The organism is Streptococcus sp. k-378 (assembly GCF_013277505.1).
GTDB classification, from domain to species: domain Bacteria; phylum Bacillota; class Bacilli; order Lactobacillales; family Streptococcaceae; genus Streptococcus; species Streptococcus pseudopneumoniae.
In genome coordinates this window covers 1-57,671 of the sequence record NZ_VMNC01000049.1, presented here as the reverse complement: position 1 = coordinate 57,671, position 57,671 = coordinate 1, and the positions used below count along the sequence as shown (strand labels likewise).

At 39.0% G+C, this 57,671-nt stretch carries 46 protein-coding genes and 7 pseudogenes (1 of these 53 running past the window's edge); 47 read left to right on the top strand and 6 right to left on the bottom strand.

Annotation, left to right across the window (positions count from 1 at the left end; translation table 11 throughout):
- The 15 genes and pseudogenes from HT719_RS05885 to HT719_RS05820 form a co-directional block, all read left to right on the top strand.
- On the top strand, positions 1 to 672 hold the final stretch of the coding sequence (locus tag HT719_RS05885; protein WP_000421629.1) for a sodium:proton antiporter. Its footprint begins 1,383 nt before the window's first position; 672 of the gene's 2,055 nt are visible here — the last part of the coding sequence; the start codon falls outside the window, past its left edge; it ends in the stop codon at positions 670 to 672.
- Positions 673 to 850: 178 nt separating this feature from the next.
- Positions 851 to 1,711 carry a YihY/virulence factor BrkB family protein gene (locus tag HT719_RS05880; protein ID WP_172925147.1) on the top strand — a complete coding sequence of 287 codons (861 nt, stop codon included), beginning with the start codon at positions 851 to 853 and terminating at the stop codon, positions 1,709 to 1,711.
- Positions 1,712 to 1,906: 195 nt separating this feature from the next.
- Complete coding sequence (ccdA2, locus tag HT719_RS05875; protein ID WP_000509841.1) at positions 1,907 to 2,617, top strand: thiol-disulfide oxidoreductase-associated membrane protein CcdA2; 711 nt, start codon at positions 1,907 to 1,909, stop codon at positions 2,615 to 2,617.
- 19 nt (positions 2,618 to 2,636) lie between these two features.
- Positions 2,637 to 3,203, top strand: a complete 567-nt coding sequence (locus HT719_RS05870; protein ID WP_000759276.1) for a redoxin family protein — start codon at positions 2,637 to 2,639, stop codon at positions 3,201 to 3,203.
- 10 nt (positions 3,204 to 3,213) lie between these two features.
- Positions 3,214 to 4,326, top strand: a complete 1,113-nt coding sequence (msrB, locus tag HT719_RS05865) for a peptide-methionine (R)-S-oxide reductase MsrB (RefSeq protein WP_050207717.1) — start codon at positions 3,214 to 3,216, stop codon at positions 4,324 to 4,326.
- Between the two features lie 337 nt (positions 4,327 to 4,663).
- Entirely contained in the window at positions 4,664 to 5,401 is a 738-nt protein-coding gene (locus HT719_RS05860) for a response regulator transcription factor (RefSeq protein ID WP_101514629.1), read from the top strand.
- The gene (locus HT719_RS05855) at positions 5,398 to 7,089 is read left to right on the top strand and encodes a sensor histidine kinase (RefSeq protein ID WP_054392958.1); all 1,692 of its coding nucleotides are present in this window, start codon (positions 5,398 to 5,400) and stop codon (positions 7,087 to 7,089) included. Before HT719_RS05860 ends, HT719_RS05855 begins: the two co-directional genes overlap by 4 nt.
- A 114-nt stretch (positions 7,090 to 7,203) precedes the next feature.
- On the top strand, positions 7,204 to 7,767 hold the full coding sequence (locus tag HT719_RS05850; RefSeq protein WP_031222745.1) for a TIGR01440 family protein: 564 nt from the start codon (positions 7,204 to 7,206) through the stop codon (positions 7,765 to 7,767).
- Positions 7,768 to 7,788: 21 nt separating this feature from the next.
- Entirely contained in the window at positions 7,789 to 14,604 is a 6,816-nt protein-coding gene (locus tag HT719_RS05845) for a ZmpA/ZmpB/ZmpC family metallo-endopeptidase (RefSeq protein ID WP_172928539.1), read from the top strand.
- Between the two features lie 60 nt (positions 14,605 to 14,664).
- Entirely contained in the window at positions 14,665 to 16,386 is a 1,722-nt protein-coding gene (gene pabB, locus HT719_RS05840) for an aminodeoxychorismate synthase component I (RefSeq protein WP_172928538.1), read from the top strand.
- Positions 16,387 to 17,004, top strand: a complete 618-nt coding sequence (locus HT719_RS05835) for an alpha/beta hydrolase (protein ID WP_119920120.1) — start codon at positions 16,387 to 16,389, stop codon at positions 17,002 to 17,004.
- 49 nt (positions 17,005 to 17,053) lie between these two features.
- Positions 17,054 to 17,860, top strand: a pseudogene (locus HT719_RS11910) (N-acetylmuramoyl-L-alanine amidase family protein); the annotation flags it as partial.
- Positions 17,861 to 17,866: 6 nt separating this feature from the next.
- Positions 17,867 to 18,421 (top strand): annotated as a pseudogene (gene ldcB, locus HT719_RS11905) (LD-carboxypeptidase LdcB/DacB); the annotation flags it as partial.
- A gap of 104 nt (positions 18,422 to 18,525) precedes the next feature.
- Entirely contained in the window at positions 18,526 to 19,485 is a 960-nt protein-coding gene (locus tag HT719_RS05825) for an ROK family glucokinase (RefSeq protein ID WP_138699210.1), read from the top strand.
- Between the two features lie 97 nt (positions 19,486 to 19,582).
- Positions 19,583 to 20,422 carry a thymidylate synthase gene (locus HT719_RS05820; protein ID WP_138699211.1) on the top strand — a complete coding sequence of 280 codons (840 nt, stop codon included), beginning with the start codon at positions 19,583 to 19,585 and terminating at the stop codon, positions 20,420 to 20,422.
- A 149-nt stretch (positions 20,423 to 20,571) separates the two neighbouring features.
- On the opposite strand, the gene HT719_RS05815 is transcribed toward HT719_RS05820, so the two are convergent.
- On the bottom strand, positions 20,572 to 20,742 hold the full coding sequence (locus tag HT719_RS05815; protein ID WP_001051780.1) for a DUF3042 family protein: 171 nt from the start codon (positions 20,740 to 20,742) through the stop codon (positions 20,572 to 20,574).
- A gap of 120 nt (positions 20,743 to 20,862) precedes the next feature.
- Between HT719_RS05815 and miaA the strand changes: the two genes are divergently transcribed.
- Genes miaA through HT719_RS05790 form a run of 5 tightly spaced genes read left to right on the top strand, consistent with a single transcriptional unit; the run spans position 20,863 to position 25,314 of the window.
- Positions 20,863 to 21,747, top strand: coding sequence for a tRNA (adenosine(37)-N6)-dimethylallyltransferase MiaA (miaA, locus tag HT719_RS05810; RefSeq protein ID WP_172928534.1), 885 nt, complete (start codon positions 20,863 to 20,865; stop codon positions 21,745 to 21,747).
- Positions 21,740 to 22,978, top strand: a complete 1,239-nt coding sequence (hflX, locus tag HT719_RS05805; protein ID WP_172928532.1) for a GTPase HflX — start codon at positions 21,740 to 21,742, stop codon at positions 22,976 to 22,978. Before miaA ends, hflX begins: the two co-directional genes overlap by 8 nt.
- Positions 22,971 to 23,594, top strand: coding sequence for a cystathionine beta-lyase (locus HT719_RS05800; protein ID WP_172928531.1), 624 nt, complete (start codon positions 22,971 to 22,973; stop codon positions 23,592 to 23,594). The genes hflX and HT719_RS05800 overlap by 8 nt, the downstream gene beginning before the upstream one ends.
- Positions 23,595 to 23,608: 14 nt before the next feature.
- Complete coding sequence (gene rnz, locus HT719_RS05795) at positions 23,609 to 24,538, top strand: ribonuclease Z (RefSeq protein ID WP_000354331.1); 930 nt, start codon at positions 23,609 to 23,611, stop codon at positions 24,536 to 24,538.
- A gap of 20 nt (positions 24,539 to 24,558) precedes the next feature.
- Positions 24,559 to 25,314, top strand: coding sequence for an SDR family oxidoreductase (locus HT719_RS05790; protein WP_172928530.1), 756 nt, complete (start codon positions 24,559 to 24,561; stop codon positions 25,312 to 25,314).
- A 53-nt stretch (positions 25,315 to 25,367) separates the two neighbouring features.
- Here HT719_RS05790 and HT719_RS05785 read toward each other — a convergent pair whose 3' ends face one another.
- Entirely contained in the window at positions 25,368 to 26,276 is a 909-nt protein-coding gene (locus HT719_RS05785; protein WP_001222592.1) for a LysR family transcriptional regulator, read from the bottom strand.
- Between the two features lie 63 nt (positions 26,277 to 26,339).
- On the opposite strand from HT719_RS05785, the gene HT719_RS05780 reads away from it, so the two are divergent.
- The 3 genes from HT719_RS05780 (at position 26,340) to HT719_RS05770 (ending at position 27,309) form a co-directional block, all read left to right on the top strand.
- The gene (locus tag HT719_RS05780) at positions 26,340 to 26,609 is read left to right on the top strand and encodes a YqgQ family protein (RefSeq protein WP_042901268.1); all 270 of its coding nucleotides are present in this window, start codon (positions 26,340 to 26,342) and stop codon (positions 26,607 to 26,609) included.
- Positions 26,609 to 26,989, top strand: a complete 381-nt coding sequence (locus HT719_RS05775; RefSeq protein WP_000259256.1) for a rhodanese-like domain-containing protein — start codon at positions 26,609 to 26,611, stop codon at positions 26,987 to 26,989. Before HT719_RS05780 ends, HT719_RS05775 begins: the two co-directional genes overlap by 1 nt.
- Positions 26,990 to 27,075: 86 nt before the next feature.
- A complete protein-coding gene (locus HT719_RS05770; RefSeq protein WP_001088017.1) occupies positions 27,076 to 27,309 on the top strand; it encodes a hypothetical protein in 234 nt (77 codons plus the stop codon).
- 41 nt (positions 27,310 to 27,350) lie between these two features.
- On the opposite strand, the gene HT719_RS05765 is transcribed toward HT719_RS05770, so the two are convergent.
- Entirely contained in the window at positions 27,351 to 28,076 is a 726-nt protein-coding gene (locus HT719_RS05765) for a pseudouridine synthase (RefSeq protein WP_172928529.1), read from the bottom strand.
- Positions 28,077 to 28,237: 161 nt separating this feature from the next.
- Here HT719_RS05765 and typA point away from each other — a divergent pair, with 161 nt between their 5' ends.
- The 14 genes and pseudogenes from typA to HT719_RS05705 all read left to right on the top strand — a co-directional run bounded on the left by typA (position 28,238) and on the right by HT719_RS05705 (position 42,084).
- Positions 28,238 to 30,079 carry a translational GTPase TypA gene (gene typA / locus HT719_RS05760; protein WP_000164111.1) on the top strand — a complete coding sequence of 614 codons (1,842 nt, stop codon included), beginning with the start codon at positions 28,238 to 28,240 and terminating at the stop codon, positions 30,077 to 30,079.
- 19 nt (positions 30,080 to 30,098) lie between these two features.
- On the top strand, positions 30,099 to 30,353 hold the full coding sequence (locus tag HT719_RS05755) for a DUF3165 family protein (protein ID WP_000262800.1): 255 nt from the start codon (positions 30,099 to 30,101) through the stop codon (positions 30,351 to 30,353).
- Between the two features lie 392 nt (positions 30,354 to 30,745).
- On the top strand, positions 30,746 to 31,045 hold the full coding sequence (locus HT719_RS05750) for a lactococcin 972 family bacteriocin (protein ID WP_000850382.1): 300 nt from the start codon (positions 30,746 to 30,748) through the stop codon (positions 31,043 to 31,045).
- A gap of 71 nt (positions 31,046 to 31,116) precedes the next feature.
- Positions 31,117 to 33,138, top strand: coding sequence for a bacteriocin-associated integral membrane family protein (locus HT719_RS05745; protein WP_172928528.1), 2,022 nt, complete (start codon positions 31,117 to 31,119; stop codon positions 33,136 to 33,138).
- Between the two features lies 1 nt (position 33,139).
- Positions 33,140 to 33,781, top strand: coding sequence for an ABC transporter ATP-binding protein (locus HT719_RS05740; protein WP_172928527.1), 642 nt, complete (start codon positions 33,140 to 33,142; stop codon positions 33,779 to 33,781).
- A 103-nt stretch (positions 33,782 to 33,884) separates the two neighbouring features.
- Positions 33,885 to 35,237: a UDP-N-acetylmuramoyl-L-alanine--D-glutamate ligase gene (gene murD, locus HT719_RS05735; protein ID WP_172928526.1), complete on the top strand. Its 1,353-nt coding sequence runs from the start codon at positions 33,885 to 33,887 to the stop codon at positions 35,235 to 35,237.
- A 1-nt stretch (position 35,238) separates the two neighbouring features.
- On the top strand, positions 35,239 to 36,297 hold the full coding sequence (locus HT719_RS05730; RefSeq protein WP_023939970.1) for a UDP-N-acetylglucosamine--N-acetylmuramyl-(pentapeptide) pyrophosphoryl-undecaprenol N-acetylglucosamine transferase: 1,059 nt from the start codon (positions 35,239 to 35,241) through the stop codon (positions 36,295 to 36,297).
- A 9-nt stretch (positions 36,298 to 36,306) separates the two neighbouring features.
- A complete protein-coding gene (locus HT719_RS05725) occupies positions 36,307 to 37,527 on the top strand; it encodes a cell division protein FtsQ/DivIB (protein WP_050262156.1) in 1,221 nt (406 codons plus the stop codon).
- 131 nt (positions 37,528 to 37,658) lie between these two features.
- Positions 37,659 to 37,790, top strand: coding sequence for a hypothetical protein (locus tag HT719_RS11900; protein ID WP_007284949.1), 132 nt, complete (start codon positions 37,659 to 37,661; stop codon positions 37,788 to 37,790).
- A gap of 12 nt (positions 37,791 to 37,802) precedes the next feature.
- Positions 37,803 to 37,925, top strand: coding sequence for a hypothetical protein (locus tag HT719_RS11895; protein WP_001153673.1), 123 nt, complete (start codon positions 37,803 to 37,805; stop codon positions 37,923 to 37,925).
- Positions 37,926 to 38,164: 239 nt separating this feature from the next.
- Positions 38,165 to 38,788 (top strand): peptidase M50, encoded by a 624-nt coding sequence (locus HT719_RS05720; protein WP_240156554.1) that lies wholly within the window; start codon positions 38,165 to 38,167, stop codon positions 38,786 to 38,788.
- A gap of 209 nt (positions 38,789 to 38,997) precedes the next feature.
- Positions 38,998 to 39,993: pseudogene (locus tag HT719_RS12015) on the top strand (ThiF family adenylyltransferase).
- A gap of 545 nt (positions 39,994 to 40,538) precedes the next feature.
- Positions 40,539 to 41,378, top strand: a pseudogene (locus tag HT719_RS05710) (ABC transporter ATP-binding protein).
- The gene (locus HT719_RS05705) at positions 41,371 to 42,084 is read left to right on the top strand and encodes an ABC transporter permease (protein ID WP_172928525.1); all 714 of its coding nucleotides are present in this window, start codon (positions 41,371 to 41,373) and stop codon (positions 42,082 to 42,084) included. Before HT719_RS05710 ends, HT719_RS05705 begins: the two are co-directional and overlap by 8 nt.
- 202 nt (positions 42,085 to 42,286) lie before the next feature.
- On the opposite strand, the pseudogene HT719_RS12010 reads toward HT719_RS05705, so the two are convergent.
- Positions 42,287 to 42,511 (bottom strand): annotated as a pseudogene (locus HT719_RS12010) (IS30 family transposase); the annotation flags it as partial.
- Positions 42,512 to 42,829: 318 nt separating this feature from the next.
- Between HT719_RS12010 and pyrF the strand changes: the two are divergent.
- The 3 genes from pyrF to lysS all read left to right on the top strand — a co-directional run bounded on the left by pyrF (position 42,830) and on the right by lysS (position 46,074).
- Complete coding sequence (gene pyrF / locus HT719_RS05700; protein WP_172928523.1) at positions 42,830 to 43,531, top strand: orotidine-5'-phosphate decarboxylase; 702 nt, start codon at positions 42,830 to 42,832, stop codon at positions 43,529 to 43,531.
- Between the two features lie 33 nt (positions 43,532 to 43,564).
- On the top strand, positions 43,565 to 44,197 hold the full coding sequence (gene pyrE, locus HT719_RS05695; RefSeq protein ID WP_100104733.1) for an orotate phosphoribosyltransferase: 633 nt from the start codon (positions 43,565 to 43,567) through the stop codon (positions 44,195 to 44,197).
- Between the two features lie 386 nt (positions 44,198 to 44,583).
- A complete protein-coding gene (gene lysS, locus HT719_RS05690) occupies positions 44,584 to 46,074 on the top strand; it encodes a lysine--tRNA ligase (RefSeq protein ID WP_050207953.1) in 1,491 nt (496 codons plus the stop codon).
- Positions 46,075 to 46,141: 67 nt separating this feature from the next.
- On the opposite strand, the pseudogene HT719_RS05685 reads toward lysS, so the two are convergent.
- Positions 46,142 to 47,023 (bottom strand): annotated as a pseudogene (locus HT719_RS05685) (transposase); the annotation flags it as partial.
- 65 nt (positions 47,024 to 47,088) lie between these two features.
- On the opposite strand from HT719_RS05685, the gene HT719_RS05680 reads away from it, so the two are divergent.
- The 6 genes from HT719_RS05680 (at position 47,089) to kdpC (ending at position 55,397) form a co-directional block, all read left to right on the top strand.
- Positions 47,089 to 49,722 (top strand): sensor histidine kinase KdpD, encoded by a 2,634-nt coding sequence (locus HT719_RS05680; RefSeq protein WP_119919982.1) that lies wholly within the window; start codon positions 47,089 to 47,091, stop codon positions 49,720 to 49,722.
- The gene (locus HT719_RS05675; RefSeq protein ID WP_000787304.1) at positions 49,712 to 50,437 is read left to right on the top strand and encodes a response regulator transcription factor; all 726 of its coding nucleotides are present in this window, start codon (positions 49,712 to 49,714) and stop codon (positions 50,435 to 50,437) included. Before HT719_RS05680 ends, HT719_RS05675 begins: the two co-directional genes overlap by 11 nt.
- Positions 50,438 to 50,736: 299 nt before the next feature.
- Positions 50,737 to 50,814, top strand: a complete 78-nt coding sequence (gene kdpF, locus HT719_RS05670) for a K(+)-transporting ATPase subunit F (RefSeq protein WP_119946541.1) — start codon at positions 50,737 to 50,739, stop codon at positions 50,812 to 50,814.
- 12 nt (positions 50,815 to 50,826) lie between these two features.
- A complete protein-coding gene (locus HT719_RS05665) occupies positions 50,827 to 52,572 on the top strand; it encodes a potassium-transporting ATPase subunit KdpA (protein WP_000939242.1) in 1,746 nt (581 codons plus the stop codon).
- A gap of 8 nt (positions 52,573 to 52,580) precedes the next feature.
- The gene (gene kdpB / locus HT719_RS05660) at positions 52,581 to 54,650 is read left to right on the top strand and encodes a potassium-transporting ATPase subunit KdpB (RefSeq protein ID WP_101514414.1); all 2,070 of its coding nucleotides are present in this window, start codon (positions 52,581 to 52,583) and stop codon (positions 54,648 to 54,650) included.
- A 129-nt stretch (positions 54,651 to 54,779) separates the two neighbouring features.
- Positions 54,780 to 55,397, top strand: coding sequence for a potassium-transporting ATPase subunit KdpC (kdpC, locus tag HT719_RS05655; protein ID WP_001225808.1), 618 nt, complete (start codon positions 54,780 to 54,782; stop codon positions 55,395 to 55,397).
- Positions 55,398 to 55,803: 406 nt separating this feature from the next.
- On the opposite strand, the pseudogene HT719_RS05650 reads toward kdpC, so the two are convergent.
- Positions 55,804 to 56,108: pseudogene (locus HT719_RS05650) on the bottom strand (ISNCY family transposase); the annotation flags it as partial.
- Between the two features lie 404 nt (positions 56,109 to 56,512).
- Here HT719_RS05650 and HT719_RS05645 point away from each other — a divergent pair.
- A partial coding sequence (locus HT719_RS05645) for a YSIRK-type signal peptide-containing protein (protein ID WP_172928521.1) occupies positions 56,513 to 57,671 on the top strand: 1,159 nt, incomplete at its 3' end.

Sequence of the window (57,671 nt, the reverse complement as noted above, 5' to 3'; positions counted from 1 at the left end):
AACCAGGATGATCAAGAAGACTGGGCTGCTTTGAAACTCTTGATTCTTAGTATTGAAAGTGATGGACTGGAACAGGCCTATGAAGAGGGGAACATTAGCAATCGTGCTTACCGAGTTTACCAACGTTATCTGAAAAATATAGAACGAGGCATCAATCGTAAGTTTGCGTCACGATTGACCTATTATTTCCTTGTTTCTTTGCGGATTTTACGTTTTCTCCTTCATGAAGTTTTTACTCTCGGGAGGACTTTCCGTAGCTGGAAGGACAAGGAGCAAAGCCGTCTCCGTGCTCTTGATTATGACCAAATTGCAGAGCTCTATCTTGCCAATACAGAGATGATTATTGAAAGTTTGGAAAACCTGAAGGGAGTCTATAGACGCTCTTTGATTAGTTTTATGCAGGAGTCTCGTCTTCGAGAAACAGCTATTATCAGCAGTGGTGCCTTTGTCGAACGGGTTATCAATCGTGTCAAGCCCAACAATATCGATGAAATGCTGAGGGGCTATTATCTGGAGCGCAAGTTGATTTTCGAATACGAAGAAAAACGATTGATTACGACCAAGTATGCCAAGAAGTTACGACAAAATGTCAATAACTTAGAGAACTATTCCTTGAAGGAAGCTGCCAATACCCTGCCGTATGATATGGTGGAATTGGTAAGAAGAAATTAGTTAATACTCTTCGAAAATCTCTTCAAACCACGTCAGCGTCGCCTTGGATTATATATGTGACTGACTTCGTCAGTTTCATCTACAACCTCAAAGCAGGGCTTTGAGCAGCCTGCGGCTAGCTTCCGAGTTTGCTATTTGATTTTCATTGAGTATAAGATTATAAGTGAAGGAGTGTGACATGAAAAAGTGGTGGAAAGAGCTGATAGACAAGCCTCTATTAAAAGCTTTTTTGCATTATTATCAAGCATCAGATAGTGAGTTGACCAGTGTCGCAGTAGCCTACTATTGGTTGATTTCGATTTTTCCCCTGCTTTTGGTGGTGGTCAATATCCTCCCCTATTTTCAGATTCCTGTGGGAGAACTTCTGGGCTTTGTGAAAGACGTCCTGCCCCCAAGCCTCTATGAAGGTGTGGAAAAAATAGCCAGAGAAGTCTTGACGCAACCTTCAACAGGTTTATTGAGTTTTTCTGTCTTGTCGGCGCTATGGAGTTTTTCAAAATCTATGAATTTCTTGCAAAAAGCTTTTAACAAGGCTTATGGCGTCGAAAAGAGTCGTGGACTTATTTCCCATCAGATGGTGAGCCTCCTAGTCAGTTTTGGCTTGCAGTTCCTCTTTGCGTTTGCCTTGTTTTTGAGCTTGTTTGGGCAGATGCTTTTGGCTTTACTTGCTCATTATTGGACAAAAGATGGCATTATCTATCAGGCTTTACAAGGTTTGGCAGGTCCTCTGACTTACGCCCTCCTCTTTGCTATCTTGGTCATGCTTTATTATTTTCTTCCCAATCTATCTAACAGGAAAATTAGCTATACCCTACCAGGCAGTGCCTTTGTTCTCTTAGTGATTTTAGGTTTACTAACTCTGTTCTCTAGTTATCTCAATTACTATGTCCATCATTTAGTGGACGTCCGAATTTTAGGTTCCGTTCTTCTTGTTGTTATGATGTTTTGGTTTATCTTGATTGCTAAAATTGTTATCCTAGGTGCGGTGATCAATGCCAGTATACAGAGTTTGAAAGATCCTAGTTTTAGAAAAGACTAACTATTTATCCATTACAAAAGCGCATAGTATCANNTGATACTATGCGCTTTTGTGCTTTGACAGTTTTTGTATAGTTTTTGTCCAAGATTTCTAAATCATCTGATTAAATTCCTATTTTTCCCTATCATTGTCCCTGTTTTTTCGAAAATGGAAGGAGTATAATAAATCTATCAATAAAATGATAGGAGGAACTTTATGGGTCATATTTTCTTTTTTCTAAGTGTCTTTTTGGCAGGGATTCTATCCTTCTTTTCTCCTTGTATCTTACCCTTGTTACCAGTCTATGCAGGGGTGTTACTAGATGATAAGGATAGTGCTCAGGCTTCTAGTGGCAAATTTTCCATCTCAGTTGTTAGTTTATTACGAACTCTGGCCTTTATAGCAGGAATTTCCTTTATATTTATTTTGTTGGGCTATGGAGCTGGTTTTTTAGGCGACTTGCTTTATGCTTCTTGGTTTCAATATGTGACGGGTGCGGTTATCATTCTCTTAGGCTTGCACCAGATGGAGATTCTACACTTTAAGGGGCTTTATAAGGAAAAGAGGTTACAACTGCAAGGACAGGGGCAAAATGGTAAGGGCTATAGTCAGGCATTTTTATTGGGCTTGACCTTTAGTTTTGCTTGGACGCCTTGTGTGGGGCCGGTTCTTGGCTCTGTTTTGGCCTTGGCGGCTTCAGGTGGCTCAGGTGCTTGGCAGGGAGCGGGTCTCATGTTGGTGTACACGTTGGGCTTGGCGCTACCATTCTTGCTTCTAGCTCTGACCTCTAGTTATGTTTTGAAACATTTCCGAAAACTTCATCCCTATCTCGGAATCCTCAAAAAAGTGGGTGGTTTTCTCATTATTGTGATGGGACTCTTGGTTCTGTTTGGAAATGCTTCAATTTTAAGTCAATTATTTGAATAAAATGGAAAGGAATATCAATATGAAAAAATGGCAAACATGTGTTCTTGGAGCAGGTTCGCTCCTTTGTTTGACGGCTTGTTCAGGCAAGTCCATGACTAGTGAACACCAAACGAAAGATGAAATGAAGACGGAGCAGACAGCTAGTAAAACAAGCGCAGCTAAAGGGAAAGAGGTGGCTGATTTTGAATTGATGGGAGTAGATGGCAAGACCTACCGCTTGTCTGATTACAAGGGCAAGAAAGTCTATCTCAAATTCTGGGCTTCTTGGTGTTCCATCTGTCTGGCTAGTCTTCCAGATACGGATGAAATTGCTAAAGAAGCTGGCGACGACTATGTGGTCTTGACAGTAGTGTCACCAGGACATAAGGGGGAGCAATCTGAAGCGGACTTTAAGAATTGGTATAAGGGCTTAGATTATAAAAATTTCCCAGTCCTAGTTGACCCATCAGGCAAACTTTTGGAAACTTATGGCGTCCGTTCTTACCCAACTCAAGCCTTTATAGATGGTGAAGGAAAATTGGTCAAAACGCAACCAGGTTTCATGGAAAAAGATGCAATTTTACAAACTTTGAAGGAATTAGCCTAGGAGGTGTCCTATGAATGATAAGTTAAAAATCATCATGTTGCTAGGAGTATTTTTTCTAGCCATAACCGGTTTCTATTTTCTATTGATGAGAAATGCAGGGCAGACAGATGCCTCGCAAATTGAGAAAGCGGCAGTTAGCCAAGGAGGAAAAACAGTGAAAAAAACAGAAGTTAGTAAAGATGCAGATTTGCACGAAATTTATCTAGCTGGTGGTTGTTTCTGGGGAGTTGAGGAGTATTTTTCTCGAGTTCCTGGGGTAACAGATTCCGTTTCAGGCTATGCAAATGGTAGAGGGGAAACAACCAAGTACGAATTGATTAACCAAACAGGTCATGCGGAGACTGTTCATGTCACCTATGACGCCAATCAAATTTCTCTCAAGGAAATCCTGCTTCACTATTTCCGCATTATCAATCCAACCAGTAAGAATAAACAAGGAAATGATGTGGGAACCCAGTACCGTACCGGTGTTTACTACACAGATGACAAGGATCTAGAGGTGATTAACCAAGTCTTTGATGAGGTGGCTAAGAAGTACGATCAGCCTCTAGCAGTTGAAAAGGAGAGTCTGCAGAATTTCGTAGTGGCTGAGGATTACCACCAAGACTATCTCAAGAAAAATCCAAATGGCTACTGCCATATCAATGTTAATCAGGCGGCCTATCCTGTCATTGATGCTAGCAAATATTCCAAACCAAGTGATGAAGAATTGAAAAAGACCCTGTCACCTGAGGAGTATGCAGTCACCCAAAAAAATCAAACAGAACGGGCTTTCTCAAACCGCTACTGGGATAAATTTGAATCTGGTATCTATGTGGATGTGGTAACTGGCGAACCTCTCTTTTCATCAAAGGACAAGTTTGAGTCTGGTTGTGGCTGGCCTAGTTTTACCCAACCCATCAGTCCAGATGTTGTCACCTACAAGGAAGATAAGTCCTACAATATGACGCGTATGGAAGTGCGGAGCCGAGTAGGAGATTCTCACCTTGGGCATGTCTTTACGGATGGTCCACAGGACAAGGGCGGCTTACGTTACTGTATCAATAGCCTCTCTATCCGCTTTATTCCCAAAGACCAAATGGAAGAAAAAGGCTACGCTTATTTACTAGATTATGTTGATTAATACTCTTCGAAAATCGCTTTAAACCACGTCAGCGTCGCCTTACCGTGGGTAGGGTTGAGACGGAGCAAAAACTCAATTTGAGGAGAAAATAAAGCAAATTTTCTAACAATAAAACACATAATATCAAGGATTTTTAATACCTGATACTATGCGTTCTCTAATTTAAAAGACTTTTTGCCCAGTCTCTCTATCTACAACCTCAAAGCGGTACTTTGAGAAACCTGTGGCTATCTTCCTAGTTTACTTTTTGATTTTCATTGAGTATAAGAGGTATTTCCTAAGCAGTTAGAGGAGAATTTTGCTATACTGATACTAGTAAGTGACAAAGGAGAGAAGCATGACCTACACAATCTTAATCGTAGAAGATGAATATCTGGTAAGACAAGGTTTGACTAAACTGGTCAATGTAGCAGCCTACGATATGGAAATCATCGGTCAGGCTGAAAATGGAAGGCAGGCTTGGGAATTGATCCAAAAGCAGGTGCCAGATATCATTTTAACCGATATCAACATGCCTCATCTAAATGGCATCCAGTTGGCCAGTCTGGTACGAGAAACCTATCCTCAGGTTCATTTGGTCTTTTTAACAGGTTACGATGATTTTGATTATGCCTTGTCTGCTGTCAAACTAGGTGTGGACGACTACCTGCTCAAACCCTTTTCTCGTCAGGATATTGAGGAAATGTTGGGGAAAATCAAACAAAAACTAGACAAGGAAGAGAAGGAAGAGCAGTTACAAGATTTATTGGCCGATAAGTTTGAAGGAAACATGGCCCAGAAAATCCAGTCCCATCTGGCTGATAGCCAGTTTAGTTTAAAGTCTTTGGCCAGTGACTTAGGCTTTAGTCCAACTTATCTGAGTTCTTTGATTAAGAAAGAGTTGGGCCTGCCTTTTCAGGATTATCTGGTGAGAGAACGTGTCAAACAAGCCAAGCTCTTGCTTCTGACCACAGATTTAAAGATTTATGAGATAGCCGAAAAGGTTGGTTTTGAAGATATGAACTATTTTACCCAACGTTTTAAACAGATTGCAGGAGTGACACCTCGTCAGTTTAAGAAGGGAGAAGGCCGATGAAGCGTTCTTCTCTCCTAGTCAGAATGGTTATTTCCATCTTTTTGGTCTTTCTTATTCTCCTAGCTCTGGTCGGGACTTTCTACTATCAATCTAGTTCTTCAGCCATTGAGGCCACCATTGAGGGCAACAGCCAAACGACCATCAGCCAGACTAGCCACTTTATTCAGTCTTATATTAAAAAATTAGAAACCACCTCGACCGGTTTGACCCAGCAGACGGATGTCCTAGCCTATGCTGAGAATCCCAGTCAAGATAAGGTCAAGGGAATCCGAGATCTATTTTTGACCATCTTAAAGGCAGACCAGGACTTGAAAGCAGTGGTTTTGGTGACCAAATCTGGTCAGGTCATTTCTACAGATGACAGTGTTCAGATGAAAACTTCATCTGATATGATGGCTGAGGATTGGTACCAAAAGGCCATTCATCAGGGAGCCATGCCTATTTTGACTCCAGCTCGTAAATCAGATAGTCAATGGGTCATTTCTGTCACTCAAGAACTTCTTGATGCAAAGGGAGCTAATCTGGGCGTGCTTCGTTTGGATATTTCTTATGAAACTCTGGAAGCCTATCTTAACCAACTTCAGTTGGGGCAGCAGGGCTTTGCCTTTATCATCAATGAAAATCATGAATTTGTCTACCATCCTCAACACACAGTTTATAGTTCGTCTAGCGAAATGGAGGCCATGAAATCCTACATCGAGACGGGTCAGGGCTATACGCTAGATCACCAATCCTACGTCAGTCAAGAAAAGATTGCAGGAACTGATTGGACGGTGCTTGGCGTGTCTTCGCTGGAGAAGTTAGACCAGGTTCGGAGTCAACTCATGTGGACCTTGCTTGGGGCAAGTGTCACATCTCTTCTTGTCTGTCTCTTCTTGGTTTGGTTAAGTCTCAAACGCTGGATTGCTCCTTTAAGGGACTTGAGAGAAACCATGTTGGAAATTGCTTCTGGTGCTCAAAATCTTCGTGCCAAGGAAGTTGGTGCCTATGAACTGAGAGAAGTAACTCGCCAATTTAATGCCATGTTGGATCAGATTGATCAGTTGATGGTAGCTATTCGTAGCCAGGAAGAAACGACCCGTCAGTACCAACTTCAAGCCCTATCAAGCCAGATTAACCCCCATTTCCTCTATAATACCTTGGATACCATCATCTGGATGGCTGAATTTCAGGATAGTCAGCGAGTGGTTCAGGTGACCAAGTCCTTGGCGACCTATTTCCGCTTGGCACTCAATCAAGGTAAGGACTTGATTTGCCTGTCTGATGAAATCAATCATGTCCGCCAGTATCTCTTTATCCAGAAACAACGCTATGGAGATAAGCTGGAATACGAGATTGCTGAAAATCCTGCCTTTGATAACCTAGTCTTGCCCAAGTTGGTTTTGCAACCTCTGGTGGAAAATGCTCTTTACCATGGCATCAAGGAGAAGGAAGGTCAGGGACATATTAGAGTTTCTGTCCAGAAACAGGATACAGGCTTGGTCATCCGCATTGAGGATGATGGAGTTGGCTTCCAAGATGCTGGTGATAGTAGTCAAAGTCAACTCAAACGTGGGGGAGTTGGTCTTCAAAATGTCGATCAGCGTCTCAAACTTCATTTTGGAGAACATTACCAGATGAAGATTGATTCTGCACCCGACAAAGGAACGACGGTTGAAATATACATAAATAGAATAGAAACTAGTTAACTCCCAGTCAATTCTGGGAGTTTTATGCGTAATTGGGCAAGCTTTCCAGGTCGTCTATCTTGCTAAAAACAAGAAAAAACGGTATGATAGATAGTGACAAAAGAGGTAGCAGAGATGAACGAGACACAGATTCAAAGAGAAACACGTCAGATAGTGAAAGATGTTTTAGAAAAGGCCAATTTGAAGCAAGGATCTATCTTTGTTTTGGGTCTTTCCTCTAGTGAAGTGATAGGTGGTCAGATTGGCAAGGAATCCAGCCAAGAAATTGGCGAAATCATTGTGAAGACCATCCTAGATCTCCTAGAAGAAAAAAGAATTCATCTAGCTGTTCAAGGCTGTGAGCATGTCAATCGGGTTCTCGTCGTTGAACGTCAGGTGGCAGAGCAGTTTGGTCTGGAAATCGTCAGTGTCCTTCCTACTCTCCATGCAGGAGGTTCAGGTCAATTGGCAGCCTTTAAGTTTATGCAAGATCCAGTTGAGGTTGAATTTATCAAGGCTCATGCTGGATTGGATATCGGAGATACTGCAATTGGTATGCATGTCAAGCATGTTCAGGTTCCGATTCGCCCTCTTTTGAGAGAGATTGGTCATGCCCATGTAACGGCGCTGGCTAGTCGTCCAAAATTAATCGGAGGTGCGCGTGCGCACTATCCGCAAGATTCTATCAGAAAGTCGTGAGAATAAATAAAGGAGATGAAAGTGTTTAAAAAAGACCGTTTTTCAATTCGTAAGATTAAGGGAGTTGTAGGTTCTGTATTTCTTGGAAGCCTTTTGATGGCTCCTTCTGTAGTGGACGCAGCCACCTATCACTATGTAGATAAAGAGGTTATTTCACAAGAAGCTAAAGATTTAATTCAGACAGGAAAGCCTGATGGAAATGAACTTGTTTATGGTTTGGTGTATCAAAAAAATCAGCTGCCACAAACAGGGACAGAAGCATCTGTTTTGACAGCTTTTGGTTTGCTGACTGTTGGGAGCTTGCTTTTAATCTACAAGAGAAAGAAAATTGCCAGCGTCTTTCTAGTTGGAGCTATGGGATTGGTAGTCCTTCCTAGTGCAGGAGCTGTAGATCCAGTTGCTACTCTAGCACCGGCTAGTCGAGAGGGTGTTGTTGAAATGGAGGGTTATCGCTATGTTGGTTATCTATCAGGTGACATCCTCAAAACGCTTGGCTTGGATACTGTTTTAGAAGAAGCCTCAGCTAAACCTGGAGAGGTGACTGTGGTCGAAGTTGAGAATCCCCAAGTAACAACAAATCAGGAGCAAGCTAAGCCAGAAAACCGAGCAGTAGAGACAGAGGAAGCTCCTAAAACAGAAGAAAGTCCAAAGGAAGAACCAAAATCGGAGGTAAAACCTACTGACGAAACCCTTCCTAAAGTAGAAGAGGGGAAAGAAGATTCAGCAGAACCAGCACCAGTCAAATCGGAAAGTCAACCATCAGACAAACCAGCTGAGGAATCAAAAGTTGCAACTCCAGTAGAACAACCAAAAGTCCCAGAACACCCCGTGCAACCTACACAACCGGAGCAGCCAAGGATACCAAAAGAATCATCACAACCAGAAGATCCTAAAGAGGATAAGGTATCGGAAGAGACACCGAAACAAGAAGATGCACAGTCAGCAGTAGTAGAAACAAAAGATGAGGCTGCTAATCAACCTGTTGAAGAACCAAAAGTTGAAACGCCTGCTGTAGAAAAACAAACGGAACCAACAGAGGAACCAAAAGTTGAACAAGCAGGTGAACCAGTTGCACCAAGAGAAGACGAAAAGGCACCAGTCGAGCCAGAAAAGCAACCAGAAGCTTCTAAAGAAGAGAAGACTGCGGAAGAAATACCGAAACAAGAAGAACAACCAGTAGAAGCTCAAGTTGAACCAGAAAGTCAACCAACAGAAACTTCACCAGCTGCTCAACCAGCAGAACATCAGGACGAAGAAACAAAAGTAGAACAGCCAGCAGTAGAACATAAAACAACTCCTGAAGAAGGTGTGTTAAATGTAATAGAAGTTAAGTCTGAAGTTATAGTAACTAAAGAGCCTGTGCCTTTTAAGACAGTTGAGCAAGATGATGAGAACCTCGCTAAGGGAAAAACAAGGGTTATTCGAGAAGGTGTTGCTGGCGAACGCACTATTTTAACTGAAGTCACTACTACTGATGGTAGACAGTCCAGTAAAGTACTAGAGGATACAATAACAACCAATCCAGTAGATGAAATAAAGGGTGTTGGTACTAAAGAACCAGTTGATAAAAGTGAGTTAAAGAATCAAATTGATAAAGCTAGTTCAGTTTCTCCTACTGATTATTCACCAGCAAGTTACAATGCTCTTGGATCTGTTTTAGAAGCTGCAAAAGGTGTATATGCTTCTGACTCTGTAAAACAACCTGAAGTAGATAGCGAGACAGCTAAACTTAAAGCTGCTATCGACGCTCTTACTGTTGATAAAACAGACTTAAACAAAACTATCGAAGATGCGAAATCAAAAACTAAAGAGCACTACAGTGATGCATCTTGGACAAACCTTCAAAATGTATTAGCCGAAGCGAAAAAAGTTACAAGCAAACCAGAAGCAAAACAAAGCGAAGTAAATCACATTGACGAAAAACTTAAAGCCGCTATTGCTGGATTAAATACAGATAAGACTGAACTTGAAAAACAACTTGCTGATGCTCAGTCTAAGACTGCTACTGACTACAGTACTGTATCTTGGAGCGCTCTAGAAGAAGCGAAAAATGCCGCTCAAACTGTAAAAGACAACAATAAGGCTACTCAAGCTCAAATCGACGAAGCTGCCAAAAAACTGAAAGCGGCTATCACTGATTTAACTACAGATAAGACTGAACTTGAAAAACAACTTGCTGATGCTCAGTCTAAGACTGCTACTGACTACAGTACTGTATCTTGGAGCGCTCTAGAAGAATCGAAAAATGCCGCTCAAGCTGTAAAAGACAACGACAAAGCTACTCAAGCTCAAATCAAGGATGCAACTGAAAAACTTAAAGTTGCTATCGATGCTCTTACTGTTGATAAAACAAAATTACAAGAACAAATAACAAGAGCAGAAACTAAACAAGAAGCTGACTACAGTCCAACAACTTGGAATGACTTCAAAAATGCTGAAATAAAAGCAAAAGAAATCAACAGCCGAACTACTCCTCTTCCTAAACAAAGTGAAATAGATGCGGCTACTCAAGCTCTTCAAGACGCTATTAAAGCTCTTGCTGTAGATAAAACTGCATTACAAACGGCTATTAACACAGCTAACAGCAAACGTAAAGAAGAATACACTACTCAAACATGGAAATCTTTAGAAGACACTCTTACAGCAGCAAAATCTGTAAATGCAGATGATGCTACTACTCAAAGCAAAGTTAATGCAGCTACCGAAAAATTAGAAGAAGCTATCAAAAACTTAGCTCCATTAACTGAAAAACCAGTATTAACATTTGTAAATACTGATAAGAAAGTATTAGATAAAGAAGTAGTTGCTAAGTATTCTCTAGAGAATCCAACTAAGACAAAAATTAAATCAATCACAGCTACCCTGAAAAAAGATGGACAAGTTGTTAAGACTGTGAATCTAACAGAAAATAATCTAAATGCGTTATTAGACAATGTAGAATACTTCAAAGAGTATACTCTATCTACTACTATGGTTTATGATAGAGGTAATGGTCAAGAAGAAACTGAAACATTAGAAGATAAACAAATACAATTAGACCTTAAAAAAGTTGAAATTAAAAATATTAAAGAAACAAGCTTAATAAGTGTTGACGATGCAGGTGTTGAAACTGACTCAAGTTTACTTTCAGAAAACCCAACGAATGTTGCTTCACTTTACCTACGAGTTACAACTCATGACAACAAAGTTACAAGACTTGCTGTTGACAAGATTGAAGAAGTAGAAAAAGACGGAAAAACTTTATATAAAGTTACTGCCAAAGCACCAGACTTAGTTCAACGTAATGCTGATAACACACTTAGCGAAGAGTATGTTCATTACTTTGAAAAACAAAAAGCAAAAGAAGGTAATGTTTACTACAACTTCAATGAGCTTGTAAAAGATATGCAAGCTAACCCTAGCGGTGAGTTCAAACTTGGTGCAGACTTGAATGCAGCTAATGTACCAACACCAAATAAACAATATGTTCCTGGTAAATTCAGTGGGACTTTAACAAGTGTTGATGGTAAACAATACACAATCCACAATATGGCTCGTCAGTTATTTGATAACATTGAAGGTGGAACAGTTAAAAACATTAATTTAGGTAATGTTAATATTAATATGCCTTGGATTGAAAATATTTCAGCACTATCGCGAGCACTTAAAAATGGTACTGTAGAAAATGTTAAAGTAACAGGTAGCATTCTAGGTAAAGATGGTATTGCTGGTATTGTTAATAAGGGAGACATAGGTGGGCTTCTTAAAAATGTTGCTTTTATTGGTAAACTAACAGGAGTTGGTAATAGACCTTGGGATATCGGTGGTATTGCCGGAGAACTTTGGAGAGGAAATATTAAACACGCATATGTAGATGCTGATATTACCGCAGATAAAGCACGTGTAGGTGGACTTGTTGCTAGAACAGATAACGGTTCTGATCCTAATGGAATTGATAAGTATGCATCTGTTCGCAACGCTGTTACTAAAGGTACTATTAACGTGAAAAATCCTGTTGATGTTGGTGGATTCATTAGTAAAAACTGGACATGGGGGCGTGTTGCTGATACAGTCTCAATGATGAAAGTTAAAAACGGTGAAGAATTCTATGGATCTAGAGATTTAGAAGCAGAAGATGGATACTATACAAGAAACTGGATTGAAAGAAACTACGTTGTTAAAGATGTGAGTGAAGGTTCTCACTCATTTAAGGGTTCTCGTAGTAATCGAATCCAAGAAATCAGCTTGGAAGAAGCAAACAAGAAAATAGAGTCATTCGGAATTACTGCTGATAAATTCGAAATTAAACCTCTTATTGAAGAGAAACTTAACAATACTAAACCAAAAGCTGATACTTATAAAGATACTCAAGATTATGATGCATCTCGTGAACTTGCCTACCGTAATATCGAAAAACTTCAACCGTTCTACAATAAAGAATGGATTGTAAACCAAGGAAATAAATTAGCTGCTGATAGTCATCTTATGACCAAGGAAGTCCTATCAGTTACTGCTATGAAGGGCAATGCCTTTGTAACAGAATTGGCTGATGCTGACCACATTTTGGTGCACTATGCTGATAAGACCAAAGATATCTTTACTGTTTCGCTGAAAGAATCTAATGTCAAACAAGTGAAAGAGTACAGCATTGCTGAACTCGGAGAAGTTGTCTATACGCCTAATATCGTTGACAAAGACCGTAGTGATCTTATCAATGCTATCGTTGAAAAATTAAGCCCAGTTGAGCTACAATCAGATCCTATCTACACACACCTAAATAGAACCGGTCCTAACAAAGTAAATGCGATTAAGAACCTTTACCTCGAAGAAACCTTCAAAGAAGTCAAGGATAATCTGGCGAAATTTGTGAAACAGTTGCTTGAAAATGAAGATCATCAATTAAACACAGATGAATCTGCTAAACGCGCCTTGATCAAGAAGATTGATGACAATAAGGCTGCTGTTCTTCTTGGATTAGCTTACCTAAATCGTTACTACGGTGTTAAATTCGATGACTTTAATATTAAAGAATTAATGCTATTCAAACCTGACTTTTATGGTAAAAATGTTAATGTGTTAGACTTCTTGATTAAGATTGGTTCTAAAGAAAGAAATGTTAAAGGGGATAGAACTTTAGAAGCTTATCGCGAAACTATCGGTGGAGTTATCGGCATAGGCGAGTTAAACAGTTTCTTAGACTATAATATGCGTCTATTCACAGAAGATACGAACCTAAACGATTGGTTCATAAAAGCTACTAAAGATAATGTATATATTGTTGAACCTAAAACTACAACACCTGAATTTGCTGATAAGAAACACAGAGCCTACGAGGGATTAAACAATGACATGCATGGTAAGATGATTTTACCACTTCTTAACCTGAAAGATGCACATATGTTCTTAATCTCAACATATAACACTATGGCTTACAGTTCATTTGAAAAATACGGTAAGAATACTGCAGAAGAACGCGAAGCATTCAAAGCTGAAATCAATAAAGTCGCTAAAGGTCAACAAAATTACCTAGACTTCTGGTCTCGCTTATCATTAGATAAAGTTCGTAATCAACTGCTTAAGAGCAACAACATGGTTCCAACTCCTGTGTTAGATAACCAAAACTATAAAGGAATCAGCACAGATAAATACGGACATACGAATAGTGGTAAAGACGTAGCACCTATCCGTGAATTATACGGACCAACAGGTCGTTACCACGCCACTGATTGGCGTATGGGGGCTGTAGCTCGTATTTACGGTAACCCTTATAAAGATGATTCAGTCTTCTTCATGGTTACTGATATGATTAGTGATTTCGGTATCTCAGCCTTCACTCATGAAACAACTCACGTAAATGACCGTATGGTTTACTTAGGTGGTTCAAGACACCGTGAAGGTACAGATCTTGAAGCATTTGCTCAGGGGATGTTACAAACGCCATCGGTATCAAATCCAAACGGAGAATATGGCGCATTAGGTCTAAACATGGCCTACGAACGTCCAAACGATGGAAACCAATGGTACAACACAAATCCAAATGACCTCACTTCTCGCGCTGAAATCGATCATTACATGAAAGGTTTCAACGATACTCTAATGCTTCTTGACTACCTTGAAGGTGAAGCAGTTCTTGATAAACACAATAAAGACTTAAACAACGCTTGGTTTAAGAAAGTTGCTAAAAAACTACGTAACGCTAATACGAAGAACCAGTATGACGAGGTTCGTGATCTGAATGCAGAAGAAAAAGAATATAACTTGACTTCTGTTAACGATCTAGTAGACAAGAACTTCATGACTAAACACGGTCCTGGTAATGGTACTTATGACCCAACTGGATTTGGCTCTGCCTATGTAACTGTACCAATTACCGCTGGTATCTATGGTGCTAACACAAGTGAAGGAGCTCCAGGAGCAATGTCATTCAAGCATAACACCTTCCGTATGTGGGGTTACTTTGGATATGAAAAAGGCTTCCTAAATTATGCTTCTAACATGCTGAAAAATGAGTCTAAAAAAGCTGGTCATGCTACTCTAGGTGATGATTTTATTATCAAGAAAGTTTCTGATGGTAAATTTAGCAACCTAGAAGATTGGAAGAAAGCTTACTTCGAAGAAGTTGTGGATAAAGCTAAAAAAGGAATTCAATCTATTGAAATTGATAGTACAATATACAATAGTTATGAAGACTTGAAACGTGCATTTGCTGAAGCAGTTGATAAAGATAAGGCGACATTGAAGACAGATAAAGATGGAAATAAATCTGTTTCTATGTCTAATACAGTGACACTTAAAGAAAAACTCTTCAAGAAGCTTCTTCAACAAACAAATAGCTTTAAAACTTCAATCTTTAAATAATCGAAATCTCTCATCTGCTTTGCGGATGAGGGTTTTCTTATTTTATGCTATACTTAAGGTATGCATAGAAAAACAGTGATTGATTTTAGGGCTTTGGGGGAGAGATACATCTTTACCCAGCCTATTAAAGAGTTGAAAACGAGAAATGTAGAAGAAGTGGCAGATTTGCTGGCACAAGTGGAAAGCTACCAAGAGCAAGGTTATTATGTGGTGGGCTATGTCAGCTACGAGGCTGCACCTGCTTTTGAGGAAAAATTAGCAGTTCACAAGGATCCACTACTGGGAGAGTACCTGCTTTACTTTACTGTTCATGATAGCGTAGAAACTTCCCCTATTCCTCTGACTTATGAGGATATTGATTTGCCCTCAAATTGGCAGGAAGTGACGTCTGCGGCAGACTATGAAAAGGCGATTGCCCAAATTCACCATCATTTGCGGCAGGGAGACACCTATCAGGTCAACTACACCGTTCAACTCAAACAAGACTTAAATGCCAATCCTTTTGCTATCTACAATCGTATGGTGGTAGAACAGGAGGCGGGCTACAATACCTATATTGAACATGATGAGATGGCAGTGATTTCCATGAGCCCAGAGCTCTTTTTTGAGCAAAATGACCGCGAGTTGACAACGCGACCGATGAAGGGAACGACTCAGCGTGGGGTAACTGACCAAGAAGATCTTGAACAGGCCAGTTGGTTGGAGCAGGATCCTAAAAATCGGTCTGAAAATATGATGATTGTGGACCTCTTGCGCAATGATATGAACCGTATTTCTGAGGTGGGGAGCGAGCACGTGGAGCGTCTGTGTCAGGTAGAGCAGTATTCAACTGTTTGGCAGATGACTTCGACCATCAAGAGTCGGTTGCGAGCAGATGTTGATTTAGTTACAATTTTTCGCTCTCTCTTTCCTTGTGGATCCATAACGGGCGCACCGAAAATTGCGACAATGGAGATTATCAAGGACTTGGAGCCACAACCGCGTGGAGTCTACTGTGGAACGATTGGTCTCTTGCTTCCAAATGGACGACGGATTTTTAATGTGGCCATTAGGACCATTCAACTGCATCAAGGGAAAGCCATCTATGGAGTTGGCGGAGGCATTACATGGGATAGCACTTGGGAATCTGAATACCGCGAGGTTCATCAAAAGGCGGCTGTTCTCTATCGTAAACAAGCTCGTTTTCAGCTGATTACGACTGGGAAAATCAGCCAAAAACAACTGCTGTTTGAAGAACAACATCTGGAAAGACTGATAAAAGCTAGTCGATATTTTGCCTTTCCTTTTGACCCAGAAATTTTGAGACAAAAGATTGAAGAAGAGTGTCAGACTTGTGATGCTAATCAAGATTACCGCTTGCGAATCAGCATTAGCAAATCTGGAGAGATAGAAGTCAATCGTCAAGTATTAACACCCCTTAGTCCACAGTTCTGCCAGGCTAAACTTTGTCTGCAAGAAGCCAATTTGCAGCAAGCTTTTACCCACTTTAAAACGACTCATAGACCATACTTGAGTTTAGGGGAGCAAGAGATCATTTACTACAATAAGTCAGGAGAACTGCTTGAAACCTCTATCGGAAATCTGGTTTTGAAAATTGCTGGGAAACTCTACACACCGCCTATCCGACTTGGAATCTTGCCAGGAATTTACCGTCAGCATTTGCTGGAAACAGGACAGGTAGAAGAGAAAGTCTTGACCTTGGCAGATTTAACCCAAGCAGAAGCTATTTACGGCTGTAATGCAGTGAGAGGCTTGTATGAACTAAGCCTTGAGGAGAACTAGATGAAATTGATATTTTTGCATGGGTTAGGGCAGTCAGCAGAGTCTTGGAAAGAAGTTCGTAATCTACTGACAGATTATCCTTCTGAGGCTATCGAGTTATTTCCTTCTGGAGTTAGTAACTATCAACAAGCTAAAGAGCGAGTTTATCAGCACCTAGCTCAAGAGACAGAACCTTTTGTTTTGATTGGATTGTCCTTAGGTGCTGCCCTGACACTAGAACTTTCCAGTTACGATTCACCAAATCTTCGAGCTTTGATTCTGTCAGGATGCCCGCTTAAATTAGCAGGGAATATCCTATTTTATCTTCAGTTGCTGATTTTTAAACTACTTCCCAAAAGAGTATTTGAAAAACAGGGAGCAGACAAGACTTTTATAATAGGTATTTCCAAAGAATTGAAGACACTTGACTTAACGGATATAGCAGGGAATTGCCCCTATCCAACCTTACTAATTTGTGGCAGCAAAGATAAACCGAATCTTAGTTCTATGAGAAGTCTTCATAAACTAATATCAGAATCCCAATTTCAGATTATCCCAGATGGCCCTCATGTCTTGAATAAGGAAAAACCAAAGGAGTTTGTAGAAAAGACCAGAAGTTTCCTTGAATTGCTGAAATAAGTTTGATAAAATAATATTGAAATCGATAACATCGTTAGAGGAGAAAGTAATGAACAAACGTCTATTTTTAAAAATGAGTCTGGTGACGTTGTCAATTTTAGCCTTGTTTTCACAACCTGTGTTAGCAGAGGAAAACATTCATTTTTCGAGTTGTAAGGAAGCTTGGGCGAATGGATACGCGGATATTCATGAGGGAGACCCCGGTTATTCTGCCAAGTTATACCGTGATCATGACGGTGTGGCTTGCGAATTGAAAAATGCTCCTAAGGGTGCTTTTAAAGCAAAACAAGCGGCTACAACTCAAACTGATACAAGTTCATCAACAACAAGTGGTTGGGTTAAGCAGGACGGTTCTTGGTACTATTTTGATGGAAATGGAAATCTAGTGAAAAATGCATGGCAGGGAAACTATTACCTGAAAGCTGATGGTAAAATGGCACAGAGTGAATGGATTTATGACTCTTCTTATCAGGCTTGGTATTACTTGAAATCAGATGGTTCTTATGCTTATAGTATATGGCAAGGAAATTACTATTTGAAATCAGATGGTAAGATGGCCAAAAGTGAATGGGTTTATGATGATTCTTATCAAGCTTGGTATTATTTGACATCAGATGGATCTTATGCTTATAGTGCATGGCAAGGAAACTATTATTTGAAATCAGATGGTAAAATGGCTAAAGGTGAATGGGTTTATGACTCTTCTTACCAAACTTGGTATTATTTGACATCAGATGGATCTTATGCTTATAATACATGGCAAGGGAATTATTATCTAAAATCAGATGGTAAAATGGCTGTCAATGAATGGGTTGATGGTGGACGTTATTATGTTGGTGCGACTGGTTTGTGGAAAGCTAATTCAAAAGTAAGCAATAAAGGTTCTTATTATAGCCTTCAAGGAAAGTATGATGAAATCATAGTTGCCAATAAACATTATCCTATGTCTAAAGATTACTATCCAGGTGAAAATGCTACTGCAAAAGCAGCCTTTTTAAAACTGATTGCACAGATGCAGAAGGAAGGATACGCTATTAGCGATAATTATAGTGGCTTTAGAAGTTATGCAACTCAAGCACAATTATATCAAAGTTATGTGAACCAAGAGGGCCAGGCTGCTGCGGATCGTTATTCCGCCCGTCCTGGATATAGCGAACATCAGACAGGACTTGCTTTTGATGTGATTGGCACAGATGGTCAATTAGTTGAAGATGCTGGTGCGGCTCAATGGTTATTGGATTATGCACCAGACTATGGTTTTGTTGTTCGCTATCCCCGTGGAAAAGAGAGTGTCACAGGCTATATGCATGAGGAATGGCATTTACGTTACATTGGAAAAGAAGCAAAAGAGATTGCTGCAAGTGGTTTGACACTGGAGGAATATTATGGATTTGATGGTGGAGATTATCTGGATTAAAAATCTATATTAGCTAAATGCAAACCTTTGCATAAATGACTGAAATTTGTTATACTAGTACTGTAAGCATTTTCAATTACTAGACAATGAAAAAGGAGAGTATGATGAGTCAAAAGATTATTGGGATTGACCTTGGTGGAACTTCTATCAAATTTGCAATCTTAACAACAGCAGGAGAAATCCAAGGAAAATGGTCAATCAAGACCAACATTCTGGATGAGGGAAGTCATATCGTTGATGATATGATTGAGTCTATTCAACATCGTTTGGACTTGCTTGGATTGGCAGCAGCGGACTTCCAAGGCATTGGAATGGGATCACCAGGTGTGGTTGACCGTGACAAAGGGACTGTTATCGGTGCCTACAACTTGAACTGGAAAACCCTTCAACCAATTAAAGAGAAAATTGAAAAAGCTTTGGGCATTCCATTTTTCATCGATAATGATGCCAACGTAGCAGCTCTTGGTGAGCGCTGGATGGGTGCTGGAGATAACCAACCAGACGTTGTCTTTATGACACTCGGTACTGGTGTTGGTGGTGGTATTGTCGCAGAAGGCAAATTGCTTCATGGTGTTGCTGGTGCAGCAGGTGAACTTGGTCATATCACTGTTGACTTTGACCAACCAATCGCATGTACTTGCGGTAAGAAAGGCTGTCTTGAGACAGTTGCTTCAGCAACAGGGATTGTCAACTTGACTCGTCGTTATGCAGATGAATATGAAGGCGATGCAGCCTTGAAACGATTGATTGATAACGGAGAAGAAGTAACTGCTAAGACAGTCTTTGACCTTGCAAAAGAAGGAGACGACCTTGCTTTGACTGTTTACCGTAACTTCTCACGTTACTTGGGAATCGCTTGTGCTAACATTGGTTCAATCCTAAACCCATCAACAATCGTCATCGGTGGTGGTGTGTCAGCTGCAGGAGAATTCCTTCTACAAGGTGTTCAAAAAGTCTATGACGAAAATACTTTCCCACAAGTGCGCACATCTACTAAATTGGCTCTTGCAACTCTAGGAAATGACGCTGGAGTTATCGGAGCAGCATCACTTGTATTGCAATAAAATAATAAAAGAGGAAAAATGCTAACCTAGAGTTAGTAATGTTCCTCTTTTATTTTTTATGCTATACTAGTTAGGACAATGAATGAGGTGAAACGAAATGACAAAAGCAGATACGATTTTTAAAGAGAATATTGAACGCATTCTAAAGGAAGGTGTTTTCTCAGAGCAGGCTCGTCCTAAGTACAAGGATGGGACTGTTGCTAATTCCAAGTATGTAACTGGTGCCTTTTCCGAGTACGACTTATCTAAAGGAGAATTTCCTATCACAACCTTGCGTCCCATTGCAATCAAATCCGCCATCAAAGAAGTTCTCTGGATTTACCAAGACCAGTCAAATAGCTTAGAAGTGCTTAATGACAAGTACAATGTTCACTACTGGAATGACTGGGAAGTTGGAGACACGGGAACCATTGGTGAGCGCTATGGTGCCGTTGTTAAGAAACACGACATTATCAATAAGCTTCTCAAACAGTTGGAAACCAATCCTTGGAACCGCCGCAATATTATTTCGCTCTGGGATTACCAAGCTTTCGAAGAAACAGATGGGCTGCTCCCGTGCGCCTTTCAGACCATGTTTGATGTTCGGCGTGTTGATGGGGAAATCTATCTGGATGCGACCTTGACCCAGCGCTCCAATGATATGCTGGTGGCCCACCACATCAACGCTATGCAGTATGTGGCTTTGCAGATGATGATTGCCAAACATTTTGGCTGGAAGGTTGGGAAGTTCTTCTACTTCATCAACAACCTCCATATCTATGACAATCAATTTGAACAAGCAGAGGAATTGCTTCGTCGGGAGCCGTCAAACTGCCAACCTCGTTTGGTCTTGAATGTTCCAGATGGGACCAATTTCTTTGATATTAAAGCAGAGAATTTTGAGTTGGTAGATTATGACCCTGTTAAGCCGCAGTTGAAGTTTGACCTAGCCGTTTAATACTCTTAGAAAATCTCTTCAAACTACGTCAGCGTCGCTTCATCTACAACCTCAANNCGGCTAGCTTCCTAGTTTGCTCTTTGATTTTCATTGAGTATAAAAGAATAGAAAAAGAAGTTGAGACAATGAATCCCAACTTCTTTTGTTTCTTAACGTGATACGCGACGGCGAGCTGCTTTTTTACGGTTTTCTTCGATGAAAGCTGCTTTTTGCTCTTCTGGTTCGATTACTTTCTTTTTAAATGCGTATACTGCACCTGCAACGGCAGCAACAGTTCCTGCGACACCTGTTACAAGACCTTTAGCGAATCCTTTAGCCATGAGTCTTCCTCCTTTATCTTCTTAATCAGCCAGCCCCCTCAAGAGGTCACATTTTTCTGACTGACCTTTTTGTGTTATAATAATAGTAACGAAAAAATGGGAATTTTTCAAGGAAAAAAGATGAAAACAAAAATAATTGTGATTGTTGGACCGACTGCTGTTGGAAAAACAGCCCTTGCCATTGAAGTGGCCAAGCGTTTTAATGGCGAAGTGGTTAGCGGTGATAGTCAGCAAGTCTATCGAGGACTTGATATTGGGACGGCTAAGGCTAGTCCAGAAGAGCAGGAAACTGTTCCTCATCATTTAATCGATGTTAGAGAGGTAACCGAGTCTTACTCGGCTTTTGATTTTGTTTCAGAAGCTAAGATGGCTATTGAGGATATTCACAGCCGTAGCAAGCTGGCCACTATCGCTGGTGGGACTGGACTTTATATCCAGAGCTTGCTAGAAGGTTACCACCTAGGTGGGGAGACTCCCCATGAGGAGATTTTGGCCTATCGGGCTAGCTTGGAGCCTTATACAGATGAGGAATTAGCTCATCTGGTGGAGCAAGCAGACCTTAAAATTCCTCAGTTTAATCGTCGTCGTGCGATGCGTGCCTTGGAAATTGCCCATTTTGGTCAGGAATTGGAAAATCAAGAGACCTTGTATGAACCATTGATTATCTGCTTGGATGATGAGCGCAGTCAATTATATGAACGTATCAATCGCCGCGTGGATTTGATGTTTGAGGCTGGGCTTTTGGATGAGGCCAAGTGGCTTTTTGACCATTATCCAGATGTGCAGGCTGCTAAAGGAATTGGTTACAAGGAACTCTTTCCTTATTTTCGTGGGGAGCAGACCTTGGAAGAAGCCAGTGAGAGTCTCAAACAGGCGACCCGTCGTTTTGCCAAGCGTCAGTTGACCTGGTTCCGTAACCGCATGCAGGTCACCTTTTATCAGATTGGAGAGTCTGGTGTGCAAGACCGCATTTTAAGCCAGATAGAGGAGTTTTTAGATGATTGATACGGAGAAAAAAGAGGAGCGAGTCCTGCTCATTGGTGTGGAATTGCAGGGTATGGATAATTTTGACCTCTCCATGGAAGAATTGGCCAGTCTAGCCAAGACAGCTGGTGCTGTCGTAGTCGATAGTTACAGGCAAAAACGTGAAAAGTATGACTCCAAGACTTTCGTTGGCTCTGGTAAGTTAGAAGAGATTGCCCTCATGGTGGATGCCGAAGAAATCACCACTGTCATCGTCAACAACCGTCTGACGCCAAGGCAAAATGTCAATTTAGAAGAAGTTCTGGGTGTTAAAGTCATTGACCGTATGCAGTTGATTCTGGATATCTTTGCCATGCGAGCTCGAAGCCATGAAGGGAAGCTCCAAGTCCACTTAGCCCAGCTCAAATATCTCTTGCCTCGCTTGGTTGGTCAGGGAATTATGCTCAGCCGTCAGGCAGGGGGAATTGGTTCCCGTGGACCTGGTGAAAGCCAGCTGGAGCTGAACCGTCGTAGTGTTCGCAATCAAATCACGGATATCGAGCGCCAGCTCAAGGTGGTTGAGAAAAATCGGGCGACTGTCAGAGAAAAGCGTTTGGAGTCTAGCACCTTTAAGATTGGTTTGATTGGTTATACCAATGCTGGGAAATCAACTATCATGAACACCTTGACCAGTAAGACCCAGTATGAGGCTGACGAGCTCTTTGCGACTCTGGATGCGACGACTAAGAGTATCCATCTTGGGGGCAATCTCCAAGTAACATTGACAGATACAGTTGGCTTTATCCAAGATTTGCCGACAGAGTTGGTATCCAGTTTCAAGTCAACCTTGGAGGAAAGCAAGCATGTAGACCTTCTGGTTCATGTTATCGATGCCAGCAATCCTTATCATGAGGGACATGAAAAAACAGTCCTGTCCATCATGAAAGACCTGGACATGGAAGATATTCCTCGCCTGACCCTCTATAATAAAGCGGATTTGGTGGAGGATTTCACGCCTACCCAAACGCCTTATGCCCTCATTTCTGCCAAGGCTGAGGATAGTCGTGAGAATTTGCAGGCTTTGTTTTTAGAGAAAATCAAGGATATTTTTGAATCTTTTACCCTGCGTGTGCCTTTTTCAAAGTCCTACAAGATTCATGATTTAGAAAGTGTTGCGATTTTGCAAGAACGCGATTATCAGGAGGACGGCGAAGTGATTAGAGGCTACATTTCCGAGAAAAATAAATGGAGGTTAGAGGAATTTTATGACTGATATTAAAACGTTGGCTATAAAATATGGGGGCTATACAAGTCTGGATAAGGCCTATCTGGATCAGCTTCTAGCTGGTAAAACAGAGCAGGAGCAACTAGCCCTCATTACCCCTCCACCTAGCGTGGTCAATGCTTACTTTGCAGAACTATATCAAAAAAAGAGTCCTCAAGCTGCAACCGATTATTTTGCGGAAGTCAGTCAGGAACTAAATCTTTACAATACTGAGCCAAGTTTCACCCTCGAAAACAAGCCTTTTATTCGCCTTAACCTGTCTGGTAAATCCTTTGGTTTTTGTTATGAGAGTGAGGGGCTTGGTCGGATTTTCTCTGAAAATGAAGAGAAGATTTCGGATGACTTGCTTTTTGAAATTGCGCAAATTTTCCCCCATCAACTAGTCTTTGAAGAGTCTGGTAAGATTTATATGAAGGCTGTTGGAGATGAGGAAGTTGTTAGTGTGGAAAGTCTCACAGCTTTGACTGATTTGGAAAGCTTGGCTGATGGTCGTAAACGTCTCAAAGGCTACAGCCAAGAGGATTTATTGCAAGAAGCTGCTGCTTTTTCTGGCAAACGCTATTTCCGATCGGAAAACCGCACAGCTATGTTATATATTGATTAATTAGAAAGTATCGAATGGATATTCAATTTTTAGGAACAGGGGCTGGTCAGCCCTCTAAAGCCCGCAATGTCTCCAGTCTCGCCCTGAAACTTTTGGATGAGATTAACGAAGTCTGGCTCTTTGACTGTGGAGAAGGTACGCAAAATCGTATTCTTGAAACCACGATTCGACCACGTAAGGTCAGCAAAATCTTTATCACTCACTTGCATGGAGACCACATTTTTGGCTTGCCAGGTTTCCTTTCTAGCCGTGCTTTTCAGGCCAATGAAGAGCAGACAGATTTGGAAATCTATGGACCTCAAGGCATCAAGTCATTTGTCTTAACCAGCCTTCGTGTGTCAGGTTCGCGTCTGCCTTATCGTATTCATTTTCATGAGTTTGACCAAGATTCTTTAGGAAAAATCCTTGAGACCGATAAATTTACGGTGTATGCAGAAGAGCTGGACCACACTATTTTCTGTGTTGGTTATCGTGTTATCCAAAAGGATCTAGAAGGAACGCTGGATGCTGAAAAACTCAAGGCGGCAGGTGTCCCATTTGGCCCACTTTTTGGGAAAATCAAAAACGGCCAGGATGTAGTTCTCGAAGATGGGACTGAAATCAAGGCAGCTGACTATATCTCAGCTCCACGCCCAGGTAAAATTATCACTATTTTAGGAGACACTCGAAAAACGGATGCCAGTGTGCGTCTGGCTGTCAATGCCGATGTCCTAGTCCATGAATCGACTTATGGCAAGGGTGATGAAAAAATTGCTCGTAACCATGGCCACTCTACTAACATGCAAGCTGCACAAGTAGCAGTAGAAGCAGGTGCCAAACGCCTCTTACTTAACCATATCAGCGCCCGTTTCCTCTCAAAAGATATCAGCAAGCTCAAAAAAGACGCTGCTAGTGTTTTTGAAAATGTCCATGTGGTCAAAGACTTGGAAGAAGTGGAAATCTAAAAGATTGAGAAAGGAACAGTATGTCTACTATTCTCATTACCGGAGCTAGCGGTGGCCTAGCCCAAGAAATGGTCAAACTCCTGCCAAATGCTCAACTCATCTTGCTTGGTCGAAATAAGGAAAAATTAGCCAAACTCTACGGAAACCATCCCCGTGCAGAATTGATTGAAATCGATATTACCGATGATTCAGCCTTAGAAACTCTGGTGGTAGACCTTTATCACCGCTACGGCGAGATTGATGTTTTGATAAACAACGCTGGTTACGGGATTTTTGAGGAATTTGACCAGATTTCTGACCAAGATATTCATCAGATGTTCGAGGTCAATACCTTTGCCCTAATGAATCTGTCTCGTCGCCTTGCGGCTCGAATGAAGGAAAGTCGAAAAGGCCATATCATCAATATTGTTAGTATGGCAGGTTTGATTGCTACTGGCAAGTCCAGTCTTTACTCAGCGACTAAGTTTGCGGCTATTGGTTTTTCAAATGCTCTGCGCCTAGAACTCATGTCCTACGGTGTTTATGTAACGACGGTCAATCCAGGACCAATCCGTACAGGATTTTTTGATCAGGCTGACCCAGATGGAACCTATCTCAAGTCGGTTGACCGTTTTCTATTGGAACCAGATGCAGTGGCTAAAAAGATTGTCAAGATTATAGGAAAAAACAAACGAGAACTTAATCTCCCGATTTTGTTGAACCTGGCCCATAAGTTTTATACTCTCTTTCCCAAGCTAGCTGATAAGTTGGCAGGGGAGACTTTTAATTATAAGTAAAAAGAACCAATATGCAGGTTGTTGCTAGCCTACATATTGGTTCTTATTATTTCTCAACTATCAAACTGGACTTCTTCTAGGAGATAGTCGATAAAGCGTTCGCCCATCTTAGACAGGCTGGTTTTTTCATGCTGGATATAGACCAGCTCAATTGGATCATCAATATCCAGTGGGATAGAAACGATATTGTCTCCGTTGAGGTTGCTGTTCAAAATCCCTGTTGCGATGGTATAACCGTCCAGACCAATCAAGAGATTAAAGAGAGTAGCACGGTCGCTGACTACGATGGATTTCTTGTGGTGTTCTTGAGAAAGGATTTCCTCTGAGAAGTAGAAGGAGTTGTGCGTCCCTTGGTCATAGCTGAGATAAGGGAAGTTTTCCAAATCAGACAGTTTCACCTTGTCTTTTTTGGCCAGAGGATTGGTCTTGCTGACAAAGATATGGGGCTGGGCTGTGAAAAGATGGTGAGCTAGCAGGTGATTGTCATCCAGCATCTTGGTTAAAACATCACGGTTGTAGCTGTTTAAAAATAGAACACCGACCTCACTGCGGAAGTTCTTGACGTCGTCGATAATTTCCCAAGTACGAGTTTCACGAAGGAAGAGCTCGTATTTCTCCATATCGCTTTTCTTGAGCAGAGAGACAAAGGCATTGACCACAAAGGCATAGTGTTGGGACGAAACGCTAAAGAGTTCGCGGTGGGCGACAGGATTTTTATAGCGTTCCTCCAGAAGCTGGGTCTGCTCGACAACCTGACGGGCATAAGAGAGAAACTCCATCCCATCACGGGTCAAGGTGATACCCTTGGGATTGCGGATGAAAATCTCAATCCCCATCTCATTTTCCAAATCTCTTACAGCATTGGAAAGACTAGGCTGAGTGATAAAGAGCTGTTTGGCTGCCTCATTCATGGAGCCAGTTTCGACGATTTTGATAATATAGTGTAATTGTTGAATTCTCATGTTTTTATTGTACCACACTTGCCTTAGAATCGCCAAAGAAGATAGGAAAATCAGGAGCATTGTGTGAGTCTCTTCTTGAAAAAAACACAAAATTTTGCTAGAATGAGTCTTATGAAAACATTCTATGATGTGCAGCAATTCCTCAAACGATTTGGTATTATTGTTTACATGGGAAAACGCTTATATGATATTGAACTGATGAAGTTGGAACTCTCTCGGATTTACGATGCAGGGTTGATGGACAAATTAGACTATCTGGAAGCGGAAGCGGTTCTTCGCAGAGAGCACAAGATAGAATTGGATTATATTGAGAAAAATGGAGAAAAGAACTAATGGTTACTTGGATTTTGTGGGCACTTATACTGGCAATGTTGGCGTGGATGGGCTTTAACTATCTTCGTATTCGCCGTGCGGCTAAAATTGTGGACAATGAGGAGTTTGAAGCCTTGATTCGTACGGGTCAATTGATTGATTTGCGCGACCCAGCAGAATTCCACAGAAAACATATTCTTGGGGCTCGCAATATTCCTTCAAGTCAGTTGAAGACTAGTCTTGCAGCCCTTCGTAAAGATAAACCTGTCCTTCTCTACGAAAACCAACGTGCGCAACGAGTTACAAATGCAGCTCTTTACTTGAAAAAACAAGGTTTTTCTGAGATTTATATTCTTTCTTATGGCTTGGATTCTTGGAAAGGGAAAGTGAAGACTAGCTAACATTCTGTAAAAATCTGTCGAATGATAGATAAAGCTAGCATTTTATGGTATCATCATTTATATTAATTTTAAGGAGATTTTATAATATGAATTCACAAGAAAAGAAAAAACCTTCACTTATTTTAGGTATCTTATCTATCGTCCTTGGTTTGCTTTCTCCAATAGTGAGTCTGATTTTGGGGATCATAGGATTGGTTTTGGCTTTTTCATACCAAAAAGAATCTGGACTGGACTATAAAACAGAAAAAATTCTCAACATCGTAGGACTTGTAGTTTCTGTTCTTAACTGGATTCTAACAATCGCAGTAGTTTTTAGATAAGCAAAAAACAAAAAAGCTTTAAATTTAAAGCTTTTTTTATTTTATCGACTCATCTCTAAATAGTTTTTAATGATTTGTAACTCTTTTTGGTTCAAAGGGAGGTAGTTACCTTCTGCTAAATCTGGGTTCAATGTAAAGTCCCCAAATTGGATTCTCTTGAGGCTAGTCACCTTAACACCAACCGAGAGGAACATTTTCTTGATTTGATGAAATTTTCCTTCTGAAATGGTGATAGAGGCTTGACTGAGGGAGGGACTTGCAGATAGAATCTCTAGTTTTGCGGGTTTACAGACAGTACCATCTAAAAAGACAATTCCCTTTTGAAAGGCTTGGATATGGTCAGGTGTTAGAAGTCCATTAACCTGGACTTGGTAAGTCTTATCGACATGATATTGGGGATGGAGGAGCTGAAAGCCCAAGGGACCGTTATCGGTCAAGAGGAGGAGTCCCGTTGTATCTCGGTCCAGTCGGCCAACGGCATAGAGCTTGTCAGACTGGATGTCAGATGGAAGCAGGTCCATGACGGTCGGAAGTTCCTTGTCTTTGTTGGCTGTAACGACACCAGCAGGTTTATGAAGCATAAGATAGGTGTGTTCATAGCCTTGAATGATTCGATCCTGAAAAAGGAGTTCTTGTAGTCCTGTATCGATATTTTGAGCTAGGGATCGGGCTGGGCAACCATCGACTAGAATTTCCCCTCTGAGGAGTGCTTGCTTCATGGCCTTTCGGCTAACTTTTTCTTGGGCTAATAAATTATCTAAACGCATACTGTGCCTATCTTATCATAAGTCGCTTGCTTTGAAAAGGCTTGACGTGAAAAGAAAAGCGGAGTGAAAACATTTACACTTGCTTGAGTTATGTTATTTACTTGAAATTATGGTATAATCGTTCAGTTAGAAAATAAATTTTGAATATTATAGAGGAAATCATGACAAAATTAAGAGAAGATATCCGTAACATTGCGATTATCGCCCACGTTGACCACGGTAAAACAACCCTGGTTGACGAATTATTGAAACAATCAGAAACGCTTGATGCACGTACTGAATTGGCAGAGCGTGCTATGGACTCAAACGATATCGAAAAAGAGCGTGGGATTACCATCCTTGCTAAAAATACTGCCGTTGCTTACAACGGAACTCGTATCAACATTATGGACACACCAGGACACGCGGACTTTGGTGGAGAAGTTGAGCGTATCATGAAAATGGTTGACGGTGTTGTCTTGGTCGTAGATGCCTATGAAGGAACCATGCCACAAACTCGTTTCGTATTGAAAAAAGCCTTGGAACAAGACCTTGTCCCAATCGTGGTTGTTAACAAAATCGATAAGCCATCAGCTCGTCCAGCAGAAGTAGTGGATGAAGTCTTGGAACTTTTCATCGAGCTTGGTGCAGATGACGACCAGCTTGACTTCCCAGTGGTGTATGCTTCAGCGATCAACGGAACTTCTTCATTGTCAGATGATCCAGCTGACCAAGAAGCGACTATGGCACCAATCTTTGACACGATTATCGACCATATCCCAGCTCCAGTAGATAACTCAGATGAGCCTTTGCAGTTCCAAGTGTCACTTTTGGACTACAATGACTTCGTTGGACGTATCGGTATCGGTCGTGTCTTCCGTGGTACAGTTAAGGTTGGGGACCAAGTTACCCTTTCTAAACTTGACGGCACAACTAAAAACTTCCGTGTTACAAAACTCTTCGGTTTCTTTGGTTTGGAACGTCGTGAAATCCAAGAAGCAAAAGCAGGTGACTTGATTGCCGTTTCAGGTATGGAAGACATCTTTGTCGGTGAAACCATTACTCCTACAGACGCAGTTGAAGCTCTTCCAATTCTACACATCGATGAGCCAACTCTTCAAATGACTTTCTTGGTCAACAACTCACCATTTGCTGGTAAAGAAGGTAAATGGGTAACTTCTCGTAAGGTGGAAGAACGCTTGCAGGCAGAATTGCAAACAGACGTTTCCCTTCGTGTTGACCCAACTGATTCACCAGATAAATGGACTGTTTCAGGACGTGGAGAATTGCACTTGTCAATCCTTATCGAAACAATGCGTCGTGAGGGATATGAACTTCAAGTATCTCGTCCAGAAGTTATCGTAAAAGAAATCGACGGTGTTAAATGTGAGCCATTTGAGCGTGTACAAATAGACACTCCAGAAGAATACCAAGGATCTGTTATCCAAAGCCTTTCTGAACGTAAGGGTGAAATGTTGGATATGATTTCAACTGGTAATGGTCAAACTCGTTTGGTCTTCCTTGTTCCAGCGCGTGGTTTGATTGGATACTCAACTGAGTTCTTGTCAATGACTCGTGGTTACGGTATCATGAACCATACCTTCGACCAATACTTGCCATTGATTCCAGGGGAAATTGGTGGACGTCACCGTGGTGCCCTTGTTTCTATCGATGCTGGTAAGGCTACAACTTACTCAATCATGTCTATCGAAGAACGTGGTACGATCTTTGTCAACCCAGGTACTGAGGTTTATGAAGGAATGATCATCGGTGAAAACTCTCGTGAAAATGACTTGACAGTTAACATCACGAAGGCAAAACAAATGACCAACGTTCGTTCAGCTACTAAGGACCAAACAGCTGTTATCAAGACGCCTCGTATCTTGACACTTGAAGAGTCTCTTGAGTTCTTGAACGACGATGAGTACATGGAAGTAACGCCTGAGTCTATCCGTTTGCGTAAACAAATCCTTAACAAAGCAGAGCGTGAGAAAGCTAACAAGAAGAAAAAATCAGCTGAATAAGAGCTAGAAAGAGAGAAAGATGGTCTATTTAGTCCTAGGAATTTTACTGCTCCTACTCTATGTATTTGCGACACCAGAAAGCATTAAAGGGACAGTCAATATCGTCGCTATGGTATGTATTTTAGTGGCACTCTTGATTTTATTGGTTCTATCTTTTCTGAAAATTTTTCAATTACCAACAGAAATATTCCTAGCAATAGCCATGTTGATCCTAGCTTACTTTAGTGTTAGAGACATCACACTCATGCCAGTCAAAAAAAGTAAAAGAAGATAAAAAAAGAGAGTTTCGGCTCTCTTTTTTTGGTAGGAATTTTACAATAGTTTGAATTGCTTTTTAGTTAACATCATCACTTTTGCTTGGATAGTATGAATGGGAAAAACTGGAATAAAATTTGTCAATGACATCTATTTTATATTTGGTTAGTACTGGTTGCATATTATTTTGAAATAAAACTACTATATAATATTATTCATATAGGTAATATAAAAATATTATTCATATAGGTAATATAGTAAAATATCTAAAAAATTCGATTTTTTCCTTGACAACAAATAATAAAAATGCTATTCTTATTATATAAGAAATCGGTTTCAAAAAAAGAGAGAGGAGGATTTATTTTGTTGCATTGTTGCTCAGGGTGTGCTTTTTTTGAAAGGAAAAATAAAATGAAAACGAAAAAACATAGATTACTTGCTCTAGCTCTTATTTCAAGCTTTACATTATTGGGAGCTGCATCAGCTGCTGTACAATATCCAGATGGAGGAGTATGGACATATGGAGAAGGTTCAGGAGGTGGTTGGGCTTTTTCAAATTACTATCATGGTAAAAAATATCATTCTTCTTCTCTTGTAAGTAAATGGGATAGTCATTCAGATAAAGGAACAGCAGTTGCAGGGAAAACTTCAGAGGCTTGGATTTGGACTAAATTTGGGGAACAAGTAGCATTTTACTATGACTATGACTAATATTTAGTTTTCTTAGATAATTCCCCTTGTAAGAAATTACAGGGGGGAATTTTGTTTACAAGGAGTCTACTATGAAGAAACTATTCATATTACTATCAACTTTTTTTCTCAGCTTCTTCCTTGCTTGGATTATTGTCTTACGTGCGCCACAATATTTATATGCAAGCTATGATTCCGTTACTTTACTTCGTGTCAAAAAGGATACTCAGGAACCGACGCGTGAGGTATTTGAACAGGAATTGGAGAATTTTGCAAACTCAGAACAGAGTTTAATAGCTAGGAGAATTGTAGAGCCGAGTAAGGATGGGACGACTCACTTTACTTATGCAACTTATGGTCAGGGAACTTTACCAAAAGAATTCCAAGAAGCTAGCCAAGAAAGTCGTGAACGTAGTGATCCGCTAAATAGTTATCTCCTTTTGTCAGGCTCCTTGACGAAAGAAAAGCTTGCCGATAAATTAGGAGATTTGGGTTATAAAGCAATTGCTGACCGAAAGACACCTCCCTATTCTCTTGCTTTTCGAATGTTACTAAATCCACTTATTTTAATTAGTTTAGCAATATTTGGCTTATCTTTCTTTGCTTTAGTGATTATCACTCGGATTAAGGAAATGAGAGCAGCAGGTATAAAACTCTTTTCTGGTCAGACTCTCTTATCCATTATGGGGCATTCTTTATCGACTGATATCAAGTGGCTCCTTCTATCAGCCCTCCTTTCCTTCCTAGGTGGGGGAGTCGTTCTTTTTAGTCAAGGTTTGTTTTATCCTATCTTGTTAGCCACCTATGGTTTTGGGATTACTTTCTATCTGTTGTTTTTATTGGCGATTTCAATTTTACTAATGCTTCTTTATCTAATGAGTTTGAGTTACAAAGCATTAGTTCCTGTTATTAAGGGGAGATTACCCCTTAAACGCTTGATGGCTTTAACCCTATTGTGTCAGTTAGTAGCTGTTTTTACAGTGGGATACGCTGTTAAGACAGGCTTGACGTCTTACCAACGATTGAAAGAACTTGAAATTTCAAAACAAGCGTGGAAGGACAGAGCAGACTATTATCAAATTTCTTTTGGCTTAGGTGATAGAGGAAAAGATACAGAAAATCAGAGCAAGTGGTATGAATTTTCCAAAGAAGCAGTTGAACAAGAACAGGCTCTATTTGTAAAAGATAATCTCATTCATTTTGCAAATCCTCAAGGAAAAAATGAACAGGGAGAGACACTGGATACCTATAGTCCAGATGCTAATACGCTCTATGTCAGTCCAAGTTATTTGGACAAGGAAAATGTAACTGTAAATGGTGAGACTAGACAGAAACTAGTCCATCTTCAAAAAGGGGAATTTGGACTCTTACTACCAGAATCTCTTCGTTCACAGGAAGCAGAACTTAAGAAAGCTTTTGAAGAAAGTTTGAACTATTACGGGCAATCAAGTGAGGAGGCAAGTGCTCCTTTAGAGTATGAAATGAGAGCGATTGTTAGCTATCTTCCAACTGGAGAAAAGCGATTTGTTTATAATAACGGTGAAAGCCCAGTATCCATTCAGTACTTAACCGATCCGATTTTAGTTGTATTTACTCCAACATCTACAGGTGATAGTTTCATTTCAAAATATGTTTGGTCTATCAATGCTGGAAAACAACTTTTTATCAAAGGATATGAGAGTGGGCTAGAACTCTTGAAGAAAGCTGGAATTTATGAGCAAGTATCCTATCTTAAAGAAGGAAGAAGTGTTTATCTAACTCGTTATAATGAAGTGCAAACTGAAACAGCAACTTTAATCCTAGGAGCTATTGTGGGGATAGCTAGTTCCTTGTTACTCTTTTATTCTGTCAATCTTCTATATTTCGAGCAATTCCGCCGAGATATCTTGATTAAACGAATTTCAGGTTTACGATTTTTTGAAACACATGCTCAGTATATGGTTAGTCAATTTGCCAGTTTTGTATTTGGTGCTAGTCTCTTTATTTTAAGCAGTCGAGACTTGGTGATTGGCTTGCTCACTTTATTAGTCTTTCTAGCTAGTGCAGTTTTGACGCTTTACCGTCAAGCGCAGAAAGAATCTCGTGTTTCTATGACAATTATGAAAGGAAAATAGGATGATTGAACTAAAGAATATATCTAAAAAGTTTGGAAACCGTCAGCTATTTTCAGATACGAATCTTCATTTTGAAGGTGGGAAAATTTATGCCTTAATCGGTACAAGTGGCTGTGGTAAGACAACACTCTTGAATATGATTGGACGATTAGAGCCGTATGACAAAGGGCAAATTATCTATGATGGCACCTCTCTTAAGGACATCAGGCCTTCTGTTTTCTTTAGAGATTACTTAGGATACCTATTTCAAGATTTTGGCTTAATTGAAAGCCAAACCGTCAAAGAGAATCTCAATCTGGGTTTAGTTGGTAAAAAGTTGAAAGAAAAAGAGAAAATGTCTTTGATGAAACAAGCTCTAAACCGTGTTAACCTCTCTTATTTAGATTTAAAGCAACCTATCTTTGAATTATCAGGAGGAGAAGCACAACGTGTTGCACTAGCGAAGATAATTTTAAAGGATCCTCCTTTGATTCTTGCAGATGAACCAACCGCTTCACTAGACCCCAAAAACTCTGAGGAATTACTTTCTATCCTAGAATCTTTAAAAAATCCGAATCGGACTATTATTATTGCGACCCACAATCCTCTGATTTGGGAACAAGTGGACCAAGTTATTCGAGTTACCGATTTATCACATAGATGATATAGCAAGATTCAGTTAGAAGAAAGAGTCACAAACACACTTTGTGGCTTTTTTATTTCCATAAAAATGGTAAAATAGTAGGAGTAGAAATGGAGTTCGAGACATGAAAGTAATAGATCAATTTAAAAATAAGAAAGTCCTTGTTTTAGGTTTAGCCAAGTCTGGTGAATCTGCAGCTCGTTTGTTGGACAAGCTAGGTGCTATTGTAACGGTAAATGATGGGAAGCCTTTCGAGGACAATCCAGCTGCCCAAAGTTTGCTGGAAGAAGGGATTAAGGTTATCACAGGTGGTCATCCTTTGGAACTTTTGGATGAAGAGTTTGCCCTCATGGTGAAAAATCCAGGCATCCCATACAGTAATCCCATGATTGAAAAGGCTTTGGCAAAGGGAATTCCAGTCTTGACTGAGGTGGAATTGGCTTACTTGATTTCAGAAGCGCCCATTATCGGTATCACAGGTTCAAATGGAAAAACAACCACAACGACCATGATTGGGGAAGTTTTGACTGCTGCTGGGCAACATAGTCTTTTATCAGGAAATATCGGCTATCCAGCCAGTCAAGTGGCTCAAACTGCGACAGATAAGGACACGCTTGTCATGGAACTTTCTTCTTTCCAACTCATGGGCGTTCAAGAATTCCATACTGAGATTGCGGTTATTACCAACCTCATGCCAACTCATATCGACTATCATGGGTCATTTGAGGAATATGTAGCAGCCAAGTGGAATATCCAGAACAAGATGACAGCAGCTGATTTCCTTGTCTTGAACTTTAACCAAGACTTGGCAAAAGAGTTGGCTACCAAAACACAGGCTACTGTTGTTCCATTCTCAACACAGGAAAAGGTTGATGGAGCTTATCTGGAAGATGGTCAACTCTACTTCTGTGGAGAAGTGGTCATGGCAGCTAGCGAAATCGGGGTTCCAGGTAGCCACAATGTGGAAAATGCCCTTGCGACGATTGCAGTAGCTAAACTTCGTGGTGTAGACAACCAAACCATCAAAGAAACTCTCTCAGCCTTTGGTGGTGTCAAACACCGTCTCCAATTTGTGGATGAAATCAAGGGTGTCAAATTCTATAATGATAGCAAGTCAACCAATATCTTGGCAACTCAAAAAGCCTTGTCAGGATTTGACAATAGCAAGGTCATTTTGATTGCAGGTGGTTTGGACCGTGGTAATGAGTTTGACGAATTGGTTCCAGACATTACTGGACTCAAGAAGATGGTCATCCTTGGTCAGTCTGCTGAACGTGTCAAACGGGCAGCGGATAAGGCTGGTGTGGCTTATGTGGATGCGACTGATATTGCAGATGCGACCCGCAAGGCTTACGAGTTTGCGACTCAAGGAGACGTGGTTCTTCTCAGTCCTGCCAATGCCAGCTGGGATATGTATGCTAACTTTGAAGTACGTGGCGACCTCTTTATCGACACAGTAGCGGAGTTAAAGGAATAATATGAAAAAAATTGTCTTTACAGGTGGGGGGACGGTTGGACACGTGACTCTCAATCTTTTGTTAATGCCCAAGTTCATCGAAGATGGATGGGAAGTCCACTATATCGGAGATAAACGTGGTATCGAACACCAAGAAATCCTCAAGTCAGGTTTGGATGTCACCTTCCATTCCATTACGACTGGAAAATTGCGTCGCTATTTCTCTTGGCAAAATATGCTGGACGTCTTCAAAGTTGGTTGGGGAATTGTCCAATCGCTCTTTATCATGTTACGACTTCGTCCACAGGCCCTTTTTTCAAAGGGAGGCTTTGTCTCAGTACCGCCTGTTATTGCAGCACGTGTGTCAGGAGTGCCTGTCTTTATTCACGAATCTGACCTGTCTATGGGCTTGGCCAATAAAATCGCCTATAAATTTGCGACGAAAATGTATTCAACTTTTGAACAGGCTTCAAGTTTGGCTAAGGTCGAGCATGTGGGAGCAGTGACCAAGGTTTCAGACCAAAAAAGTCCAGAACCAGATGAATTGGTGGATATTCAAACCCACTTTAATCCTAAATTGCCAACTGTATTGTTTGTCGGTGGTTCTGCAGGCGCTCGTGTCTTTAACCAATTGGTGACAGACCATAAGAAAGAACTGACAGAGCGCTACAATATTATCAATTTAACTGGAGATTCTAGCCTGAATGAGTTGAGCCAAAATCTTTTTCGTGTTGACTATGTGACCAATCTCTATCAACCCTTGATGGAATTGGCTGATATTGTTGTGACACGAGGTGGTGCCAATACGATTTTTGAGCTCTTGGCCATGGCAAAATTGCATGTTATTGTGCCACTTGGTCGTGAAGCTAGTCGTGGAGACCAGATTGAAAATGCAGCTTACTTTGTAAAAAAAGGCTATGCAGAAGAGCTTCAAGAAAGTGATTTGACTTTGGATAGTTTGGAAGAGAAGCTGTCTCACTTACTAAGCCACAAGGAAGACTACCAAGCTAAGATGAAGGCTTCCAAGGAATTGAAATCTCTAGCAGATTTTTATCAATTGTTGAAAAAAGATTTATCATAAGGAAAGTAAATGTCAAAAGATAAGAAAAATGAGGGCAAAGAAATCCTCGAAGAATTTAAAGAGTTATCAGAATGGCAGAAACGAAACCAAGAATACCTAAAAAAGAAGGCTGAAGAAGAGGCAGCCCTAGCTGAGGAGAAGGAAAAGGAAAGACAGGCTCGAATGGCTTCAAAATCTGAAGAGTCAGATGAAACTGGGGACCGAGAGAGTGAATCTAATCCAAAAGACCCAGAATCAGCTAAGGAAGAGTCTGAGGAAAAAGTAGCATCCTCAGAGGCTGACAAAGAGGAAGAAGAGATAGAAGAATCAGGGTCTAAAGAGAGCGAGGAACAGGATAAAAAGCTTGCTAAAAAGGCTACAAAAGAAAAACTAGCCAAAGCAAAGATTCCTGGTATCCATATCTTGCGAGCTCTAACGATTTTATTTCCAAGTCTGCTTTTATTGATTGTCTCTGCCTACCTACTCAGTCCTTATGCGACCATGAAGGATATTCGTGTCGAGGGAACGGTGCACACTACGGCTGATGATATTCGACAGGCTTCAGGTATTCAGGATTCGGATTATACGATTAACCTTCTGCTAGACAAGGAAAAATATGAAAAGCAGATTAAGTCTAACTATTGGGTTGAATCAGCTCAACTTGTTTATCAATTTCCAACCAAGTTCACTATCAAGGTCAAGGAATATGATATTGTGGCCTACTATATTTCTGGTGAAAACCATTATCCTATTCTTTCCAGTGGTCAGCTTGAGACCAGTGCTGTGAGTTTGGTCAGTCTACCAGAAACTTATATATCAGTTCTCTTTAATGATAGTGAAAAAATCAAGGCTTTTGTCTCAGAACTTTCTCAAATTAGCCCAGAACTCAAGGCGGCTATCCAAAAGGTGGAACTAGCTCCCAGCAAGGTCACTTCCGATTTAATTCGATTGACCATGAATGATTCGGACGAAGTCTTGGTTCCTCTATCTGAAATGAGTAAGAAACTGCCTTATTACAGTAAGATTAAGCCTCAATTGTCAGAACCAAGTGTGGTCGATATGGAAGCTGGAATCTACAGCTACACTGTAGCGGATAAATTGATTATGGAAGCAGAAGAAAAAGCCAAAAAAGAGGCCGAAGAAGCTGAGAAAAGGCAGGAAGAAGAACGTAAACGTTTAGAAGAAGAACAGAAAAAACAAGAGGAAGAGAGCAATCGAAACCAAACGACCCAGCGCTCATCGCGTCGCTAGGTTTTACCTTTTTTCTCATAGTACTTTAGTGACTAGTTTTTACGTTTAATATTTGACATCTGTTTTTCTTTATGTTACATTATGCAGTGTAATCGATTGCAAAATAATTTTTTATGAAGAAGGTAACACATATGTCAGATGAAGTATTCTTATTTGAAGAAATTGAAGAAATCGTAGCCTCTACAGATGGTGAATTTTGGGGGAGTTTTACTTGGAACTGGGGTAGTTCTCTTAATTGGAGTAGCCTATTGTTAAAAAGATAGGGAGTGATAATCATGCAAGATAACTTTTTATTTGAGGAAATTGAAAAAATTTCAGTACCAGTTAGTGATTTTTCAGCTGGACTTGCAACAGGTATCGGATTTGGTTTAGCAATCCTTGCTCTTGCTGGTTGTTGAAGTTTGTTCATTTACTAACATTAAGCTTTTTCAATTTCATTTTAGACAGTCATTTGAATTTTCCGTATTAGTCTTGCAGCAAGAGATTAATAGAATTAGTTATTATTTTATTGATTGCGGACTGAGGGACAGTATCATCTATATATACCATCCAGTAAGAAACATGTATTAGTTGGGAAACAGGAAAAAAATGGTTAGAGCAACTAATAGGTCAAGAATTTACCATATAGGACTTATTAGTGTTAGTAGGGAAGAAATATTATTTAAGATTTTATATTGTTCTTAGTAAAATGGGACTTATAGATTCTATGAAATCACGAAAAAAGATAAATATTTTTAAAATATCTTGGGACTTTAATATAACATTATCTGAAAAATTAAACTATAAAAGATTTAATAAGAATTTTGAAAAAATCCTATTTGGTATTTTCCCATTGGCTCTTATTTTGCAATGTTTTATTATGTATATTTATAGGGCGGATATTTTGACTAATTTCCAAAACTTTCCAATAACGCTAAACATTCTTTTATTTTGGTTGCTTGTTGTTATTATATCTGCAACGATACATGAATTTAGTCATGCAATAATTGCTAATAATTATCAAATTGAGATCCCAAATTGTGGAATAATGCTACTTTTGTTTAATTTGGCTTTTTTTGTAGATTTAAGTGGGGTGCAATTCTTAAAAAATAAAAAACAATTTTTGAAAATTATGTTAGCAGGAATTGCTTCAAATTCGATTTTATCACTTACAGGTTTACTTGTTTTATTGTTCACATCGTATAAATTGCTTGGACTCTTATTTTTTATCATTAACTTAGGTATGATTTTTATTAATTCAATTCCTTTTTTTTCAGTATGATAGTGGTATTATTTTAAGATACTTGAATTCTAACAATAATAACTTGAATTTTCAATATATAGTTCAACTTTTAATAGCATTTGTTATTATTTATTTCCCTTTGAGTCAACTATTACAGTTTTTGACACCTAATATTATTGTTCGTAGTATAGGAGGGGTGGTTGTTTCTATACTGCTTTCTATATTATATATGAGAGGAAGGACGAAATATGTTCTACGTAAATAGTTATGTTTTTGCTTATAAAAAAGAAGGTATAATGTATTTGCGTGTTCGGAGTATGCGGGAAATAGCTATAGAACCTCAAATTTCGCAAGAATTTATCAACGATCTATTTAATAGTTGTAAGGAACTATTAGAGATAGAAGAAGTATTAGGCAGTAAACTAACATTTGAACTATTAAATGAACAAATTTTAATTTCGGATGAGATAGATATTGATAGTAGATATTCTAGAACTAAAGGTTGCTATTCGTTATTTTATAATGAAGAGTATAATAAAATACAGAATAAAACAGTATTAGTATTAGGAGCAGGAGCCTTAGGATGTTATATATCTCTAAGTCTAAGTATGTATGGAGTGAGGAAACTTATTGTCGCTGATTACGATATAATAGAACCATCAAATTTAAATAGGCAAATTCTTTATACAGAGTCGGATGTTGGTAAGGAGAAGATTAATGTTCTTTCTGAAAAAATACACAAGTATAATTCAGATGTTCAGGTAGTACCTATTTCTATTAAAGTTTCTTCAGTAGAAGAATGAGAAAAAATTGTTGCGGAATATGGGAGTATAGATTTTATCGTTAAAGCAATTGATACGCCCATTGATATTATAAAAATTGTCAATCAATTTGCTGTATCGCATAAGATATCCTACATATCAGGAGGGTTTAATGGATGCTATCTTATTATTGATAATATATATATCCCTACCATCGGTTCTTGCTTTGGTTGTCGGAATATAAACAAAGATATAAATAAGTACACTTTATCTGATAAGACAAAGTGGCCGACTACACCAGAGATGCCTGCTATTTTGGGAGGGATAATGACTAATTTAATAATTAAAATATTTCTGGGATGTTATAATGAAATCCTAATAGATAACGCTTACGTTTATAATATGAGAAATCATGCTCTAAGTCAAGAAAAATATGTTCTGGAAAACGGAGAATGTCCAATTTGTAAAAAAATAATAAAGTGAAAGATAACAATATTAGAGCGAAAACATTTATTCGTTCAGTTTGTTTTTGCTTATTATCAGGAGGAGTAGCTTTTTTATCTGCTATTGGGCAGTTCACTGTTATAGAAACACAATTAATAGTATTGTTCTTGGGTATTATTTTTGCCATCATTGGAAAATATAGTATGGCTTTTTTCATCGTTTGAGATTTTATTTTTGCTTGTTAATTTTAGAACATTTATTCAGTTACCAGTGGATATTTTTATTGGTATGATAATATTTTTAATGCTGTGGATATTTATTATGTTAGGTATAGTGTGTCTTAGTTATTATATAACTTTATTATTTAGCAAGGAGGCTTAGTATGTTTAAAAAAATAGGTATAATGAGCATTTGCATATATATAATTATTTTATACTGCTTGAGAATGTATCGTATTATCAATAATATTGAAACAATCTTGCTAACGGTTATATGCTTAATGTTATTGTTTTTTTTAAGACGTTTATTTGATAAAGATAAGTAAATAGATGTTAAGTAAAAATGTAGAATATAAAGGAGGTGCAATGAGTATGATTGAAGTTAGCCATTTATCAAAAAGTTTTGGTGATAAAATAGCTTTAAATAATATAAGCTTCACTGTTAAAGAAGGTTAGATTTTTGGATTTTTAGGACCATCTGGTTCTGGAAAGACCACAACGATTAATATTCTGACTGGGCAGTTCCTTGCCGATAAAGGACAATCTATTATTTTGGGACAAAAATCTCAAAATTTAACAAGCGGTGAATTAAAGAGAATTGGATTGGTTGGCGATACAAGTGGATTTTATGAGAAAATGTCTCTGTATAACAATCTTCTTTTTTATAGTAAATTTTATAATATTAGTAAATCACGTGTTGATAATTTGTTAAAGCGAGTAGGATTATATGATAGTCGCAAGATGGTAGCAGGAAAATTATCCACTGGAATGAGGCAACGAATGCTTTTAGCACGAGCTCTTATCAACAACCCCGCTGTACTCTTTCTGGATGAACCGACCTCAGGTCTAGATCCCACAACTTCTCGAACAATTCATGAGTTAATTTTAGAATTGAAAACAGCAGGGACAACGATTTTTCTAACGACTCATGATATGAATGAAGCAACTCTTTTATGTGATTATGTTGCCTTATTAAATAAAGGGAAATTAGTTGAGCAAGGAGCTCCTTCTGAACTCATTCAAAGATATAATAAAGATAAAAAGATTAAGTTTACAGATTATAATGGGAATCAGATAACTTTTGATTTTACATCACTAGAACAGGTATCTCAGGCTGATCTGGAAAATATTTTTTCAATTCATTCATGTGAGCCTACTTTAGAAGATATTTTTATCACATTAACAGAAGGAAAGCTAAATGCTTAAACGGTTTCTGGCTTTGGTATGGTTGCGTTGTCAAATTATCCTTTCCAATAAGAGTATTTTATTGCAAGTTTTAGTGCCTTTTGCTTTCACATATTTTTATAAATATCTTATGGAAACACAGGGGAAGGTCAACGATCAACAGGCATTAGTTCTTTTGATGATGTGTTTACCTTTTTCTTTGGCTTTGGCTGTTGGAAGTCCTATAACTATTATCTTGTCTGAAGAAAAAGAAAAGTACAATTTACAAACTCTTCTGTTGAGTGGTGTTAAAGGCTCCGAATACATTTTATCAACTATGTTTCTTCCTTTTTTGCTAACTTTTGTGATTATGGGAACTACTCCTCTTATTTTAGGAGTTACAATTGTACATACTTTTAATTATATTACAATCGTTCTTCTAACCTCTTTATCCATCATTTTATTCTATTTATTGATAGGTTTAACCGCGAAGAGCCAAGTAGTAGCTCAGGTTATCAGTCTTCCTGCTATGATTTTAGTTGCTTTCTTACCGATGCTATCTGGTTTGGATAAGACAGTTGCGAAGATAACAGATTATAGTTTTATGGGACTGTTTACTAAGTTTTTCACAAAATGGGAGGAATTTTCATGGAATAAAACTCTAATTCCTAATCTAACACTACTTATTTGGATTGTTGTTCTATTAACTTTAATTACGATAACTATTAGGAAAAAGAAAATTTCTTAATTGAGTTATTTTAATGATTATAAACACAAGTGGGAAGGAAAAAATGAACTGATCTTTTTGACAGCAATTCTACAGAATAGTCTTATTGCTATATTTTGATTTGAGTGTACGAAAAAAGAAAAATAACAATAGTGCTCATACTAATTGCAGAAGTTTTGGGTGATAAGATAACTGATAAATTGCAATAAAAAATGCAACATTTTTAAATCTCCTCTATAAGTGCTTCAAAAAGTGCTTCAAAAACTGTCTTGTAATCCAAGTATTTTTGGGGACGGTGATTAATAAGCTAGCAAAGCATCATTAAGGATTTTTTCGGTAATTGTTGCCAAATCGGTTTAAGAAAATACCCACGAAGAAGTTCATTCGCATTCTCATTACTTCCCCTTTGCCAAGATGAATAGGCATCCGCAAAATAAAACAGAATTCCCATTTGTTCAATTAAAGGGTAACAAGCAAACTCTTTTTCTCTGTCCGAAGTGAAAGTCTTTAACTATTCTTTTGGAAAGAGTCTTGTGAGGTGTTCAATAGCAGTCAACATGGATTTAGCTGTTTTTACTTGACAAGTACTAGTAGAAATAATAGAATAATAGAAAACCTTTAAAGCAGTCCAGAGAGGCAGCTAAGGTTAGACGGTGAAAGGGTGGAGACTACCCATTTTTCGTGGAACCTTGCTGTTGGCAGGTTCCTTTTTTCGTAGCTTCTGTTGGCCAGACTCTCTCACTAGCAAAGGTAAAAGGAGAAACCTATGCGAGAACATCGTCCAGTCATTGCTCTTGATTTTCCTAGTTTTGAGGCGGTCAAGGAATTTTTAGCTCTTTTCCCAGCAGAAGAAAGCCTTTATCTCAAGGTAGGGATGGAGCTTTATTACGCAACGGGTCCTGAGATTGTATCTTACTTGAAAGGTCTGGGTCATAGTGTCTTTTTGGATCTCAAGCTTCATGACATTCCCAATACAGTCAAGTCAGCTATGAAGGTCTTGTCTCAGCTTGGTGTGGATATGACCAATGTTCATGCTGCTGGCGGTGTAGAGATGATGAAGGCTGCGCGTGAAGGTCTTGGAAATCAAGCCAAATTGATTGCAGTGACTCAGCTGACCTCAACATCGGAAGCTCAGATGCAGGATTTTCAAAATATCCAAACCAGCCTGCAGGAGTCTGTCATTCATTATGCTAAGAAGACAGCTGAAGCTGGCTTGGATGGTGTCGTTTGCTCGGCTCAGGAAGTACAAGTCATCAAGCAGGCTACCAATCCAGATTTTATCTGTCTGACACCGGGCATTCGTCCTGCAGGTGCTGCGGTTGGAGATCAAAAACGCGTTATGACACCTGCTGATGCCTATCAAATCGGCAGTGACTATATTGTAGTGGGACGTCCCATTACCCAAGCTGAGGATCCTGTTGCAGCTTATCATGCCATCAAAGATGAATGGACACAGGACTGGAATTAAAGAACTAGATTAGAAAAATAAAAGGAGAATACCATGACACTTGCTAAAGATATCGCTAGCCACCTCTTGAAAATTCAAGCCGTTTACCTCAAACCAGAGGAGCCTTTCACTTGGGCATCTGGTATCAAGTCACCAATTTATACAGATAACCGTGTGACACTAGCCTATCCAGAAACTCGTACTCTCATTGAAAATGGTTTTGTGGATGCTATCAAAGAAGCCTTTCCTGAGGTAGAAGTCATTGCAGGAACTGCGACGGCAGGGATTCCTCACGGAGCTATTATTGCTGACAAGATGAACCTGCCATTTGCCTACATCCGTAGCAAACCAAAAGACCACGGTGCTGGTAACCAAATTGAAGGCCGTGTGGCTCAAGGACAAAAGATGGTAGTGGTTGAAGACCTCATTTCAACTGGTGGTTCTGTTCTTGAAGCCGTAGTAGCAGCTAAACGCGAAGGAGCAGATGTACTTGGAGTTGTAGCGATTTTTAGTTACCAATTGCCAAAAGCAGATAAGAACTTTGCAGATGCTGGTGTTAAACTTGTGACGCTTTCTAACTACAGTGAGCTCATTCATTTAGCCCAAGAAGAAGGGTATATCACGCCAGAAGGCTTGGATCTCCTAAAACGCTTTAAAGAAGACCAAGAAAATTGGCAAGAAGTGTAAAAAAATCAAAAGACTAAAAGGTTAAAAATTATCCTATTCTGTCATATCAGGTGTATGAATGACAAGATTCAAGTTGTTAATGTTTTTTACGTCAATTGTTTAAGTTTTAGATTTGCTTGGTTTGCTCTTATATAAAAAGTAGCACACGTCATGAAAGTTACAAGGGTTAAAGTGTAATCCATAAACATGGTCAGATTTCCTTTTCTGAGATGTTGGAATTTCTTGCTTATCCCAGTCTTTTCAGTGATTTGGCTCAGTGATCTTAGCGTCAAGTTCTTTTTAGTTTTTAAAGATTATCCGTGAATTTCTTGCTTATTTATGATAAAATGGGAGTATCGCAAAAAAGACTCATCGTATTCAATTTTGAGTAAAATTAGGAGGATCCCATGTCAACAGAACATATGGAAGAACTAAATGACCAGCAGATCGTTCGCCGTGAAAAAATGGCTGCGCTCCGTGAACAAGGAATCGATCCTTTCGGAAAACGCTTTGAACGCACTGCAAATTCACAAGAATTAAAAGATAAATTTGCTGATCTCGATAAAGAACAATTACATGATAAAAATGAAACAGCTACTATCGCAGGACGCTTGGTAACCAAACGTGGTAAAGGTAAAGTAGGTTTTGCCCACCTTCAAGACCGCGAAGGCCAAATCCAGATCTACGTTCGTAAGGATGCTGTCGGTGAAGAAAACTACGAAATCTTCAAAAAAGCAGACCTTGGTGACTTCCTTGGTGTCGAAGGCGAAGTGATGCGTACAGATATGGGAGAACTCTCTATCAAGGCTACTCACATCACACACTTGTCTAAGGCTCTTCGTCCTCTACCAGAGAAATTCCATGGTTTGACAGACGTTGAAACAATTTACCGTAAACGTTACCTTGACTTGATTTCTAACCGTGAAAGCTTTGAACGCTTTGTCACTCGTTCAAAAATCATCTCTGAAATCCGTCGTTACCTTGACCAAAAAGGTTTCCTTGAAGTGGAAACACCTGTTCTTCACAACGAAGCTGGTGGTGCCTCTGCCCGTCCATTTATCACCCACCACAATGCCCAAAACATTGACATGGTGCTTCGTATCGCGACTGAGCTTCACTTGAAACGCCTTATCGTGGGTGGTATGGAACGCGTCTATGAAATTGGCCGTATCTTCCGTAACGAAGGAATGGATGCTACTCACAACCCTGAGTTTACTTCTATCGAAGTCTACCAAGCTTATGCTGACTTCCAAGATATCATGGATTTGACGGAAGGCATTATCCAACATGCTGCTAAATCAGTTAAGGGCGACGGTCCAGTCAACTACCAAGGAACTGAAATAAAAATCAACGAACCATTTAAACGTGTTCACATGGTGGATGCTATCAAAGAAATTACTGGTGTCGATTTCTGGCAAGACATGACTTTGGAAGAAGCTAAAGCTATCGCTGCTGAGAAAAAAGTTCCTGTTGAGAAACACTATACTGAGGTTGGTCACATCATCAATGCCTTTTTTGAAGAGTTTGTTGAAGAAACTTTAATCCAACCAACCTTTGTCTATGGACATCCAGTAGCTGTATCTCCACTGGCTAAGAAAAATCCTGAAGACCAACGCTTTACTGACCGTTTCGAGCTCTTCATCATGACTAAGGAGTACGGTAATGCCTTTACTGAGCTCAACGACCCAATCGATCAGCTTAGCCGTTTTGAAGCCCAAGCTAAAGCTAAAGAACTTGGTGACGATGAAGCGACAGGTATCGACTACGACTACATCGAAGCCCTTGAATATGGTATGCCACCAACAGGTGGTTTGGGAATCGGTATCGACCGTCTCTGCATGCTCCTCACGGATACAACTACTATCCGTGATGTATTGCTCTTCCCAACAATGAAATAAGCTCTTATCCTCTGGTACTTGCCAGGGGATTTTTGGCTCTTTGTCAACTGTAGTGGGTTGAAGTCAGCTAAGCTCGAGAAAGGACACATTTCGTCCTTTCTTTTTTGATGTTCAGAGCGATAAAAATCCGTTTTTTGAAGTTTTCAAAGTTCCGGAAACCAAAGGCGTTGCGTTTGATGAGTTTGATGAGATTATTGGTTGCTTCTAATTTGGCGTTAGAATAGTGTAGTTGAAGGGCGTTGACAATCTTCTCTTTATCTTTGAGGAAGGTTTTAAAGAAAGTCTGAAAAAGAGGATGAACCTGCTTAAGATTGTCTTCAATAAGTCCGAAAAATCTGTCAGGCTCCTTATTCTGAAAGTGAAAAATCAAGAGCTGGTAGAAATCATAGTGGTGTTTCAAGTCTTCTGAATAGCTCAAAAGTCTATCTAGAATTTTTTTTATTGGTCAAGTGCATACGAAAAGTAGGGCGATAAAATCGTTTATCGCTGAGTTTACGACTATCTTGCTGGATGAGCTTCCAGTAGAGCTTGATGGCCTTGTATTCATGAGACTTTCGATCCAATTGATTCATGATTTGGACACGGACACGACTCATAGCACGGCTTAGATGTTGCACAATGTGAAAACGATCAAGAACAATTTTTGCATTAGGGAGTGAAACAGTCTGGGAGACTGTTTCAGCCTGAGCCTAGAAATTCGAAAGCGAAGCTGTTTAGCCAAGTCATAGTAAGGACTAAACATATCCATAGTAATAATTTTGACGCGACATCGGACGGCTCTATCATACTTAAGAAAGTGATTACGAATGACAGCTTGTGTTCTACCCTCAAGAACAGTGATGATATTGAGCTTGTTAAAATCTTGCGCAATGAAACTCATCTTTCCCTTGGTGAACTCATACTCGTCCCATGATATAATCTCAGGAAGGCTATTGTAAAAAAAATAAAATTAGGTTATAATGACTTCTGATAAATGATTTTACTACAAAAGGTTGGGTTAACTAAGGTGATGTTATGAAAACAGGGGCGTTAAGAATTTATTTTGGTTATGCTGCAGGAGTTGGAAAAACCTATGCTATGCTTAGAGAAGCGCAGCGAGCTCAAAAAGCTGGAGTAGATGTGGTAGTAGGTTACATTGAACCTCATAATCGACCTGAGACTATGGCTTTACTGATTGGTCTTGAGCAATTATCTCCTAAAACAATAAAATATAAAGGTATCACCTTAAATGAGTTTGATATTGATACTGCTTTAAGGCGTCAACCACGCATTATTTTAGTGGATGAATTGGCTCATACTAACTGTTTTGAGTCACGTAATAAAAAGAGGTACCAAGATATTAAGGAACTGCTTTATGCAGGGATTGATGTCTATACTACTGTAAATGTCCAACATATTGAAAGTTTAAACGATGTGATTGAAGCTATTACAGGGATTCAAGTTAATGAGATAATTCCAGATGCTATTTTTGATCAGGCTAATCAGATTGAACTTGTAGATATTGACCCATCAGATTTACTTGAACGATTGGATAAAGGAAAAATTTATTCTAAATCGCAAGCTAAATTGGCCAAGCGTCACTTTTTTACTGAAGAAAAGTTAATATCTTTGAGAGAAATCGCTTTGCGCAAAGCAGCTGATCAGATTAATGGAAGTGCTTTTCGAGGAAAAAAAGTTAAAGATAGTATTGTGACCAAGGAACATGTCTTGGTCTGTGTGTCACCCTCTCCCTCCTCTTCACATGTCATTCGCGCTGCTTCAAGATTAGCAAGTGCTCTTAATGCAGACTTTACAGCCCTGTATATTGGTAGTTTAGATAGGGAACTGACTAATCAGGAGTTACATCAGAACTTGGAATTGGCAGAGCGGTTGGGAGCTAAGGTGACAGTTATGGATTATAATAATGTGACCAAGCAGATTGCTGATTACGCAAAATTGAGCCGTGTTTCTAAGTTAGTAGTCGGAAAAAGTGGCTCCAGAACTATTTGGCCTAAAGAAAATATTGTGGAAGTTCTTAGTAAGAATGTTCCTGATTTGGATATGTTTGTAGTCCATAATACTAGAGGAAAAAAAGAGACTTCGGTTGGTAAGCTCTCGTTGCCTTCTTGGTTTTCTAAATGGCAATTTTCTTTCAGTGATTTGGTTAAAACACTGGTGGTATTGTTGCTAGTAACCTTAACAGGTCTTTTATTTCGTTTCTGGAATCTCAGTACCAACAACATTATAATAATATATATATTAAGTGTTCAAATAAATGCTGTTTGGACAAAAGGAAAACTTTATAGTGTGATTTCTTCTATTTTATCAGTTCTTTGTTTTAATTACTTTTTTGTGGCCCCCTACTACACTTTTACTTCTTTTAATCCTACTTATCCTATGACTTTTGCTATTATGTTAATTACTGGTCTGATTACTTCTAGTCTCATAAAAAGGATTCAAGAGCAGGCAAGATTATCTACTGAAAAATCTTATCTAACAGAGTTGTTACTACAAACAAATAGAGGATTATCTCAGGCAGACTCTATTCCTTCTATTTTAGAAGAACTAGCTATTCAAGTCAAAAAATTATTGAATAGTGATGTGGTGATTTATCCTGTAACAGGTGGTACTTTGGAGACGCCGAAATATTTCCCTACCAGTCATTCTTTGAGGACCTTAGCTGATTACTATCAGTACAATGAGCGAGGAGTGGTTGAGTGGGTTTTATATAATAATAAACAAGCTGGAGCAACAACAAACACCTTGTCTGCTGCTAAATTTCTGTATTTATCTGTCAGAGGTAAAGATTCTGTTTTTGCTATTATTGGTATTTTAATAGAGGATAAAACAATGATTGACCTGTTTGAAAAATCTGTTATTCTAACTGTTTTAGGAGAGGCATCCTTGGCATTAGAAAAAGAAGCATTACGCGAAGAACAACAAAAAATGGAACTTAAAATACAAAAAGAACAGTTAAGGGTTGATTTGTTAAGGGGAATCTCACATGATTTGAGAACTCCACTTACAAGCATATCAGGTCAGTCTAAATTAATGATGGAGACGGGGGGAATTATGGAGAAACAGCGTATGATAGAATTAGCTGCCTATATTTACGATGACTCTATGTGGTTGATTAATCTGATTGAAAATTTATTGTCAATTACTAAATTGGATAATGATACTACTCTTTCATTAAGAATAAATGTTTTCGATGAGTTGATTGAAGAAGCTTTGAAACATGTGGATCAACATATTAAGAATCATGACTTTGTTTTAATTTTATCAGATGATTTATTAATAGCTAAAATGGATGCTCCCTTGATTGTGCAAGTACTGGTTAATATCATTAACAATGCAGTTAAATATACGCATGAAGGATCTTTAATTACATTGACGAGTAATAGAAAGGATCAGAACCTGGTGGTTGAGGTTTCTGACGATGGTCCTGGTATTAACGATCAAGCAAAAGAAAAGATTTTTGACCTTTTTTATACATCAGAAAATTTGGCATCCGATGGTAAAAGAGGCCTAGGTATAGGACTATCTTTATGTAAGAGTATTATTACAGCACATGGGGGGACTATTTACGTCCATGACAATACTCCTAAAGGAGTTATCTTTGGATTTACACTACCACTAGCGGAGGTGAATGTATTACATGAAAAATGAAAATGTTAAGATTTTAATTTGTGAAGATGACTCTTCCGTTAACAGACTTTTATCCTTAGCAATGGAAGTTGAAGGTTATCATTATGTATCAGTTCGGACTGGAGAGGAAGCTTTGCGTCAGATCATTTCGCAATTTCCAGATTTATTATTATTGGATTTGGGTTTGCCAGATATGGATGGTAAAGACATTATTGACAAGATTCGTAGCTTTTCACAGCTACCTGTTATTGTTGTTAGTGCACGTGGAGAAGAAAGTGACAAGATTGATGCACTTGATGCTGGGGCAGATGATTATTTGACGAAACCCTTTAGCATTGATGAGCTTTTCGCTCGGTTAAGAGTTAGTCTTAGGAGGTCAAAGCAGATTAATCAACAAAGTGACGGTAATTCTGAAAAATCATCTTTTACTAATGGCTGGCTACATGTTGATTTTTTATCTAATCGTGTATTTGTTAATAACCAAGAAATTCACTTAACCCCGATTGAGTATAAGTTGCTTTGTCTTCTATCAGAGAATGTTGATAGAGTGTTGACTTATCGTTTTATTGTCAAGGAAATTTGGGGATATTATGAGGAAGATTTTTCTGCTTTGAGAGTTTTTGTTAATACATTGCGAAAAAAAATCGAATTAGGATTGGGTTACTCTAAAATGGTTCAAACTCATATTGGTATCGGTTATCGTATGATTAAGATTGAAAATTATGATGACAAATAATCCAAAAAGAATTTTATTCACCTGATTTGTAATTTCTTGGCAGCTATTTGAAACAAGTCTTAGGATAGGTTGTCTTAGGTTATTTTAGGAGACAATCTTTATATAATCTTTATTTTATATCCGTAATCTTTATATCATTTTTATACTTTTCGTGGTAGAATGATTATATTCTTGAAGGAGGATACAATGCTAGTAGATTTCATAATGTTTCTAGTTTTATTTTTTATTTTTTTGTTAATGATTGGTTTTATTGTTTGGTGTGATAAGCACCTTAAAGGTGATTAGAGGGAGAGTGTACTATGATAGTATTAGGAATAATTTTTGGTTTATTAATCTGTTATTTATTTTATGCTCTGTTATACCCGGAGAGATTTTAGGAGGAATGTGAGATGTTACAAATCATATTTGTCTTAGTACTGGCTTGTATTATTATATTACCAACTGGAAAGTATCTTTACCATATAGCTAGCCAGCAAAAAACTTTTGCAGATCCCATTATGGATCCTATTGATAGGTGGATTTATAAGTTGCTTGATGTGGACAAAAAAGGAATGACTTGGAAGGAGTATGCTGTAGCCCTTATTTTAACTAATGCTGTTATGGCTCTAGTGGCTTATGTAATCCTAAGAACACAGGCCTTTTTCTTTTTGAACCCCACCCGTGTTGGTTCATTAGAATCAAGCCTGAGTTTCAATACAGTCATATCTTTTATCACCAATTCTAATTTACAAAATTATGCTGGTGAGAGGGATTTGTCTTTTTTTAGTCAGATGGTTGTCATTACTTTTATGATGTTTACCTCAGCTGCTTCAGGCTATGCTGCTGCTATGGCTTTTATCAGAGGTGTATCAGGCAAGTATCAAGACATGGGGAATTTCTATGTTGACTTTGTTCGGGTGATTACTCGAGTGTTGCTTCCTTTTTCAATAATAGGCTCTTTGTTACTTATTTCACAGGGGGTTCCCCAAACACTATCAAAAGAGTTATATGCGACTACTTTGGAGGGCAATTTACAAGGTCTTATAATGGGACCGGTCGCTTCTCTTGAAATTATTAAACACTTGGGAACCAACGGTGGTGGTTTTTTTGCAGCAAATTCAGCAACTCCCTTTGAAAACCCTAATGTAATCACAAATATTATTGAAATGCTATCTATGATGTTGTTACCAGGTTCTATGGTAGTTGTTTTTGGTCATATGGTTTCATCTAGGAAAAAGGAAGATCATCCCTTTGAATCTGTACAGAAAGTTTCTTATAAGTCCACTAAATCTACGTTTATTAAACTAGGAGGACAGGCAAGACCGCTTCTGATTGTTATGCTATTCTTATTTTTTGTTGGTTTATCCATTATTGTTTGGTCAGAAAGTAGAGGAAATCCTGTCTTGCATCAATTGGGTTTGAATCAATCAATGGGAAGTATGGAAGGTAAAGAAGTTAGGTTCGGTATTCCAATGTCTGGTCTGTTTACAGAAATAACAACGGCTTTTACAACGGGTTCCGTGAATAATATGCACGATACTTTGACTCCTCTAAGTGGTGGAGTAGCTATGATTAACATGATGCTCAATGTTATATTTGGCGGTAAAGGTGTAGGAATAATGAATATGATGCTGTACGTTCTTCTTACTGTTTTTATTTGTGGATTAATGATTGGGCGTGCACCTGTTTATTTAGGAAAAAAAATTGAAGGTAAAGAAATGACTTTAATTGCTTTAGCCATCATGGTTCACCCTATGATTATTCTAGGTTTTTCAGCAGTAGCTGTCTCATTGCCAGCAGGATTTAACAGTGTTACCAATCCAGGATTTCATTCTTTATCACAAGTGATTTATCAATTTACCTCAGCTTCTGCTAACAACGGATCGGGATTTGAAGGACTAAAAGACAATACTTTATTCTGGAATATATCTACAGGATTAGCTATGTTTTTTGGACGCTATGTGACTTTGATTCTTCAGCTATCGATTGCTGGTTCGTTAATGACTAAGCAACATGTGAATGATTCCCTAGGTTCTTTAAAAACAGATACGGGGACTTTTGCCATTATTTTAGGTGTGATAGTGTTGATTATATCAGCCTTAACTTTCTTACCAGTCCTTGTACTAGGACCTTTAGCTGAATTTCTAACTCAATGAGGTTTATTATGATTTCAAAGAAAACTTACTTTCTGACAAAAAAGATACTACTCAGTTCCCTTAAAGGAGCGGTCGTAAAACTTCGCCCTAGTTACATGATTAAAAATCCAGTAATGTTTGTAGTTGAAGTTGGTTTTGTTCTGACCTTCTTTTTAACAATTATCCCCGTTGATGCTCAACAAGATAGCCAAAGTAGTCAATTGTATAATGGCATAGTAGCAGTGATCTTATTTTTAACTTTATTATTTTCTAATTTTGCTGAATCCATTGCGGAAGGAAGAGGAAAAGCACAGGCTGAAAGTTTAAAAAAGACGCAAGAAAATATGACAGCTAGACGACTCTATTTTGACAATGATGGTCAGACCCTTCTTGAAGAAACTATTGAGGCCACAGCCTTGCAAAAAGGAGATATCGTTCTGGTTAAGGTAGGAGAATTAATTCCTGGTGACGGTGAAGTTATTGAAGGAATTGCTTCTGTAGACGAATCAGCTATTACAGGAGAGTCAGCTCCGGTGATCAAAGAACCTGGTGGTGATTTTGCTTTTGTAACAGGAGGGACAACTCTTGCTAGTGACTGGCTTAAGTTGAAAATGACCTCACGTGCTGGAGAGTCTTTCTTGGACAAAATGATTTCCTTAGTAGAGGGTGCTTCTCGGCAAAAAACCCCTAATGAAATTGCCTTGAATACTTTGCTAGTTAGCTTAACAATTATATTCTTAATGGTAATTGGAAGTTTGTACCCGATTGCTAGCGCTTTGCACATAAAGATTACAGTTACTACTCTTGTGGCATTGACCGTATGTTTAATTCCAACAACAATTGGAGGTCTGCTGTCAGCAATTGGAATTGCAGGTATGGATCGCGTTACACGGTTTAATGTGATTGCTATGTCAGGAAAAGCAGTGGAGTCTAGTGGTGATGTGGATACTATGATTTTGGACAAAACAGGAACCATTACCTTTGGAAATCGTATGGCTGCTCATTTTGTTCCTGTAGATGGTGTTAGTCAAGAGTCTTTAATAAGAGCAGCTATGCTAAGTTCTCTACAGGATGATACACCGGAAGGAAAATCAATTGTTAAGCTTGCTAAAGAATATGGGGCAAGTATTCCTCCTATTTCTGAAGATATGACCTTTATTGATTTTACTGCTCAAACACGAATGAGTGGGATAGACTTTGTTGATGGGGGAATGATACGTAAGGGTGCCACAGATGCTATAAGTCGCTATATTAAAGGTAAAGGTGGTGTGATTCCGAAAGATTTGAAGTCTATCAGTGAAAGAATTGCTTCAGCTGGGGGAACTCCACTGGCAGTAGTGGAGGGGCAGAATATTTTGGGAGTGATTGCTCTCAAGGATACCATCAAACCAGGTTTAGTTGAGCGTTTTGCTCGCCTACGGGCAATGGGAATTAAAACTATTATGTGTACCGGTGATAATCCTCTTACCGCTGCGACCATAGCTCAAGAAGCAGGCGTTGATAGCTTTATCGCTGAATGCAAGCCAGAAGATAAAATTGAAGCTATTAAAAAAGAACAACGCTTAGGAAAAGTTGTTGCGATGACAGGAGATGGGACTAATGATGCCCCAGCACTAGCTCAGGCAGATGTCGGTATTGCTATGAATTCTGGAACAAGTGCTGCTAAAGAAGCTGCTAATATGGTGGATTTAGATAGCGATCCAACCAAGATTCTGGATATCGTTGAAATTGGAAAGCAATTATTAATGACGCGAGGAGCTTTAACCACTTTTTCAATTGCTAATGATATTGCCAAATACTTTGCCATTATTCCAGCTATTTTTATGCCCAGTATCCCCCAAATGCAATCGTTAAATATTATGTCATTATCAACGTCTTCCAGCGCAATTTTATCGGCTCTGATTTTCAATGCCATTATTATTCCTCTTCTAATTCCGATTGCGATGAAAGGAGTTTCTTATAAGCCTCAAAGGTCAGAAAAAGTTTTGGCTCATAACATGCTGATTTATGGTTTGGGTGGAGTCTTCATCCCGTTTATTGGAATTAAAATCATTGATATGAGTATTACTCCATTATTGTATCTATTGGGTTTATCCTGATAAGATTAGTTTAATATAATATAATATAATATTTAGAGGAATAAGATTGAAACTTATCTACATTGCTTTACGTTTAAAAGAATCAGTGTCTTTTCCTTGGGTTGAACATGAAAGGAATGAATAACAATCATGAGAAAAATATTTATACATATCAGACGTTCTGTCCGACTAAGTCTTTTATTTGGGGCGGTTTGTGGATTATTTTACCCTTTGCTGATTACCGGATTAGGGCAGTTTATTTTTCCTGTTCAAGCCAATGGTAGTCAAATTAAGCAGGATGGGAAGCTTATTGGATCGGCTTTAATTGGGCAAGAATTTTCGTCAGCTGCTTTTCTGCATGGTAGACCATCTGCTATTCAGTATAATACCTACCTTAGCGAAGGAGACCCAAGTGGACAAAGGCGGGATATTACTTCTGGTTCCCAAAATCTGGCTCCTAGTAATCCTGAACTAAAAGTACGTGTTCAAAAGGAACTGTCTCTTCTCATAGAAGAAAACCCAACTATTTCAATCAGAGATATCCCTGCTGATTTGGTAACAACATCGGCTTCGGGATTGGATCCAGAAATCAGTCCAGAAAGTGCTAAACTACAACTCCCCCGTATTTCTAAGACAACAGGTATTAGCTTGCCTAGACTGGAAGAAATCATTGACAAGCATACAGTAACAAAAATTTTTGGATTTCTAGGTGAAGATAGGGTGTCTGTGTTAAAAGTTAACATCGATATTATGAAGGAGCTGAACTAACACCGCTGTAAAAGTTATACGGGTATTATTGCAAGTAATTAGTAGTGAGAGGTACGCCTATTACAAAAAAAGGATAAAAAAGAACTCTTACTTCCTAGACTATATAATCTGATGAGTATCTTACAGATAGAGAAAGGAAGTTGGCATTTATTTATGAACTACTTTTAGCTGGTTTGAGATTTGTGACAAACTCATTTCACTGAAGAATTGCCAATCGAAAGTGATGATGTCCCAAAAAAATGGTGAGATTGAGGGCAATTATTTTGATTTTATTTGATACGAGGAACCCTTGAAGCTGTTTTGTCAAATGAAATGCTTGTCTTAGACTCCTTACTTTCTCTCTCCTAAATGTAAGGGATAGAGTGATTTCCTTTAAGGAACAGCTTCCCATTTAGCGAGAAATAGATTATACTTGTAGCTGAGGAGAATGAAGCTCCTCACTAGTAAACTCTTCATAATCCTTTTTATTTTTCTGAAGATATTGTTTGAAAGATGTGAGTTTCCACGGATGGGTTTGTGGAGGGACATACTTGCGTCTTTCTTTTTTTGTTCTGGTTCTGATTCAAAGTTTTTCGAATAGAGTTCATGAACTAGTAGCTCCTTTGTGTGACAGATCTTGTCAGCGATATTGAGGTAGATGTCACCGTCAACTTCTTTTATAACGAATGCTTTCGTCTTTCTGCTGAAGTAGACTTCTTTTCCTTTCTGTTGATAGGCTAGTAGCAGACGATTGCTTTGTCTTTTAGAAAGGTTCAGTTCGACACAGGCTCGATTCTTTGTTTTCTTTCCTTGGTCTATAGCTTTTATCACAAGATATTTTTTCGCTTCATTCATATTCAGTTGGATCCTTTTCATACGACTATTTTATCAAATGGGACATTTTCACGTTTGATTTACTAAAGACATTATTACATTCGAATTACAAAACCTAAAAAATCAAATGTTTTTCCTTGCAAAATTCGGGGGGGGGGGTGGTATAATTGTTGCTAGACTGTATATTCTTCATAGGAGATACAGTGGGGTAAATAGTCGTAAGTTGCTATTTATATATTATTGTCAATCGAAGAGGAAAATGACATGTTCTCTTCAATCATATCTTTAAAGGAGAAAGAGTTATGGATTTTAGAAAGTGTAACAGAGAAAAGGTCTTCCGTTACTCCATTCGTAAGTACCACTTTGGTGCCGCCAGTGTCGCGGTTGCCGCATTGATGTTTTTAGGAGCACGAGCTAGTGTTGTTCAGGCGGATACTACAGTAAATGCTACAGAGGTGTCTCTTGAGAGTTCTGAGCCTAAATCGGATCCAGCTGCGGAGGGAGCTAGTGAAGCTTCGAATGGAAGTGAGCGAAGTGCTGATGAAACAAGTAATTCTGTTCAGCGTACTCCTGTTGGCAGTGATAGGGACGCTTCTCCATCAAGCAATAATGGGGAAAGTTCTGAAGGGTCAGATAGAAGCAACAGTAGTGCCGTTAGCGGAAGTGATAGAAGTGCTGAAGAGACAAGTAACTCTGGTCAGCATGCTCCCGTTAGAAGAGCTAGGAGTGTCGGGGAAGACCGGGCATCAAGGTTGAATGGGGACTATTCATATAATGTTGATCAGGTTCCTGTACCAGATGAAATCTTTAACACTCCGATAAAGCTTTATGATTACTGGGGTCAGGGTATGTACAACTGGCTGACTCAAAATAGTAAACCAGGAATATTCGAACTCTATTATGATGATATTACAGAATCTAATAAAGTAAGACGTAAAGTTCCTAAATCTGGCAGAAAAATTGATCAATTATATAAAGACGAAGCTATAGATAATTTGCAGACATTTGATGTTTTTCGACATCATCCGACAGCAACCCGTCTAACTTTACAATTTGATGTGAAAACCGGCAATGTTAATATGAAGGTGATTGATTCGAATAATCAAGTACTGAGAACTATTCTAGTTCCTAAAACAGACATATTTATGAAGCAAAGCGAATGGGAGGTTAAGAAAAAAGAAAGGGAAAGGCAAGAAGCAGAAACAGGTCCAGCTAAGACAGCAGCCAAAGCAGCATTAGCTGAAGCAGTAGAGGCAGAAAAGGCAGAAATCAATGCCGATAAGAGTTTGACAAAAGAAGCGAAAGCAGAAAAACTCAAAGAACTAGAAGCTAAGCAAAGAGAAGAAGAAGCTAAGATTGACTCAGCAGAAGACGCTGATAAAGTAGCCGAAGCTAAAACAGCAGGTGAAACAGCAGTCAAAGCAGTTCATGACAATGGTGACTTGGGAGCCGTTAAGACAG

Excerpts from the sequence above, each read along its gene's own strand:
- HT719_RS05880 (WP_172925147.1), top strand. The coding sequence starts at position 851 with ATGAAAAAGTGGTGGAAAGAGCTGATAGACAAGCCTCTATTAAAAGCT.
- ccdA2 (WP_000509841.1), top strand. The coding sequence starts at position 1,907 with ATGGGTCATATTTTCTTTTTTCTAAGTGTCTTTTTGGCAGGGATTCTA.
- HT719_RS05870 (WP_000759276.1), top strand. The coding sequence starts at position 2,637 with ATGAAAAAATGGCAAACATGTGTTCTTGGAGCAGGTTCGCTCCTTTGT.
- msrB (WP_050207717.1), top strand. The coding sequence starts at position 3,214 with ATGAATGATAAGTTAAAAATCATCATGTTGCTAGGAGTATTTTTTCTA.
- HT719_RS05860 (WP_101514629.1), top strand. The coding sequence starts at position 4,664 with ATGACCTACACAATCTTAATCGTAGAAGATGAATATCTGGTAAGACAA.
- HT719_RS05855 (WP_054392958.1), top strand. The coding sequence starts at position 5,398 with ATGAAGCGTTCTTCTCTCCTAGTCAGAATGGTTATTTCCATCTTTTTG.
- HT719_RS05850 (WP_031222745.1), top strand. The coding sequence starts at position 7,204 with ATGAACGAGACACAGATTCAAAGAGAAACACGTCAGATAGTGAAAGAT.
- pabB (WP_172928538.1), top strand. The coding sequence starts at position 14,665 with ATGCATAGAAAAACAGTGATTGATTTTAGGGCTTTGGGGGAGAGATAC.
- HT719_RS05835 (WP_119920120.1), top strand. The coding sequence starts at position 16,387 with ATGAAATTGATATTTTTGCATGGGTTAGGGCAGTCAGCAGAGTCTTGG.
- HT719_RS05825 (WP_138699210.1), top strand. The coding sequence starts at position 18,526 with ATGAGTCAAAAGATTATTGGGATTGACCTTGGTGGAACTTCTATCAAA.
- HT719_RS05820 (WP_138699211.1), top strand. The coding sequence starts at position 19,583 with ATGACAAAAGCAGATACGATTTTTAAAGAGAATATTGAACGCATTCTA.
- HT719_RS05815 (WP_001051780.1), bottom strand. The coding sequence starts at position 20,742 with ATGGCTAAAGGATTCGCTAAAGGTCTTGTAACAGGTGTCGCAGGAACT.
- miaA (WP_172928534.1), top strand. The coding sequence starts at position 20,863 with ATGAAAACAAAAATAATTGTGATTGTTGGACCGACTGCTGTTGGAAAA.
- hflX (WP_172928532.1), top strand. The coding sequence starts at position 21,740 with ATGATTGATACGGAGAAAAAAGAGGAGCGAGTCCTGCTCATTGGTGTG.
- HT719_RS05800 (WP_172928531.1), top strand. The coding sequence starts at position 22,971 with ATGACTGATATTAAAACGTTGGCTATAAAATATGGGGGCTATACAAGT.
- rnz (WP_000354331.1), top strand. The coding sequence starts at position 23,609 with ATGGATATTCAATTTTTAGGAACAGGGGCTGGTCAGCCCTCTAAAGCC.
- HT719_RS05790 (WP_172928530.1), top strand. The coding sequence starts at position 24,559 with ATGTCTACTATTCTCATTACCGGAGCTAGCGGTGGCCTAGCCCAAGAA.
- HT719_RS05785 (WP_001222592.1), bottom strand. The coding sequence starts at position 26,276 with ATGAGAATTCAACAATTACACTATATTATCAAAATCGTCGAAACTGGC.
- HT719_RS05775 (WP_000259256.1), top strand. The coding sequence starts at position 26,609 with ATGGTTACTTGGATTTTGTGGGCACTTATACTGGCAATGTTGGCGTGG.
- HT719_RS05770 (WP_001088017.1), top strand. The coding sequence starts at position 27,076 with ATGAATTCACAAGAAAAGAAAAAACCTTCACTTATTTTAGGTATCTTA.
- HT719_RS05765 (WP_172928529.1), bottom strand. The coding sequence starts at position 28,076 with ATGCGTTTAGATAATTTATTAGCCCAAGAAAAAGTTAGCCGAAAGGCC.
- typA (WP_000164111.1), top strand. The coding sequence starts at position 28,238 with ATGACAAAATTAAGAGAAGATATCCGTAACATTGCGATTATCGCCCAC.
- HT719_RS05755 (WP_000262800.1), top strand. The coding sequence starts at position 30,099 with ATGGTCTATTTAGTCCTAGGAATTTTACTGCTCCTACTCTATGTATTT.
- HT719_RS05750 (WP_000850382.1), top strand. The coding sequence starts at position 30,746 with ATGAAAACGAAAAAACATAGATTACTTGCTCTAGCTCTTATTTCAAGC.
- HT719_RS05745 (WP_172928528.1), top strand. The coding sequence starts at position 31,117 with ATGAAGAAACTATTCATATTACTATCAACTTTTTTTCTCAGCTTCTTC.
- HT719_RS05740 (WP_172928527.1), top strand. The coding sequence starts at position 33,140 with ATGATTGAACTAAAGAATATATCTAAAAAGTTTGGAAACCGTCAGCTA.
- murD (WP_172928526.1), top strand. The coding sequence starts at position 33,885 with ATGAAAGTAATAGATCAATTTAAAAATAAGAAAGTCCTTGTTTTAGGT.
- HT719_RS05730 (WP_023939970.1), top strand. The coding sequence starts at position 35,239 with ATGAAAAAAATTGTCTTTACAGGTGGGGGGACGGTTGGACACGTGACT.
- HT719_RS05725 (WP_050262156.1), top strand. The coding sequence starts at position 36,307 with ATGTCAAAAGATAAGAAAAATGAGGGCAAAGAAATCCTCGAAGAATTT.
- HT719_RS11900 (WP_007284949.1), top strand. The coding sequence starts at position 37,659 with ATGTCAGATGAAGTATTCTTATTTGAAGAAATTGAAGAAATCGTAGCC.
- HT719_RS11895 (WP_001153673.1), top strand. The coding sequence starts at position 37,803 with ATGCAAGATAACTTTTTATTTGAGGAAATTGAAAAAATTTCAGTACCA.
- HT719_RS05705 (WP_172928525.1), top strand. The coding sequence starts at position 41,371 with ATGCTTAAACGGTTTCTGGCTTTGGTATGGTTGCGTTGTCAAATTATC.
- pyrF (WP_172928523.1), top strand. The coding sequence starts at position 42,830 with ATGCGAGAACATCGTCCAGTCATTGCTCTTGATTTTCCTAGTTTTGAG.
- pyrE (WP_100104733.1), top strand. The coding sequence starts at position 43,565 with ATGACACTTGCTAAAGATATCGCTAGCCACCTCTTGAAAATTCAAGCC.
- lysS (WP_050207953.1), top strand. The coding sequence starts at position 44,584 with ATGTCAACAGAACATATGGAAGAACTAAATGACCAGCAGATCGTTCGC.
- HT719_RS05680 (WP_119919982.1), top strand. The coding sequence starts at position 47,089 with ATGAAAACAGGGGCGTTAAGAATTTATTTTGGTTATGCTGCAGGAGTT.
- HT719_RS05675 (WP_000787304.1), top strand. The coding sequence starts at position 49,712 with ATGAAAAATGAAAATGTTAAGATTTTAATTTGTGAAGATGACTCTTCC.
- kdpF (WP_119946541.1), top strand. The coding sequence starts at position 50,737 with ATGATAGTATTAGGAATAATTTTTGGTTTATTAATCTGTTATTTATTT.
- HT719_RS05665 (WP_000939242.1), top strand. The coding sequence starts at position 50,827 with ATGTTACAAATCATATTTGTCTTAGTACTGGCTTGTATTATTATATTA.
- kdpB (WP_101514414.1), top strand. The coding sequence starts at position 52,581 with ATGATTTCAAAGAAAACTTACTTTCTGACAAAAAAGATACTACTCAGT.
- kdpC (WP_001225808.1), top strand. The coding sequence starts at position 54,780 with ATGAGAAAAATATTTATACATATCAGACGTTCTGTCCGACTAAGTCTT.